Here is a 56,291-nt window from a genome sequence, read left to right on the forward strand (position 1 = left end):
TCCACAGGTCGACGCCGACGCCGGGCGACCGCAGCGCGCTGTTCAGCGGCGCGTAGGCGGTCCACCCGAAGGAGGCCGGGCCGGTCGGCGTGAGGAAGGAGCCGACCACCATCAGGCCGCCCAGGAGGAACAGCCAGTACGAGAACATGTTGAGCCGCGGGAAGGCGACGTCGGGCGCACCGATCTGGAGCGGCACCAGTTCGTTGGCGAAGCCCGCGAAGGTCGGGGTCGCGAACAGCAGCAGCATGATCGTGCCGTGGATGGTGAAGGCCTGGTTGTACTCCAGGTTCGACACCAGTTGCAGCCCCGGTCTGGCCAGCTCGGCCCGCATCACCATCGCGAGCGCCCCGGCGATCAGGAAGAAGAGGAACGAGGTCACCAGGTACAGGTGACCGATCTTCTTGTGGTCGGTCGTGGTGATCCAGTCGATCAGGACCCGTCCATGCCGCTGCCGCGGCGATTCGACGGCCGCGGTCTCGGTCTCGGTACCCATCCTCGGATGATGTCCCCCGCCGTCCGGACGGCGGGGAAGCCGCCCCGACAGGTCGTCCGGTCGGCGGACGTCGTGTGCGGGTTGCGGGGAAATCGTGAATGCCGTGCGGACGGGGCGACGGCCCGGAATTACGGCCCGCACCGGGTGCCCGCGGAATTCCCGGGCCCGCGGCGGCGGTGTGCGAACACCTCGTACGGGTGACCGGGAATTCCCCGGGAAACGGCTGGAAACCGCCACTGCGGGCTACCGGCGGAGCGGCAAACATATGTCGAGAACCTGTGACACAAGCGTGACCGGCGGGGTACTAACGTGAGCTGTATGACACCCGAACACGCACCCGAAACGTATGTGGGACTCGCCGAGGAGGAGGCCGAGCGGCTCGCCCGGAACGGGGGCTGGAGCGTCGTCCGGTCCCTGCCGCCGGGCTCGATCATCACCATGGAGTACCTGGAGGGGCGCATCAACTTCGAGGTCGAGGGCGGCGTCGTCACCCGCGCCTGGCGCGGCTGACCACCGGCCCGCCGCACACACGAGAGGGCCCCGGCCGCTCCCCGGCCGGGGCCCTCTCGTACGCCTGTGCCGACGGCTCAGCCGCCGGTCGCCGGCCGCGAGTGCGGCGGACGGCGACTGCCGGCCGGCCCGACCGGAGCGCGCTCCGAACGCACCGCGTGACGGTCGGCGTGGGCGCGCGGGGCGGCCAGCGGCGGGGCCGGCAGACCCGGGCCCCGGCCGGCCGGACCGCGGCCGCCCGAGCCGGCGCCCACGGTCTCCCGGACCGGCTCCCCGGACGCGGCCGGGCGCTGCGGGAACAGGCCCGGCAGCGGACCGCCGGTCGCCACGGGCAGCGACGGCACCAGGCGGCGGCGGGACCGCAGCTGCTCGCGCAGCCGGTCGCGCAGGCCCAGGATCCAGGCCTCCACCACCGCGATCACCGGCTCGCACCAGGGCAGCGCGAGCAGGATGACCAGGCCGGCGGCCCAGCCGAGCAGCACATCGCTGAGCCAGTGCGTGCCGAGGTAGACGGTGGTGAGGCCGACGCCGAGGGCGACCACGGCCGACAGGGCCGACAGATAGCGGCGGGCCCTCGGCGTGGTCGCCAGATAGGCCAGGATGCCCCAGGTCACGACCGCGTTCGCGGTGTGCCCGGACGGGAATATATCGCCGCCCGCGAAGAGCTCGGCGGAGCCGACCTGCGTCGCGTAGTGGGGGCCGAGCCGGCCGAGTCCGAGCTTGACCGCGCCGACCGTCACGTTGAGCAGCAGCAGCGCGGCGCCGAGGGAGAGCAGCGGGCGGAGGGTGTGCTGGCGCCAGGAGCGCCAGCCCAGCCAGGCCGCCACCATCACGGCCGTGGGGCCGCGCTGGCCGAGGACGACGTAGTAGTCGAGGAAGGCGTGCAGCTCCGGCCACTGCTGATAGGGCCGGAAGAGCATGATCTTCCAGTCGAGGGTCACCAGCCACGTCGACAGCAGTACGGCGACGACGATGGCCAGATAGAACGCCGACGTCCCGCCGAAGAGGGCGAGACGCGTGCGGGTCATCCGCGGGACCTCTATCTTCGGCGGTTCCGGCTCCCGGTCCAGCCGGGCAAAGATGTCGGTACGCACCCAATCGACGTTACAGGGAGTGAGTAGCGACCTTGGTCGTTCCGGTGCCTTCGTGATGACGATGTGATGTGGAGTTGCTCTCAGCCGCGCGTTTGTTCCCGTCACCCGACGGAAAATCCGATGACCTCCAGCCCTATTGTCGGAGGGTCGTTTCCGGAAGTGTGTTTGGGCGCTCGGGGAATTCCGCAAACGGTCCCGTGCGGGGAATTCGCCCCGGTGCCCGCTCCGGACCGAGTGGCGTACGCCACACTCCGTGGCCCGTCGGGGTGAGAGCTGCACCACGCGCTCGGGGCTGGAACTCGCGTACGCTGACGGCTCACTCGCCCGTCGATGCCGGGCCGCCCCGGGGCCGCTCCCCGGCCGGTGCCCGCCGAGCGCGAGGGCTTCACTGGGAGGTACGCAGATGGCGCGGACGATCACGGCCGGAACACGGCCGCGTCCCCTCGGCCGTGGAACCGGCAGCGGTGCCAACCGCTGGGTCGTCCTGGTCGTCCTCTGCGTCAGTCTGCTGCTCGTCGCGCTCGACGCGACCGTGCTGCACGTCGCCGTCCCCTCCCTCAGCGAGGACCTGCACCCGAGTTCGACCGCGCTGCTGTGGATCGTCGACGCGTATCCGCTGATCTGCGCCTCGCTCCTCATCCTCTTCGGCACGCTCGGTGACCGGGTGGGCCGCAGACGGGTGCTGCTGATCGGCTACGGGCTGTTCGGCGTCGCCTCGGCGGTCGCCGCTCTCGCCACCGCCCCCGAGGTCCTGATCGGCGCCCGCGCGCTGCTCGGCGTCGGCGGCGCGATGATCATGCCGGCGACGCTGTCCATCCTCCGCGCCGTCTTCCCCGACCGGCGCGAGCGGGCCACCGCGATCGGCATCTGGACCGCGACCGCCGCCATCGGCGCCGCGACCGGCCCGGTGCTCGGCGGCTTCCTGGTGGAGAACTACTGGTGGGGTTCGGTCTTCCTGATCAACATCCCGCTGATGGCGCTGATCCTGCCGCTCGGACGCCTGCTGCTGCCGGAGTCCCGGGGCGGCTCGGACGGCCCGTGGGACGTGCTCGGCGCGCTCATGGCCGCCGCGGGCGTGCTCGGCGTCGTCCTCGGCGTCAAGCGGCTGGGCGCCGGCGATCCGCCGCTCGAACCGGCCACGATCGGTCCGCTGCTGCTCGGCGCCGCCCTGCTGATCCTCTTCGTGCGGCGGCAGAGGCGCCGGACGCACCCGCTGATCGACATGAGGCTGTTCGGCCGGGCGGCCTTCACGACCTCGGTCGGCTGTGTCGTGCTCGCCATGCTGGCCCTGGTCGGCCTGCAGCTGATCGCCGTCCAGTACCTCCAGCTGGTGATCGGCCTCACCCCCCTGGAGACCGGGCTGCGGCTGCTGCCGCTGACCTTCGCCGCCATGGCCGCCGGGGCCACCGGCTCGTACACGCTCCGCAGGCTCGGCCCGCGCCGGATGGTCGGCTGGGGTTTCGTGCTGACCGCCTCGGCGGTGCTGCTGCTCGTCCTCATGGGGCAGCACGACCGGCCGCTGCTGCTCACCGTCGGCTTCGTCCTGCTCGGCTTCGGCCTGCAGACCACGCTCTTCTCCGCGTACGAGTCGATGCTGAGCGAGGCGCCGCCGGAGAGCGCGGGCGGCGCCGCGGCCATCGGCGAGACCTCGTACCAGCTCGGCGCGGGCATGGGCACCGCGCTCCTCGGCAGTGTGATGAACGCGGCGTACGCGCCCGGCCTGAGCGGAGTCCCCGGAGTGCCGGAGAGCGCCGCCAAGGCCGCCACGAACTCGCTCGGCGAGGCCTATCAGGTCGCCGGCCGACTGGGCGGCAGCGCGGGCGAGGCCCTGCACGGCGCCGCCCGGCACGCCTTCGTGCACGGTCTGCACGTGACGCTGTTCGTGAGCGCGGGCCTGCTCCTGGTCGGCGCGCTGATGGCGCTGCGCCTGCCGCGGGTCATGGAGTGCGCGGCGACACAGGATCCGGAGGGCGCCGGAAACGCGCCGGCGCACCCGACGGACGGCACCGACCCGAAGGGCCGGGAGCCCGCGGGCGGGGAGCCGCCGGCCGCCGGGGCGGCCGACGCGGGGCACGAGCGGTGGACGGCGGGCGAGGACCGGAAGCCGCGGACGGGGGGCGGGACCGCGGATGCCGTACGGGTCCCCGCCTCACGGGGCCGTGCCGAGCCGGCCGGTTCGAGGACGCTCGGCCGCTGACGGGGCCGTCGGCCCCGCCGGGGGTGTCGGGACCGACCGGCAGTGCCGGGGTCCGCGTCCCTCAGCTCTGGTTGAAGAAGCCGCCCTGCGAGCGGCCGGACTCGCCGGTGACGATCTGCGTGTCGGCCGGGGTCAGCAGGAAGACCCGGGTGGCCACCCGCTCGATCGAGCCGCGCAGGCCGAAGGCGAGACCGGCGGCGAAGTCGACCACGCGCTTGGCGTCGTTCGGCTCCATCGCGGTCAGGTTCACGATCACCGGTACCCCGTCCCGGAACAGCTCCCCGATGCCCCGGGCGTCCCGGAATCCGTCCGGCGAGACGGTCGCGATCCGACGGCCCTGCTCGTGCGCCGTGTCGGACGCCACCCGCACCCGCGGGTCCGTCACCCAGGCGTCGCCGCCGCCCTCGGCACCGTCGGCGTACTCGTCGTCGTAGTAGCGCTCATCGTTGTCCTCGACGAGTCCCAGCCAGGCACTGGCCTTGCGCACCGATCCCATGGACGCCTCCTTTCAGCGCGGTCACTCGTGGTTCCGCATATCCCTATCGTCGTCCATGATGCGGATCGCGCGCCAAGTGGATAGTCGGCGCGCAGGGGATTCGTGACGGGACTGGTGCAGAACGTGAGGCTCAAAATCTGGCGAATCGTCAGGAATCGGGCGGTATCCACCGGCTGACAGGGGGTCGGATCGGGGCGTGCAACTTAAAATATGAAAGTCGGTCCGGAAGGGTGACGATGGGGGCGTACGGGTGAACGACCGGCCTCGCCGGCCCCTCGGTACGATGCCCGACGCGACCGCGCGGATCTTCGCGCGGCGAAGCGTGCGAGGTACGGGGGAATCACCGTGTTCGGAATCGTCAGGCCCTGCGCCCACCGCCTCACCGAAGGCCTCAAGACCGAGTGGATGGCCCATCTCTGCGGCCTCTGCCTGGCACTTCGTGCCGACCACGGCCAGCTCGCCCGGGTCGTCACCAACTACGACGGCCTGATCGTCTCGGTCCTGACGGAAGCTCAGACCGGCGCCACCGCGGCCGGGCGCCGTACCGCGGGGCCCTGCCCGCTGCGCGCCATGCGGACCGCCCCGGTCGCCCGCGGCGAGGGCGCGCGGCTCGCCGCCGCCGTGTCGCTGGTCCTGGCCTCCGCGAAGATCCGCGACCACGTCGCCGACCGGGACGGTCTGTTGGCCCGCCGCCCGGTCGCCGCCGCGGCCCGCCGGGTCGCCCGCTCCTGGGACCGGGCCGGCGCGCGCACCGGACGCGCGCTCGGCTTCGACACCGCGGTCCTGGTCGACGCGGTCGACCGGCAGACCGGCATCGAGGCCCTCGCGGGCCCCGGCACCCCGCTGCTCGCCGTCACCGAGCCGACCGAGACGGCGACCGCGGCCGCCTTCGCCCACACCGCGGTCCTCGCCGGCCGCCCCGGCAACGCCGAGCCCCTCGCCGAGGCGGGCCGCCTCTTCGGACGCCTCGCCCACCTCCTCGACGCCGTCGAGGACCAGGCCGCCGACGAAGCCGCCGGCGCCTGGAACCCGCTCACCGCGACCGGCACCTCCCGTGAGGAGGCACGCCGGCTCGCCGACGACGCGCTGCACGGCATCCGCCTCGCCCTGAAGGACGCGGAGTTCGCCGACCACCGGCTCGCCCACGTACTCCTCGCCCACGAGCTGCGGGTCTCCGTCGACCGCGCCTTCGGCACCACGGCCTGCGCGCACGGGGCGCCGGGCCCCGGGCAGCCGCACGTCCCCGTCCCCGGCAACCCGTACGCATCACCCGGCCCCTGGAACCCGGGCCCCGGCGGCCCCGGCGCGCCGCTGCCGCCCGAGCCCCCGAACCGCCGCGGCCTGCTCACCGGCTGCGCCGTCTGGCTCGGGCTGGCCTGCACCTGCCAGATGTGCTGCGGCACCTACGAAGGACCGTGGAGCCGTCAGCGCCGCGAGGGCATATGCAGCGACCCCGGGAACTGCTGCGACTGCTGTGACTGCTGCAGCAACTGCTCCGACTGCTGCGGCGGCGACGGCTGCTGCGGGGACTGCGGGTGCGACTGCGGCTGCGACTGCTGACGGCCCGCCGGGGCCGCCGGTCACCCCTTCGGCGCGGGGAGCTCCGGCGGCGAGATCCGGGACTCGGAGATGGCCGAGGCCGTGACGCCCCACTTCCGCAGGATGCGGTCGTAGGTGCCGTCCGCCTTCAGGCCGTTCACGGCGGCCCGGAACGCGGGCGCCAGGGGCGAGCCCTTCTTGAAGGCGAAGCCGACGTCGAGGCGGCGGTACTCGTTCAGGAACTTCGCGTCCGGCTGCTGCGCCACCGCGTAGCGGATGCCGTTGATCGTGCTCATCACCACGTCACTGCGGCCCTGCTGGAGCGACATCCAGACCGCGCCCGGCTCGCTGAAGACGTTCACCTCGTACGGCTGCTTCCCGGCCTGGGCGCACCTGCCCCGGTTCTGCTCCAGGGTGCGCTCGAAGGTCGTGCCCGCGCCGGTGGCCACCTTCAGGCCGCACAGCCGGGTCAGGTCGGTGACGGCGGAGAGCGCGCTGTCCTTGCGGGCCGCGAAGCCCTGGCCGTCGTTGACGTACGTGACGAAGTCGATGGTCCTGCGGCGCTCCTCCGTGACGCCGAAGTTGCCCGTGCCGACGTCGTACTTGCCGCTGCCGAGCGCCGGCAGGATCGCCTCGAAGCCGGCCGGCTCCCGCTTCAGCTCCAGGCCGAGCGCCTTCGCCACGGCGTCGGAGAAGTCGACGTCCAGTCCGACGACCGTCCTGCCGTCGGGCAGATACGCCGAGCTCGGCGGGCTGCCGACCGAGGCGGCCAGGGCCAGGGTGCCCCGCTGCCGGACGTCGGCGGGCAGCAGCTTCGCCGCGGCCTCGTTCCTCCGCACGCCCGAGACCACGTCCTCGGTCGGCAGCGCGCCCCGCGCGCCCTCCTTCCCGGCGGCGCCGGCGGGCGCCGTCACCGGGTCGCCCGAGCCGCACGCGGTGAGCAGCAGCGCGGCGGCCGTGATCAGCCCGAAGGCGGCGGTGTGGCGTGTGGTGCGCGCGGACGTGCGCGGCTTCGTACGCGGGGTGCTCATGGTCTCGGGGTCTCCAGGTGCTTCTCGAACGGCAGCGGTCCGATCGACTCGGGATCCGCGGCGACGTCGAAGAGAGGGCGGTATCCGGTCGCCAGATAGAGGCCCCTGGCCTCGGGCTGGCGTGGACCGGTGGTCAGGTAGAGGCGGGTGTAGCCGCTTGCGGCGGCCGCCCGCTCCAGCTCGGTCAGGACCCGTCGGGCCAGCCCGCGCCTGCGGTGGCCCGAGTGGGTCCAGATCCTCTTCAGCTCGGCGGTGCGCTCGTCGTAACGGCGGTAGGCGCCGCCCGCGACGGGCCGGCCCTGCTCCAGGAGCAGCAGGAACGCCCCGTGCGGAGGGGCGAACTCCTCCGCCGGATAGCGGCGCAGGTCCTCCGACGAGCCGTACCGGGTCGTGTACTCGTAGGCCAGCTCGTCGAGGAGCGGGCGGGCCAGCGGATCGGTGGTCGTGGTCCGGTGCACGGACAACGCGAAGGTCATGACGGTCCTTCGGAGCGAAGGAAGGCAGGGAAGGGAGGAAGAGCAGGCGGGGAACGCTGAGCGAGGGGCGTCAGGCTCGGTGGCTCACAGGAGTGCGCGGACGAAGGCGCCGCGGAGAACAGCACGCGGGCAGGGAGAAGCAGCGGGGTCGGCTCAACAGGAAGAGGACCACACACGACCGAAGTCGATGTGGGAGCGCGTGACCAGCCACTGCTGCGGATGCATGGCCCAAGTGGAACAGGCATCCGTTTCCGCGTCAACCATGATGAGACGAACGGCTCATCATCCGGACGCACTTGACAGGCGGCCGTGCGCGCCGCGTAGCGTGAAGGAGCGGACCGCGCTGAGGGGCTCGGGTCCGCGGCTCACCGCGCGCCGAAGGCGCATCCCGTGTTCGATCCGTCTCTGGAATCCACGGAGCCTTCGCCATGTCCGCGACCCTCGCCAAAGCCTCCGCCCCCGCCCCGGCACCACCCGAGGCGGCCCTCCCGATCGTCCCCGCCCGCCGCACCGGCCAGTGGGCCGCCGCCGGCGCCGTCCTCGTCCTGGCCGGGCTCGGGCTGTACTCCGTCGTCACCAACCAGGCCTTCCAGTGGGACGTGGTCGGCGCCTACTTCACCTCCACCGCCGTCCTGCGCGGCCTCGGCCTCACCCTGTGGCTGACCGCCGTCGTGATGGTGCTCGGCTTCGCCATCGGCACCCTGCTCGCCGTGCTCCGGCTCTCCGCCAACCCGGTGCTGCGCGCGGTCAGCTGGGGCTACGTGTGGTTCTTCCGGTCCACGCCGATCCTGGTGCAGCTGCTGTTCTGGTTCAACATCGGCGCCCTGTACCCGACGATCCTCGGCATCCACACCGTCAACCTGCTCGGCCCCGTCTCGGTCGCCGTCATCGGCCTCACCCTCCACGAGGGCGCCTACGCCGCCGAGGTCGTCCGCGGCGGCATCCTCTCCGTCGACCGCGGTCAGATCGAGGCCGCGCAGTCCCTCGGCCTCGGCCGCCGGCGCCGGTTCACCCGGATCGTGCTGCCCCAGGCCATGCGCTCCATCGTGCCGCCCGCCGGCAACATGCTCATCGGCACCCTCAAGGGCACCTCGATCGTCTCCGTCATCGCCGTCCAGGACCTGCTCTACTCCGTCCAGCTCGTCTACCACCGCACCTACCAGGTCATCCCGCTGCTCCTGGTCGCCACCGTCTGGTACGTCCTGGTCACCTCGGTCCTCGGCGTCGGACAGCACTACGTCGAGCGGCACTACGCGCGCGGCACGGGCGGCGCGCGATGAGCGCCCGACGCCCCGCGGTCGTCGTCGTCGGCGCCGGGCCCCGTGGCACCGGCTTCCTCGAACGGCTCGCCGCCAACCTGCCCGAGCTGTACGGGGACCGGCCCCTCGACGTGCACCTCGTCGACCCGCACCCGGCCGGCCCGGGGCGCATCTGGCGCACCGACCGCTCCCCGCTGCTCTGGATGAACTCCCGGGCCGAGGACGTCACCATGTTCACCGACGACACGGTGCGGATCGACGGGCCCGTACGCCCCGGTCCCAGCCTCGCCGAATGGGCCGGCATCGACGGCCGCTCCTTCCCGAGCCGCCCCCAGCAGGGCGCCTATCTGCGCTGGGCGCACGCACAGGCCCGGGCCGCGCTGCCGCCCACCGTCACCGTCCACGAGCACCCCACCACCGCGCTGCGCGTCACCGGCCCGCGCGACGGGCGGCAGCGGGTCTGGCTCGACGGGCACGCCGTACCGCTCGCCGCCGACCTCGTCGTGCTCGCCCTCGGGCACCTCGACGCCCGGCCCGACGCCCGGCTGCGCGAGCCGGCCGGGTTCGCCGCCCGGCACGGCCTGGTGTACCTGCCGCCGGAGTTCACCGCCGACTCCGACCTGTCCGTCCTGCCGGCCGGCGAACCCGTCCTGGTCCGCGGCTTCGGCCTCGCCTTCGTCGACCTGATGGTGCTGCTCACCGAGGGACGGGGCGGGCGCTACGAGCAGCACCCCGAGGACGCCGACCGGCTGGTGTACGTGCCGTCCGGCCGCGAGCCCGTGCTGCACGTCGGATCGCGGCGCGGAGTCCCGTACCACTCCAAGATCGGCTACGAGCCCGACGGGGAACGCCCGCCGCTGCCGCGCTTCTTCGGGCCCGCCGAGGTCGACGCGCTGCTCGCCGCCGACCGGCCGCTCGACTTCCGGCGCGATGTGTGGCCGTCGGTCGCCAAGGAACTCGGCTGGGCCCACTACCACCGCCTCTTCGCCGCCCACCCGGAGCGCACCGCCGTCGCCCGGGAGGTCTTCGAGGAGCGGTACGCGGCCGCCGAGCCCCTCGGTCCGGAGCTGGACGCCCTGGTCGCCCTGGCCGTACCGGACCCGGCCGACCACTTCGACCCGGACGCGCTCGACCACCCCCTCGCCGGGGTCCGGTACGCCTCCGCCGAGGCCCTCCAGGACGGCCTGCGCCGCTACGTCGCCGACGACCTGAGGCGCCGTCACAACCCCGCCCACAGTCCCGACCAGGCGGTCTTCGACGCGCTGCTCTCCGTCTACGGACAGTTGACCCGGCTCGGAGAGATCGGCGACCCCGGCAACTGGTGGCACGGATTCTTCAGCTACCTCGCCTCCGGCCCGCCCGGCTCCCGGCTGCGCCGGCTGCTCGCCCTCTCCGACGCGGGGATCGTCCGCTTCCTCGGCGCCGGCCTGACCGTGGAGACCGACGAGGCACGGGGCGTCTTCCGGGCCTCCTCGGCGAGCCTGCCGGGGGAGTGGACCGAGGCCCGCGCCCTCGTCGAGGCCCGGCTGCCCGACCCCACCGTGACGCACAGCGCCGACCCGCTGCTCCGTGCCCTGTACGCGGACGGCGCCCGCGCCACCGACGCCGGGCTGCTCGCCGTCGACCCCGGCGACGGCCGGGTCCTCGGGAGGGACGGACGCCCGCACCCGCGGCGCTTCGCACTCGGCCCGCACACCACCTCCCGGGCCGGCGGGGCCTTCACCCGGCCCCGTACCGGCGGCGTCGCCTTCCGCCAGAACGACCGCACCGCGCGCACCGCGCTCGCGCTGCTGCGCGACCTGTCCTGTCCGGCGGACACCGCCCCCGCGGCCGGGCCGACTGCGACGTCCGCGCCGACTGCGACGTCCGCGCCCGTTGAGACCTCCGCGTCGGCGGTCGCCTGAGCCGGTCCGTCCGGCCGCCGGCCGGTCCGTTCCCTGTTCCCCGCCGTCCCCCGGCCGGCCCGTTCGCCCTTCCCCGTTCCCCGTCCGCCGGTTCGCCCGCCCGTCCGTCCTCGTGCCGAACTCCCTCTCCGAGGTGTCCCATGTCCCTGACCAGTGATCCACCCGTCGACCTCGCCCCGGCGCAGGTCCCGGCCGGCGACCCGCCGGCGCTGAAGACCGTGCCCGTGCGGCACCCCTGGCGCTGGGTCGCCGTCGCCGTCACCGCCGTCGTGCTCGCCCAGTTCCTGCACGGTCTCGTCACCAACCCCGGCTGGGAGTGGGACGTCTTCGCCCGCTTCTTCGCCTCCGACGCGATCCTCGAAGCCGTCTGGGTGACCCTCCAGCTCACCTTCTACGGCACCGCCCTCGGCTTCGCCCTGGGCATCGTCCTCGCCTTCATGCGCCTGTCCGCGAGCCCGTTCCTCAAGGCGGTCGCCTTCGGCTACATCTGGGCCTTCCGCTCGATCCCGCTCATCGTCCAGCTGCTGTTCTGGTTCAACCTCGCCTATCTGTACGAGGAGTTGAGCCTCGGCATCCCCTTCGGGCCGAGTGTCTGGTCCTTCGACACCATGGGCCTGGTCGGCGCGATGAGCGCGGCCGTCCTCGGTCTGGCCCTCCACCAGGCGGCCTACGCCGCCGAGATCGTCCGTGGCGGCGTCCTGGCCGTGGACGGCGGTCAGCTGGAGGCGGCGGCCGCGCTCGGCATCCCGCGCCTGCGGCAGCTGCGGCGGATCGTGCTGCCGCAGGCCATGCGCTCGATCCTGCCCAACGCCGCCAACGAGATCATCTCGCTCTTCAAGGGCACCTCGATCGTCTCCGTCATGGCGATCGGCGAGCTCTTCTACCAGGTCCAGGTCGTCTACGGCCGCAACGGACGGGTCGTCCCGCTCCTGATGGTCGCCACCGCCTGGTACGTCCTGCTGACCACCGCGCTCTCCGTCGTCCAGCACTACGTCGAACGCCACTACGCGAAGGGGAGCACCCGATGAGCTCCATGGTCGAAGTCCGGGCCGTCCACAAGAGCTTCGGGGACCTCCCGGTGCTGCGCGGCATCGATCTCGACGTCCGGCCCGGCGAGGTCACCGTCGTCCTCGGCCCGTCCGGCTCCGGAAAGTCCACCCTGCTGCGGACCATCAACCACCTGGAGAAGGTCGACAGCGGCACCGTGAGCGTCGACGGCACCCTCGTCGGCTACCGCCGCTCCGGCGACAAGCTCTACGAGCTGCGCGAGCGCGAGGTCCTCCGGCAGCGCACCCGGATCGGTTTCGTCTTCCAGAACTTCCACCTCTTCCCGCACCTCACGGTCCTGGAGAACATCGTCGAGGCCCCGGTCTCGGCCCTGAAGCGCCCTCGCGGGGAGGCCGAGGCGGCCGCCCTGAAGCTGCTCGACCGGGTCGGCCTGGCCGAGAAGGCCCGCGCCTACCCCAGGCAGTTGTCCGGAGGGCAGCAGCAGCGGGTCGCCATCGCCCGCGCGCTCGCCCTCGAACCGGCCCTGCTGCTCTTCGACGAGCCGACGTCCGCGCTCGACCCGGAGCTGGTCGGCGAGGTGCTCGACGTCATCAAGGACCTGGCCGCCGGCGGCACCACCATGATCGTCGTCACCCACGAGATCGGCTTCGCCCGCGAGGTCGCCGACACGGTCGTCTTCATGGACGAGGGACGGATCGTCGAGCAGGGACCGCCCGCCGAGGTCCTGGACAGCCCCCGCCACGAACGCACCCGCGCCTTCCTCTCCAAGGTCCTCTGACCGCCGAGGGGCGGTTCCGGGGCGTCTTCCGGCCTCCCGGGCGCTCCCGGTCGCCTACCCGATCCCTCTCGGTCGCCTTCCCGATCCCTCCCGGTCGCCCACCCGTCCTCCGGGCTCCCTCCGGTGCCCCCTGGCCGCCCGTGAGGCCCCGGTCGTCACCGGGTCCCTCCACCGTCCGCAAACGAAGGAGTTCCGTCATGTCCCTCCGCCACCGCCCGCTCGCCGTCGCCCTCGCCGCGCTCTCCGCCCTCGGCCTGCTCACCGCCTGCGGCGCGAGCGACGCCGCCGACGACATCGTCTCGCCCAAGGGACAGAAGGGCGCGGGCGCCGGCATCAACCTCGGTCCGGACCAGCAGCGCGTCCACACCGCCAAGGTCGACGCCCTCGCCGCCAAGCTTCCCGAGGCCGTGCGCAAGCGCGGCACGCTCACCCTCGGCGTCTCCACCGGCAGCGCCCCGCCGCTCGCCTTCTACGCCACCGACGACAGAACCCTGATCGGCGCCGAACTCGACCTCGCCACGCTCGTGGCCGACACCCTCGGCGTGAAGCCCGAGTTCTCCCCGGTCTCCTGGGAGAACCTCTTCGTCGGCCTCGACAGCGGCAAGTTCGACGGGGTCTTCTCCAACGTGACCGTCACGGAGGAGCGCAAGGACAAGTACGACTTCGCCACCTACCGCCTGGACGACCTGGCCTTCGAGGCGAAGAAGGGCGCCGGCTGGAAGGTCGCGGGCCCGGCCGACGTCGCGGGCCGGACCATCGCGGTCAGTTCCGGCACCAACCAGGAGAAGATCCTGGTCGACTGGAGCCGGCAGAACGAGAAGGCGGGCCGCAAGCCCGTCGACATCACGTACTTCCAGAACCAGACCGACTACTACCTGGCGCTCCAGTCCGGCCGCATCGACGCCTACCTCGGCCCGAACCCGACCTCCGCCTACCACGTCGCCTCGGCCGGCCGGACCGAGATCGTGGGCAGGCTCTCCGGCGCCGGCGCCGGGCTCCAGGGCAAGATCGCCGCCACCACGAAGAAGGGCAGCGGACTCGTCGAGGCGTACGCCGCCGCCCTGGACCACGTCATCGAGAACGGCACGTACGCGCAGGTCCTCAAGCGCTGGGGACTCAGCACGGAGGCCGTCACGCGCTCCGAGATCAACCCGCCCGGCCTGCCCCGCACCAAGAACTGACCTGTGGAAAGGTGACACACCATGAGTACGCACGCAGGACCGGGCGCGCACGGCGACGATCCCCGGCAGGAGTGGCAGCACTGGCACGAGCAGCGGACGGAGGCGGTCGCCTCGCCGTACGGACCGCTCTCGCTGACGGGCACGTACTGGCTCTCGGACGTGCCGGAGGGGCGAATTCCGGACGTTCCGGGGGAGTGGCGGGCCGAGGGTGACGAGGTCGTCCTGACCGCGGGTGCCGAGGACGCGATCACCGTCGACGGCAAGCCGCTGATCGGCAGCGTGCGGCTGACCGCCGACCACGGCCCGGTCCACGGGTCCCGGGTCGAGTCAGCCGGCCGCCGGCTGGTCCTGCTGCGCCGTGAGGGGGAGTGGGCGGTGCGGGACTTCGACCCCGAGTCGGCGGCGCGCCGCGCCTTCCGGGGCATCGAGGCCACCCCGTACGACGAGGCGTGGGTGCGGCCGGGGGTGTTCCGCCCGTACGCCGAGGACCGGCACGTGCGGGTGCGGAACGCGGACGGCCGGGAGCGCGGGCTCGGTCTCGCCGGTGAGCTGGTCTTCGACCTGCACGGCGCCGAGCACAGCCTGCAGGTGGCGGTGGAGGACGACGGCTCGCTGTGGGCGGTCTTCGCGGACGCCACCAGCGGGCGGGACAGCTATCGCTTCCGGTTCCTGCGGCCGCCGGCGCCGGCCGCGGACGGCTCCGTGACCGTGGACCTCAACCGGGCGCTGCTGCCGCCGTGCGCGTTCGTGGCGCATTTCATCTGCCCCTTCCCGCCGCCGGGGAACACGCTGGACACGGCGGTCGCGGCGGGGGAGCGGCGGGTCGTGGAGGGCTGAGCCCGCCGGTGCGGACGGCGCGGGCCTACGGGGGGCCGCGCCGTCCGCGCGCGTAGACGAGGAACGTGGGCGGTCTTGTGCGTTCCGCTACGACGGGCCAGTATCGCTGGCGGTGCATGTCAGGGACACGTCACTTGACAGTGCCTCATGAACCCGCCACCCACGGGTCTCTCCGCCGTACCCGAAGGAGAACAGTGAGGACCACGCGCATCCGACTGCTCGCCGTCGCCTCCGCCGTCACCGCCGTCACCGCCCTCGGCCTGCCCGGCGCCCACGCCGCCCCCACGCCCGGCCCCGCGAGCGCCGCCACGCTCGCCCGCGCCGACGCCGCCGTCCTGAAGGCGGACGTCGGCGGCACCGCCTGGTACGTCGACGAGGCCGCCGGCCGCGTCGTCGTCACCGCCGACTCCACCGTCTCCGAGGCCGGGCTCGCCAAACTGAGAAGCGCCGCCGGCGCCGATGCCGGAGCGCTGCGCGTTCAGCGCGCCCCCGGCGTCTTCAGGCCCCTGCTCGGCGCGGGCGACGCCATCTACGGCAACGGCTACCGCTGCTCGCTCGGCTTCAACGTCCGCAGCGGCAGCACGTACTACTTCCTCACCGCCGGCCACTGCGGCAACGTCGTCAGCACCTGGTACGCCAACTCGGCCCAGTCCACGCTGATCGGCCCCACGGTCGGATCCAGCTTCCCGGGCAACGACTACGCGCTGGTCCGCTACGACAACGCCGCGCTGGCCCACACCGGCGGGTTCACCGCGGCCGACGCCTACGTGGGCGAGTCCGTGAAGCGCACCGGCTCCACCACGGGCACCCGCGGCGGCACCGTGACCGGCCTCGACGCCACGGTCCACTACTCCGGCGGCGGCACCGTGCGAGGCCTCATCCAGACCGACGTCTGTGCCGAGCCCGGCGACTCGGGCGGTGCCCTCTACGACGGCACCAAGGCGCTCGGCATCACCTCCGGAGGCAGCGGCAACTGCTCGACCGGAGGCACCACGTTCTTCCAGCCGGTGCCGGAGGCGCTCGCCAAGTACAAGGTCAGCCTCTACTGAGGCCGAGCTCTGTGCCGGGCAACTCCCTTACCCCGCTGGTTGGTTGAAGGCTGCACGGCCGAAAGCCGCCCTTGCGGCGCGAAGCCGTACGGCCCGAGACTCCCCCAACAGCGCCGGCCCCTGGCCGCGCCTCACGGGTCCGACACCCCACTGTGGGACCCCGATTCCCCCATGGAGGAACAGAAGTGAGGATCAAGCGCACCACCCCCACGAGAAACATCCGGATGCTCGCCATCGCGACCGGCCTCGTCGCCGCCGCGGCGCTCGCCGTCCCCACCGCGAACGCCGACTCGGCCGCGCAGGCGGGCACCTTCAGTGCCACCCAGCTCACCGCCGCGGGCGACGCCGTCCTCGCGGCCGACGTGGCGGGCACCGCCTGGCGCGTCGACCCCGCCACCAGGACCGTGGTCGTCACCGCCGACTCCACCGTCTCGCAGGCGGACCTCGCCAAGATCAAGCGCCAGGCCGGCGCCAACGCGGGCGCCCTGCGCATCGAGCGCACCCCCGGGAAGTTCAACAAGCTGATCTCCGGCGGCGACGCCATCTACGCGAGCAGCTGGCGCTGCTCCCTCGGCTTCAACGTCAAGGACAGCGCGGGGAACTACTACTTCCTCACCGCCGGCCACTGCACCGACGGCGCGGGCACCTGGTGGTCCAACTCCTCTCACAGCACCGTGCTCGGGACCACCGCCGGGTCGAGCTTCCCGACCAATGACTACGGCATCGTGCGCTACACCAACAGCTCGGTGACCAAGTCCGGCACCGTCGGCAGCGTCGACATCACCAGCGCCGCCAACGCCACGGTCGGCATGTCCGTCACCCGCCGCGGCTCCACCACCGGCATCCACAGCGGTACGGTCACCGGCCTCAACGCCACGGTGAACTACGGCGGCGGCGACATCGTCTACGGCATGATCCAGACCAACGTCTGCGCCGAGCCCGGCGACTCCGGCGGGCCGCTCTACTCCGGCAGCCGCGCCATCGGCCTCACCTCGGGCGGCAGCGGCAACTGCTCCTCCGGCGGAACCACCTTCTTCCAGCCGGTGACCGAGGCGCTCAGCGCGTACGGGGTCAGCGTCTTCTAGACCTCCCGGCCCCGGCTCGCCCCCGCCGTCCCGTCGACGCGGCGGCGGTGGGCCGGGGCCTTCGCGAGCAGGGACGGCGCCGACAGGGCCGCGAGCGGCCCGGGAGACACGGCGACCGGAGTGCGTCCGGAGCCCCGGCGGTGCGACCGTCGGGGCTCGGCCCTGTTCGGGCCGCCCCGCGGCGGGGACACCCGGCCGGGCCGGCCGGGGTCTCGGGGTCCCGCGCCGCCGACGACAGGACCTAGGCGCGGGCCCCGCCCGCCTCGCCGGCGATCGGCTCCCTCTCCGGGTCCCGCTTCAGCGAGGACATCACCAGGGTGACGGCCGCGCCGACGACCGCCCAGACCGACAGGACCACCATCGAGACGGTCATGTCGTTGCCCTTGAAGTACGCGATCGAGCGCGCCGCCCAGGTGCCCGCGCCCGGTGGCAGGTACGGGCCGATCGCCTTCCAGAACGGCGGCAGCATCGGCAGCGGGAAGGCGCCGCCCGCGCTGGGGTTGCCCGCGACCACGATGAGCAGGATCGCGAGGCCGATGCCGACGATCCCGAACACCGACTGCAGGGCGAGGGTGGCGGCACCGACCGCGAAGACCACCAGGGTGCCCAGGCCCCACAGCGCGGCGACGCTGCCGGGCAGGGCGCCGAGGATCGGACCGACGATGATCGCGCCGCCGAGGCCGCCGAGGGCCGCGTAGAGCGCCAGCACGCCGAGCCGGATGACCGCCCGCTCCCGGTTGGCCGGCCGGGAACCTGCGCTGATCGCCAGGATCGCCGCGCAGATGTAGCCGCCGACGCACCAGCCGACGACCAGGTAGAAGGCGGAGAGTCCGTCGAAGTCCTGCGGCGAGGCGGGAGCCACGTCGACGGTCCGCACGGTGCGCTGGTTGGCCGCCTCCAGCCGGACGAACATCTTCTCCAGCGTGGAGGAGAGCACGGTGCCGCCGCCGGAGGCGACGAGCAGGGTGTCGGTGCGGCCCCGCGGGTCGACGATCAGGGCGCCGTCGATCTCCCGGTCGAGGATCTGGTCCCGCGCCTCGTCGGCGGTCGCGACCGTGCGCGGGTCGAGCGGATCGCCGGGCAGCTGCTCCAGCCGGTTCACGAGGACGGTGGACGCCTGCTGGGGGCCGACCACGCCGAAGGGCACGTCGGTGGGCTTCGGATCGTGCAGGGCCCCGACGTACGAGGCGATGAACAGGAGCTGGAGGGCGAAGACGCCGACGACCAGCAGGGCTGCTCGGGGGGTGACGGCTCTCTTCAGTTCGTCGACGAGACTCATGCCCCCACGCTCCGAGGCGGGCGGCGTTTGCGCAGGTGGGCCGGGGCCGAATGGCTGATGCCACACGCTTATCGTACGGACGTTCGAAAATGAGCTACGCTGGTTCGAGGGGGTGGGAACGTATGTACGAATTCGACGTGGGAGGTGTGGCGCATGCCGGGGTTCACGCATCTGCACACCGCGTCGGGCTTCTCCCTGCGCTACGGCGCCTCCCACCCCGCCCGGCTGGCCGAGCGGGCCGCCGAGCGCGGTATGGACGCCCTCGCCCTGACCGACCGCGACACCGTCGCGGGCGTGGTCCGCTTCGCCAAGGCCTGCGAGAAGGAGGGGGTCCGCCCGCTCTTCGGCGTGGACCTCGGCTACGAGCCGTTCCTGGCCCCGGTGCCGGCCGGCCCCCCGAACGGCACCCTCCCGCACGGCCCCGGACCGGACGGGCGCCCGGCACCCGGCCGCGGCGGGCAGACCTCCGCGCGACGGATGCCCGTACGGGGCGGGGCCTTCGTGGACGAGTCCGCGCCCCGGGCCGTCTTCCTCGCCCGGTCCCGGACCGGCTGGGCCGCGCTCTGCGCGCTCGTCACCGCCGCCCACGCCCACGCGGGGGAGGGGCGGCCCGTCCTGCCCTGGACCGCCCACCAGGGCGACGGCCTCTTCGTGCTGCTCGGCTCCGACTCCGACGTCGGCCGCGCCCTCGCCGCCGGCCGGCCCGACCGGGCCGCGCGGCTGCTCGTGCCCTGGCGCGAGCGGTACGGCGACGCCCTCTGCCTGGAGGTCGTGCACCACGGACGCTCCGGTACCGGGCCCGGCTCGCTGCGGCTCGCCGCCCGTACCGTCGGCTTCGCCGCCGAGCAGGGCGTCCGGCCCGTGCTCGGCAACGAGGTCCGCTACGCCGACCCCGGTCAGGGTCCGGTCGCCGACGTGCTCGACTCCGCCCGCCGGCTCGTCCCCGTCGACCCGCGGGCCGGGCTCGACAGCGGCGAGGCCTGGCTCAAGGGAGCCGACGACATGCTGGCCGGCGCCGAGCAGATCGTGGAGGCCGCGGGCTTCCGCCGGGACGCCGCGCACCGGCTCCTGGAACGGACCGAGGCCGTCGCCGCCGCCTGCCTGGTCGACCCGGAGGACGACCTCGGCATGGGCTCCGCGCACTTCCCCGAGCCGTACCTCGTCGGCGCCGCCCACCGCACCGCCCAGCGCGTGCTCGCCTCCCGGGCCGCCGCCGGCATGGTGCTCAAGGGCTACGACCGCCGCCCCGACCGGCGCGTCTACTGGGACCGGGTGCACCACGAGCTCGACATCATCGCCCACCACGGCTTCGCCAGCTACTTCCTGACGGTCGCCCAGGTCGTCGACGACGTACGGGACATGGGCATCCGGGTGGCCGCACGCGGCTCGGGCGCCGGATCCCTCGTCAACCACCTCCTCGGCATCGCCCACGCCGACCCGGTCGAGCACGGCCTGCTGATGGAACGCTTCCTGTCCAAGCGCCGCACCGCCCTGCCCGACATCGACATCGACGTCGAGTCGGCCCGCCGCATCGAGGTCTACCGCGCGATCCTCGACCGCTTCGGCGCCGAGCGGGTCGTCACCGTCGCCATGCCCGAGACCTACCGGGTCCGCCACGCGGTCCGGGACGTCGGCGCCGCCCTGTCCATGGACCCGGCCCGGACCGACCGGATCGCCAAGGCCTTCCCGCACATCCGCGCCCGGGACGCCCGCGCCGCCCTCGACGAACTGCCCGAACTGCGCGAACTGAAGGCCGACCTGGCGGGGGACACCCGCTTCTGGGAGCTGGTCGAGGCGCTCGACGCACTGCCCCGAGGCATCGCCATGCACCCCTGCGGCGTCCTCCTCTCGGACGCCTCGCTGCTCGGCCGCACCCCCGTCGTGCCCACCAGCGGCGAAGGGCTGCCCATGTCGCAGTTCGACAAGGAGGACGTGGAGGACCTCGGCCTGCTCAAGCTCGACGTCCTCGGGGTCCGGATGCAGTCCGCGATGGCGCACGCCGTCGCCGAGGTCGAGCGGGCCACCGGCACCCGCCCGGACGTCGACGCGGTCCCGCCCGGCGACCCCGACACCTACCGGCTGATCCGCTCCACCGAGACCCTGGGCTGCTTCCAGATCGAGTCGCCCGGCCAGCGCGACCTGGTGGGCCGGCTCCAGCCCGAGAACTTCCACGACCTCGTCGTCGACATCTCCCTCTTCCGGCCCGGTCCGGTCGCCGCCGACATGGTCCGTCCGTTCATCGAGGCCCGGCACGGCCGGGCCCCGGTCCGCTACCCGCACCCCGACCTGGAGGAAGCCCTGAAGGAGACGTACGGCGTCGTCGTCTTCCACGAGCAGATCATCGAGATCGTGCGCATCCTGACCGGCTGCGGCCGCGACGAGGCCGACCAGGTCCGCCGCGGGCTCTCCCACCCCGAGTCGCAGGGCAGGATCAGGACCTGGTTCGCCGAGCGGGCGCGGAGCCAGGGGTACGCCGACGAGGTCGTCGCCCGCACCTGGGAGATCGTCGAGGCCTTCGGCTCGTACGGCTTCTGCAAGGCGCACGCGGTGGCCTTCGCCGTGCCGACCTACCAGTCGGCCTGGCTCAAGGCGCACCACCCCGCCGCCTTCTACGCCGGACTGCTCACCCACGACCCCGGCATGTACCCGAAGCGGCTGCTGCTCGCGGACGCCCGGCGGCGCGGGGTCCCCGTGCTGCCGCTGGACGTGAACCGGTCGGCGGTCGCCCACCGCGTCGAAGCGGTGGGCGACGGCGGCACGAGGACCTGGGGCCTGCGGCTCGGTCTCACCGACGTCCACGGCATCAGCGAGGCCGAGGGCGCCCGCATCGAGGCCGGACAGCCCTACGCCTCCCTGCTCGACTTCTGGGAGCGGGCCCGCCCGCGCAAACCCGTCGCCGAACGCCTCGCCCAGGTCGGCGCGCTGGACGCCTTCGGCGCCAACCGCCGCGACCTGCTCCTGCACCTGACCGAACTCCACCGCGTCCAGCGCGGCACCGCCTCCTACGGCGGGCAGCTCCCGCTCGCCCAGGGCCGCAGGACCGCCCCCGTCGGCCTGCCCGACCTCGACGACACGGAACGGCTCAGCGCCGAGCTCGGCATCCTCGGCATGGACGCCTCCCGTCACCTCATGGGCGACCACCGGGCCTTCCTGCGCGAACTCGGCGTCGTCTCCGCGCAGCGGCTGCGCTCGGCCCGGCACGGCCAGACCGTCCTGGTCGCCGGTGCCAAGGCCGCCACCCAGACCCCGCCGATCCGCTCCGGCAAGCGGGTCATCTTCAGCACCCTCGACGACGGCACCGGCCTGGTCGACCTCGCCTTCTTCGACGACTCCCACGAGCGCTGCGCCCACACCGTCTTCCACTCCTGGCTGCTCCTCGTCCGGGGCGTGGTGCAGCGGCGCGGCCCGCGCAGCCTCAGCGTGGTCGGCTCCGCCGCCTGGAACCTCGCCGAGCTGGCCGAACTGCGCGCCACCGGCGGCCTGCAGGCGGTGGGGGAGCGCCTCTCCGAGCCCGAGCCCGAGCCTGCTCCCGAGCCCGCGCCCGGCCCCGAGCCCGCGTCCGGGCCCGAGCCCGCGTCCGGGCCCGAGCCCGCGTCCGGGCCGCCCGCCGCGCCCGCCGCCGGGTCGCGCGGAGCGGGCGACACCGGCCGCCGGATCACGATGTCCACCGGCTACACGATGAACCCCTGGGCCGACCTCCGGCCGGCCGGGGAAGGCGCCGCCACGCCGGCGCGGAAACTGTGGCACAGCAGCCCGGGGAGCGCGGGATGATCCTTTGCGTACGGTTCCGACTGGAGTCCGCCGGGGAGGTGATGCTCCCCCGGCTGCTCGACCTCCTGGGCGAGTTCACCCCCGTCGTCGAGGCGACCCCGCCCGGCGAGGCGCTCGCCGACGTCCGCGGCGCGCTGCGCTACTTCGGCTGGAGCCCGGCCGAACTGGCCTCGGTGATCCGGGTCAGGGCGCTCGCCCTGTACGGGGTCGACTGCGTGATCGGCGCCGGACCCAACCCCATGCTGGCCCGCATGGCGGCCCGGGAGGCCCGGCCCGGCCGCACCCTGGTCGTCGAGGACCCGGAGGCCTTCCTGCGGGACCGGCCGGTCGGCGCCCTCGACGGGGTCGGCCGCGCCACCGCCCGTACCCTCTGCGGCTACGGCCTCGACTCCGTCGGACGGGTCGCCGCCGCTCCCCTCGCCGTCCTCCAGCGGCTCGTCGGCGCCAAGGCCGGCCGCGAGCTGTGGGAGCGGGCCCGCGGCATCGACCGCACCCCGGTCGTCCCCGGGGAGCTCTCCCGTTCCCTGGCGGCCGAACACCCCTTCCCGCACGACGAGCTGAACCCCGGCGAGCACCGCAGGGCCCTGCTGGCGCTCGCCGGGGAACTGGGCGGCCGGATGCGGACCGGGGGCCAGGTGTGCCGCTCCCTGACGGTCACCGTCCGCTACGCGGACCGCAGCACGTCGAGCCGGACCCGCACCCTGCGCGAACCCACCGCCCACTCGGCCGACCTCACCGCGCTCGCGTACGCGATCCTCGCCTCGTTCGGCCTGCAGCGCGCCCGTGTCCGGGGCATCGCCCTGCGCGCCGAGGGGCTGGCTCCCGCCGAGGGCGCCGCGCACCAGCTGACCCTCGACCCGGCGGACGACAAGGCGCGCCGGATCGAGGCGGTGGCGGACCGCGCCCGCGCGAAGTACGGCCCGAGGGCGGTGCTGCCGGGCTCGCTCGCAGCCTGACGTTCGGAGCAACGGGGCCTTTATCTCAGTGAGTTGGCAGGCGGGGCGGCGACACGACACTTTTTACCGACGCGTAACTTCCCCCCGAACCTACTCGTGCGTAGCTTGGCTGGAAGCGCATCCCCACTTGTGGTCCGGACCGCAGGGCGTCACGCACTCCCTCATTCCCCTTGAGCCGCAAGGAGATCGCCCGATGCTGCCCTGGAAGCACGCCGTCAGAGCGCTGTCCGTCCTGCTGCTGACCGCCGCCGCAAGCCTCGCCCCCACCGCCGCCCAGGCCGACACCGCACAGGTCGAGTCCGCCGCCGGACGCGGCTGGAACGACTTCACCTGCAAGCCGTCCGCCGAGCACCCCCGCCCCGTCGTCCTCGTCCACGGCACGTTCGGCAACTCCGTCGACAACTGGCTGGGACTCGCGCCGTACCTCGTCAACCGGGGCTACTGCGTCTTCTCGCTCGACTACGGCCAGCTGCCCGGTGTGCCGCTCTTCAACGGACTCGGCCCCGTCGACAGGTCCGCCGCACAGCTCGCCGCCTACGTCGACCGGGTCCTCGCCGCCACCGGCGCCCGGAAGGCGGACCTCGTCGGGCACTCGCAGGGCGGCATGATGCCCCGCTACTACCTGAAGTTCCTCGGCGGCGCCGACAAGGTGAACGCGCTCGTCGGCATCGCCCCCGACAACCACGGCACCACCCTCAGCGGCCTCACCAGGCTTCTGCCGTACTTCCCGGGCGCCGAGGACCTGCTGAAGACCTCGACCCCCGCGCTCGCCGACCAGATCGTCGGCTCCGCCGTCCTCACCAAGCTGAACGCGGGCGGCGACACCGTGCCCGGCGTGCGGTACACGGTGATCGCCACTCAGTACGACGAGGTGGTCACGCCGTACCAGTCCGGCTGGCTGTCCGGCCCGAACGTCAGCAACGTGCTGCTCCAGGACCGGTGCGCGCTCGACCTGTCCGAGCACGTGGCGATCGGGACGGTGGACCGGATCGTCTTCCACGAGGTCAACAACGCCCTCGACCCGGCCCACGCCACCCCGACCACCTGTCTCTCCGTGGTCGGCTAGCCGGCTCTAGCGCCGGGACCCGGCCGACCGGCGCCGGGTCGCGGCGAAGAGCACGGCCGCCCCGACCGCGAGCACGGCGGCGCCGCCCATCGCCAGGTACGGCGTGGCGGCGTCGCCACCGGTCTCGGCGAGCTCCTCACCGGACCCGCCGTCGGGGGCGGGCGCCGGGGCCGCGGTCCCCGCAGCGGCCGTCCCCGGCGCCGCGGTGGCCGGGGACTCCGTGCCGGGGGCCGCGGAGCCCGCCGGAGCCGGGGTGCCGCTCGGGGCCGTGTGTCCGCCGTGGCCGCCGTGTGCCGCCGTGGGAGCAGCGGTGGGAACGACCGCCGTGGGCGCCGACGACGGCGCGGTGTCCGCTCCGAAGACCACGTCCGAGCAGGTGTAGAAGGCCTCGGGGGAGTCGGAGCGCTGCCAGACCGAGTAGATCAGGTGGCGCCCCGACTTCTTCGGGACGGTGCCCGAGAACACGTAGTCGCCGTTCTGCATCCCCGGGTCCGTCACCGTGACGAACGGCTTCTCCTCCAGGTCCGACCACTTCAGCGGCTTCGACGGGTCGTAGCCGTCCTTCGTGACGTACAGGGCGAAGCTGCCCTTGTGCGGTGCGGTCCCCTTGTAACGGAAGGTGTGCGCACCGGAGTTCATCCGGCTGGCCGGCCAGTCCGCGCGGGCCAGGTCGAGGCCCCGGTACTTGTCGTTGCCGGCGCTGCACAGCTTGCCGTCCGGGATCAGCTCGCGGTGCCTGCCGGCCGCGTTCGCGATGTTCACCCCGTTCCAGTCGTAGAAGGCCTGCGTGCCGCTCGCGGCCACCGCAGCCTTGCACGCCGCCGACTTCGGGCTCTCCGGCCCCTCCGCGTAGCAGGTCGCGACCCGGCTCACCGGATCCGTCATCGACCCGTGTGCGAACACGGGCGCGGCGGCGAGGCCGGTGAACGCGAGCGCGGCGGTGGTGGTGAGGGCCGCGGCCGTACGGCGTGAGGTCATGGGGGGACAACTCCTTCACGAGGGTGGGTGTGGGGGGTTGTCCAGCAAGCTAGCCCGCGGAATCCGCGAAGAACGGCCCCCGGGACGGGAGGAGACGATCCTTATGGTCGCGTTAAGGGGCCTCTAAGCGGGGCCACAGACAGCACCGCCCCCCACGGCACGGACCGGCCTCCGGGCCACCCCCGCGCCGGGGCCCCGTCCCTCGCCGCCGTCGGCGCCCACCCCGTCGACCGCCGACGTACGGTGACCCCATGACGAGTCCCCGCCCCGCGGTCGCCGCCGACGTGCCCGCCGTGAAGGCCGTGATCGACGCCGCCTTTCACCACTACATCGAGCGGATCGGCGTCGTGCCGGCCCCCATGCGGGAGGACCACGCGGCGAACGTGGCGGCGGGGCGGGTGTTCGTCGCGGGCGAGCCCGTGGCCGGCCTCGTGGTCGTGGTCCCCGAGGCCGGGCACCTCTACCTGGACACCATCGCCGTCCACCCCGACGCCCAGGGCACCGGCCTCGGCCGCACCCTGATGGCCTGGGTCGAGGAGCGGGCGCGGGAGCTCGGCCTGCCCGAGGTGCGGCTGCTCACGAACGCGATGATGTGGGAGAACCAGAAGCTGTACGAGCGCTACGGCTACGAGGTCACCGAGCGCCGCGCGGACGGACCGTACGACCGTATTCACTACCGTAAGAACATTCTCAACTCGCCCCCGATCGAGTGAGTTTCGGGGGCGCGGAAGCCGGATCCGGTATCCCTGGCGGGCAGCGTCATCCCCCCACCCCCGAAGGGACCCCCACCCATGCGCGCTCGTCTCGCCCTTGCCGCAGGAGCCCTGCTGGCCGTCACCGCCGCCACGGTCTCGACCGCCCACGCCGGGCCCGCCGACGGGCTGTCCGTCCACCCGGTCGGGAAGCTCGCCGACGACGGCTCGGTCACCCTCTCCGGCTACTACCGATGCGTCGACGACAGCGAGGGCCCGGTCTTCGTCGGCTCCACGCTGATCCAGGAGGACCGCTCCGCGGGGATCGGCGGCACCCGGGCCGTCTGCGACGGCCTGGTGCACGAGTGGACCAACAGCGCCGTCGTGAAGGAGCCCGGCTACCGGGCGGGCGCGGCGCGCGTGGAAGCCACCCTCATGCAGCTCACCGCCACCGGTCCGATGGGCCTGCCGCTGCCCGGCTTCCTGGCACGGCAGAGCCAGGAGGTCACGCTCGGCTCCTAGGCCGGGCCCGGCCCGCGGCGCCCGGTCCGGTCCGGACGCCACGACCGGGGCCGTGTCCGTCCGGGCCGGGCCCGCGACGGAGCCGGGACCCGCCGGCCGGACCGCAGCGGACGGGCCCCGGGGCGGGTCCTCCGGTCCCGGCCGGGCTCATGGCGCCCGGCACGTGGGTCTCAGCGCTCCCCGTTCGGCCCCGGTCCGCCGGTCCCGCCCCCACCGAGCAGGGCGGCCAGCCCGTCCCGGCCGAGTGCCTCCAGCTCGTCGAGGGCCGCCACGGCTGCCGCGGCCGCCTCCGGGTCGGAGGCGGCCAGTCCGCTCGCGGCGAACTCGTCCTCGTCGAGCCGCAGGACCTCGGTGCCGTCCGCCGACACCCACAGGTCCAGGTCGAGGTCCTCGACCACCACGGTGCCGCCGTCGACCACGGCGGGCCGGGTCACGTCGCAGTACCAGCCCTTGAGCGTGCCGTCGCCGGAGCGCACCTCCTTCACCGCGTACCAGCGGTCGCGCCAGTAGTGCTCGGTGAAGACGTCGCCCGGCTCGAAGCGCACGAAGCCGAAGTCCCGTACGCCCTCGGCGGCCCAGGGGGCGCGGACGGTCAGCCGCGCCCCGTCGTCGGCGAGCGGCTCCGCCGGGTAACGGATCTTCGTCCGGCCCGCCTTGACGAGCACGATCTCCATCTTCTCAGCGGCCTCGGCCGAGCGTGCGGACATGCCGGGTCTCCTTTGCGCAGATCTCGTAGCCGAACCAGGTGTTGACGGCCAGCATCGGGCCGTTCTCCGCGTCGTTGCCGGTGAACGCCTCCGTGCAGCCGGCCGCGCGGGCCCGGTGCAGCGAGTCGTTCTTCGCGAGCTTGGCGAGCCCCCGGCCGCGGTACTCCGGGTGGGTGCCGGTCATGGCGGAGCCGTAGCGGCCGAGGCCGTCCGTGCGGGCCGCGCTGAACGCGACGGGCCGCCCGTCGGCCACCGCGACCGTGGTCAGCTCACGGTCGAGCAGCGGATGCTCCCAGGTGGACGCCAGCCAGTGCGCGTAGTCGGTCATCTCGGCGGCCACGTCGCCCGGCTCGTCGGCCGTGGTGAGCGCGTCCAGCTCGAACAGCGGGCGCGGGTCGGCGGCGAAGTCGGCCGCCGTGCGCAGCTCGACGCCGGCGGGCGGTGCCTGGAGCGGCGGCAGTGCGGCGGTGCCCAGGTCGAGCCGCTGGAAGTAGGCCGAGCGGCTCGGCCGGTAGCCGTGCTTCGCGGCGAAGGCGAGGTGGGACGGACCGTCCAGGACCCAGCTGTACAGGGTGGTCGCCCCGGCCTCCGCGAGGTGCTCCTCGGCCGCGCGCAGCAGCAGCGTGCCGGCGCCGTGCCCCACGTGCCCGGGGTGGACGAAGATGTTGACGCAGCCCGTTCCCGGCTCCGGGGCCTCGTGGGCGAGCGACACCTCCGCGGTGCCCACGGCCTCCCCGTCGACCTCGGCGAGCAGCGGCCGGTTCCGGGCGTCGGGGTGGGCGTGTGTCAGGTCGTAGGTGACCTGCGGGCCGGTGGAGATCATGTAGGGCAGGGCGGCGCGCCGGATCCGGGCGAAGGCCTCGGCGTCCTCGCCGGCCCCGGGCCGTACCTCGCGGACGATCACAGTCATGGTGCACCACGCTATGCGGCGGGCGCGCCCGGGCGCCTCCCCTTTTCCCGCGGGCCGGGTGCACAATCGGGCGGGTGACGCTTCGAATCAGCGTGGATGCCCTTTCCACCACCGCTCCTTACGAACAGCTGCGCGCCCAGATCTCGGAGAGCGCCCGCTCGGGCGAGCTGCCCGTCGGCTACAAGCTCCCGACCGTACGAGGCCTCGCGGAGGACCTCGGGCTCGCGGCGAACACGGTCGCCAAGGCGTACAAGGCCCTGGAGTCGGACGGCGTGATCGAGACCCGGGGCCGCAACGGCACCTTCGTCGCCGCCGCTTCCGACGCGGCCTCCCGCCTCGCCGCCACCGCCGCCGCCGGGTACGCCACGGAGGCCCACCGGCTGGGCCTGTCACGGGAGGCGGCCGAGGCGGCGGTCCAGGACGCCCTGAGGGCGGCGTACGAGGTGTAGGCCGTGTCTCCCGCGTCGTGCCGGGCGCGCGGCGTCCGTCCCCGCCGCGCGCCTTGGCCGCGCCTCCCTACAGGTACAGCCCCGCATCCGTGGTGCGGGGCTCGGGGATGCCCACCGTCGTGGTGCCGCGGCGCAGCGCGAACAGCTCCGCCAGCGTCGCCCCGTCGCGGCCCACCCCCTCCTCGCGTCCGAGCCAGGCGACCGCCTCGGGCCGGGTGAGCCGGTCGACCTCGATCCGGGCCAGGCAGCGGCCGGGGCGGACGACGGCCGGGTGGAGCCGCTCCAGGTCCTCGTTGGTGGTGACGGCGACGAGGACGTTGCGGCCCTGCCCGAGTAGACCGTCCGTCAGGTTGAGCAGCCGGGAGAGCGCCTGGCCCGCCGCGTTCTTGGCCTCGCCGCGGATCAGCTCGTCGCAGTCCTCCAGGAGCAGCAGGCGCCAGCGGCCCTTCGCGCCGCCCTCGTCCTCGCCGATCGCGATGTCCATGAGATAGCCGACGTCACCGAAGAGGCGCTCGGGGTCGAGGACGCAGTCGACCTGGCACCAGTCGCGCCAGGACCGGGCGAGGGTGCGCAGGGCCGAGGTCTTGCCGGTGCCGGGCGGGCCGTGGAGCAGCAGCAGCCGGCCGGTGATGTCCTCGGGGGTGACGGCCATCAGCCGGTCCATGGCCTCGGCGACGGGCGCCGTGTAGTTGGGCCGGATCTCCTCCCAGGTGCCGGCGCCGATCTGCCGGGTCGTGCGGTGCGGGCCGCGCCGGGGCGACACGTACCAGAAGCCCATGGTGACGTTCTCCGGCTGTGGTTCGGGCTCGTCCTTCGCGCCGTCCACCGCTTCCTTGAGGATCCGCTCGGCGAGCTCCGCGTCCGTCGCCGTGACGGTCACGTCGGCTCCCCGGCTCCAGCGTGAGACGAGCACGGTCCAGCCCTCGCCCTCGGCGAGCAGGGAGCTGCGGTCGTCGCCCTTGGTGGCGCGCAACAGCTTCGCGCCCGCGGGCAGCAGGGTGGCGGCGGGCTTCACGCGGTCCACGGTGGTGCTGTGCACGTGGGGTTGCTCCCCGGTCGCGAAGCGGCCGAGGAAGAGGGCGTCGACGACGTCGGAGGGGGCGTCGTCGCCGGTGAGGTGGAGGCGGAGGGGGACGGCTCGTTCGGGCGGGGCCGGGTCTCGCGGTGCGCCGTGGGTGGCAGACATGGCGCCATGATCGGCCACCGGGGCCCCTCGGCGCATCGACTTTTGACGGTTCGTCCCCTGGCTTGAAATCGATGGTTTCTGAGGGGGTGTCGGCACTTGTTCACCCCCACTTTTGACATGAACACTTCCGGCGCGCCGGATCCGCTGCTACTACCTGGTAACGCAGAGATCCTGCTACAGGGAGGTTCCATGAGACTGTCCCGATTCACGGCGTTTTCGTCCTCGCTCCTCCTCGGCGCCGTCCTCGCCCTCGCCGGGGCGGGAGCCGCTCAGGCCGCCGACACCGCCGCACTCGACTACGTCGCCCTCGGAGACTCGTACTCCTCGGGTGTCGGCTCCGGCAGCTACGACAGCGCGAGCGGCGACTGCAAGCGCTCCACCAAGGCGTATCCCGTCCTCTGGAAGAACGCCCACGCCCCCTCGTCCTTCGCGTTCACCGCTTGCTCGGGCGCCCGAACGGGTGATGTCACGGCCAATCAGCTCGGCCCCCTGTCCACCGCCACCGACCTGGTGTCTCTCACGATCGGCGGCAACGACGCCGGTTTCGCGGACGTCATGACGACCTGCGTCCTGCAGTCCGAGTCGACCTGTATCAACCGCGTGAATCAAGCCAAGAGCTACGTCGACACGACCCTGCCCGGCAAGCTCGACGCGGTCTACACGGCCATCAGGAACAAGGCTCCCAACGCCCGTGTGGTCGTCCTCGGCTACCCCCGCTTCTACCAGCTCGCCGGAAGCTGCATCGCCGGCCTGAGCGAGAACGAGCGCAGCGCCATCAACGGCGCCTCCGACTACCTCAACGCGGCGACCGCCAAGCGCGCCGCCGACCACGGCTTCACCTTCGCGAGCGTGGTCCCCTCCTTCACCGGGCACGAGATCTGCTCCAGCTCGGCGTGGCTGCACAGCGTCAACTGGCTCAACATCGGCGAGTCGTACCACCCCACCGCCTCCGGACAGTCCGGCGGCTACCTGCCGACCTTCAACGGGGCGGCGTAGCGGATCAGCCCGGGGAGGCGGTCCCGCTCGAAGGCGTCGCGGTGGTCGGCGGCGCCGACGGCGAGGCCGTCTCCTCGCAGTTCACCGTGAAGGCGACCCAGTTGGACCGCCGCGCGACCGGCGCGCGCACCTCCAGGCGGATCCGGTCGCGCACCGCCGCACCCGCCGTGTACCCCGTCTGCGTGCGGGTCAGCTGCTGCTCCGTCGCACCGCCCCCGGGGAAGTCCAGCGTCTGCCACCCGGCGTCCCCGCCCTCGCCGCTCTCCGTCGCCCAGCGGTACGACACGGTGGCCGGCGTCCGGTCCACCGTGACCGTCGCCGTGAACGCCGGGGCCTCGCCCTCCGGGGGCGGACACGATCCCCGATAGCCGTCCCGCACCGCTCGGACGAAGAGGAGGACCGAGACCGGCGGAGTCGTCGTCGCCGTCGGCGAGGCGCTCGTGGGCGCCGTCGTCGGCGGGGGAGTGGTGGGCGCCGTCGTGGACGCGCCCGTCGTGACCGGCGGCACCGGGGGCGGCTCGTCGGAACCGGTGTCCCGCAGCGCCGCGTACGTCAGCCCGCCCGCCACCACAAGCAGGGCCGCGATCCCGGCGAGCAGCGCGCCACGGCGCCGCCTGCGGGGCTCGGCCTCCCCGGGTGCCGGCACCCGGGCCGTCGGGCCGGGACCCACCGGCCCGCCCGGCCCTCTGTCCTCCGCGCCGGCACCGTCCGCCGGCAGCGGTGCGAACGGCGTCGTCGCCGGCAGCGTCCCGGTGCGCGGACGGCCGCCCGCGCCGATCAGCCGCAGCTGCTCCTCGGCCGCGTCCGCCGAAAGGCGCTGCTCCGGGTCCTTGCGCAACAGCGCCTCGATCACCGGGGCCAGGGGGCCGGCGTGCACGGGCGGCGCGGGCTCCTCGTCCACGACCGTCCGCAGGGTGTCGAGCGCGGTCTCCCGCCGGAAGGGCGAGACGCCTTCGACGGCGGCGTACAGCAGCACGCCCAGCGACCAGAGGTCGGCCGCGGGCCCCGGGGTGTGCCCCAGCGCGCGCTCCGGCGCGAGGTATTCGGGGGAGCCGACGAGCTCGCCGGTCATGGTGAGCGGGGAGGTCCCCGCCACGGCCGCGATGCCGAAGTCGGTGAGCACGGCCCGGCCGTCGTTGGCCAGCAGGACGTTGGCCGGCTTGACGTCCCGGTGCAGCACCCCCGCCGCGTGCGCGGCCCGCAGCGCGGCGAGCACGTCGACGCCGATGTGAGCGGCCCGCTGCGGTGGCAGCCGGCCCTCCGCCTCCAGCGTCTCGGCCAGGGTGAGCCCGCGGACCAGCTCCATCACGATCCACGGGCGTCCGTCGTCCAGGGCCACGTCGTAGACGGTGACGACATTGCGGTTCGCGATCCGCGCGGCGGACCGGGCCTCGCGCTCCAGGCGGGCGTACAGCCGCTCCCGGTCCTCGGTGGGCAGCCCGGCCGGCGCCCGGACCTCCTTGACCGCGACCTCCCGTCCCAGGACCTCGTCCCGCGCCCTCCAGACGGTGCCCATCCCGCCCTCGCCGAGCACGTCGAGCAGCCGGTATCGACCCGCGATGAGCGTCATCCGTCCACGGTAGCCGAGCCCGGCCGGATTTGGTGGCGGAGATCACACAGGGTCGAAGGCCCCCTGGTGGGGAACGCGCGTGCAGGATGGTTCATGACGGTTCGACAGGTGTTCGATCGCTGTCCAACTCACCCTGGAATCAGATGGATTCGGACAGTGATCGTCAACCCCCGTACACAGACGGTGAATCCTGCGGCCGGAATACACGGGTGTCGTAGCGGGGCGATAGGGTTAACCTGCCCGGGCCGGGTGCCCTCGTACGGGTGGGGAGTGACATGGAACAGATAGCAATGCGCAGCAGGCCGCGAGTGCCTGCCATCACCTGCGGGAGCAGCGCGACCAGTTCGCGGCTGGACCGCCATCTCGCGGTGCTCGGCGGTCCCGCCGTGCCCCAGCGCGAGGCGGCCGAGGCCACGCTGCTGATGCGGGAACTGACGTCGCGGACGCGGGAGGTGCCGGTGCACGGTCACCGCAGCCGCAGCTCGCGGGTCTCGCTCTTCGCCCCGTTGCGCCGACTGCGCCGCTCGCTCTTCGGCAGCCACGGCTGACGGGCCGTCCGGGCCGGGCACCCGCGTACCCCGACGCACCACCCCGCCCGCACCCGCTCGGCCCCTGAGCTCCCGACCGCCCGCCGGACGTGTCCCCGCCCGTCCGGCACTTCTCCTGACCCACGGCACCCGGTGTTCCGCCCGGCGCGGTGCCGGGTGCGGGCGTCACGCCCGACCCTCGCCGGAGCGCACAGCGCGATCAGCGCCGGCGATCCGCGCCGGCGATCAGCGCCGCCGAGCAGGGCGAGCACCCCGGCCGCCCGGTGCGCGACCGGCCGGACCGCGTCCACCGGCACGGGCGCGTTCCCGAGCAGCTCCCGCACGGCGGCCGTCACCGCCGAGACCGGAATCCCCTCCGCGATCGTGCGCAACCGGCCGGGCATCCCGTGGGCCGGGAGGTGCGCGTGGGAGAGCGGCGGCGGCAGGACGCGGCGCTGCCCAGCCCTCCGGCCGCCTCCTCGCTCCGTGAGGCGAGGCGCAGCGGGATGCCCACCCCGGTCGTCCCGGAGCGGAACGGCAGCGGACCGACGGCGCCGAGCGCCTCCACGATCGCGCGGCTGCTCGACTCCTCCGCCCCGCCCAGCGCCTGACCGGTCCCCGTCAGAGGAGCATGAACTGCCCCTCGGGGCCCTCCTCCTGATGATCGAGGACAGAAGCGGGCCGGCGGGCCCCAACCGGCACCGGCAGCACCCCCGCCTCCCGCAGCGCGCCGCGGGTCACCCCGGCCGCCGTGGCGCGCGCCGTGAGCGCCGCGCGCTCCGGCTCGCGTTCCGCGAGCAGGGCGAGCACCGTGATCAGTTCGAGCAGCTCCGACGTCCACTCCTGCGGCCAGCCGGCCGGCCCGATCGCCTCCAGGCTGCCCGGCTCGGCGGGCGCGGTCCGGTGTGCGAACCACTGCTCGAGCATCCGCACCCCGCCGACCTCGAACTCCCACGCGGCGGCCGGCACCGGCGAGATGCGGCCCTCGTCCAGGCTCAGCACCTCCTCGTCCGGGTCGTACGTGAGCGCGATCGGCCGGGCGGGGACCGCCGCCCGCACGTAGGGCCTGCGCCCGCCCGGCAGACGCGGTCGCGTGCCGCCCCGGGCCCCGCGCAGCTGCACCTCGACGAGCTCCCGGCCGAGCGCCACACCCGCCGCCCACACCTCCCCGTCCGCCGGAAGCGGCACCCGGCAGCCCGCGGGCGAGGGCAGCGCCACCGCCACCGCCCAGGCCGGCAGGTCCGCGGGGTCGACCTCGTACCCGTACCGCGAGCTCAGCAGCGCCGGCAGGCCGGGCGCCAGATTCGGCTCCAGTCCGCCGGGCCGGCGGAACAGCGGCCGGATCCGTCCCGGCCGGCCCGCCGGGGAGCGCCCGTCCGGCAGCGCGGCCGTCACCAGCAGCGCCGGGCCGGCTGCCCCCGGCACGTAGCCCTGCTCGACGACGAACAGCTGCCGGTCGTCGGCGACCCGCCACAGCTCGGGCCGCGCGGTGTCGATCAGCCGGTGGTCGGGCAGCAGCCACTGCTCGTCGAACGGCCCGTGCGCGAGCCGCACCGGCTCCGGACAGGGCCCCGGCTCCCGTGCGAGCCGCACGGTCCCGGTCCGCTGCCCCGGCAGCGCGGCCACCGAACTGCCCGGCGTCCGCGCCCGGGTGGGCCGGAACAGTGCCTCCCGGTCCGCCCCCTCGGCCGCGACGAGCCGCTCCCAGCGGGCCCGCAGCGTGCGCGCGTCCGGCGCGACGATCCAGGCCCGCCCGAGCCGCAGCGGTGCCACGGACCAGGGCATCAGCTCGTCGAGCAGGGGCAGGTCGTCGAGCACCGCTTCTTCCGTCACGCCCCGCATGCTAGTGAGCACGGCGGGCGCCCCTCCACCGTCGTGGGAAAGGACCGGCGCCCGGAAAGCCGGTCACCCCCCCGCCGCCGAGCCGGGGCGTCGCCGGGACCGGTGGGGGAGAGACGGCGCCGGCCCCGGTCGGGGCCGGGGGTCACTGCGCTTCCACGGTCACCGTGAAGGAGAAGCGGTCGCCCCGGTAGCGGATCCGGGCCACGTCGACGACCCGGCCGTCGGCGTCGTAGGTGACGCCCGTGTAGTGCAGGATCGGGGAGAGCAGCGGCACCTGGAGGAGGCTCGCCGTCTCCGGGTCCGCGAGGCGGGCCTCGACGGTGTCGGTGATCCGGCTGATCCTGACGCCCACGACGTCGCGGAGCACCTTCGTCATCGGCCAGCGCTCCAGATCGGCCGGGTCGATGCCCGCGGCGACCTCGGGGAGCACCGCGTTCTCCGCCCAGTTGGTGGGCTCGCCGCTCTCGCCGTCCGCGCGCAGACGGCGGAAGACCGCCACCTCCGACGCGCCGGGGAAGTACTCGGCGAGCTCGCCGGGAACCGGCTCGGTGCCGTGGCCGAGCACGGTGGTCCGCTCGCCGGACTGCTGGGCCACGATCGCGTCGATCGAACCGAGCAGCCGGCGCGGACTGGAGCGCCGGGCGCCCGGCTCGATGAAGGTGCCGCGCCGCCGGTGCCTGCTGATCAGGCCCTCCTCCTCCAGTTCCTTGAGGGCCTGGCGCATGGTCAGCACGCTCACGCCGTAGTGCGCGGCGAGCTGCTCCTCGGTGGGCAGCCGCAGTGAGGCGTCGGGGGTGCGGCCCAGTATGGAGGCGCGCAGCGACTGCGAGACCTGATACCAGAGCGGAAGCTTCCGGTTCAGGACCAGCGAGTCCGGAGCGAAGGCGGTCACGGCTCTCCCCACGACGACTACGAGACACCCGGCCGGATGCCACGGGTGTTCACGGCCGGAAATGGCGCTCCAGACCCTGCCACACGTCGTCGTAACCGCGCTGCAGGTGGTCGGCACCGGCGGCCTGGGCCGTGGCGGTGACCGGCCAGCGGGTCTCGAACATGAAGGCCAGGCCGTCGTCGATCTTCTGCGGCTTCAGCTCGGCGGCACTGGCCTTGTCGAAGGTCTCCCGGTCGGGGCCGTGCGCGGACATCATGTTGTGCAGCGAGCCGCCGCCCGGCACGAATCCGCCCTTGCCGGCGGTCTTGGCGTCGTACGCGCCCTCGATGAGGCCCATGTACTCGCTCATCACGTTGCGGTGGAAGTACGGGGGCCGGAACGTGTCCTCGCCCACCAGCCAGCGCGGGGCGAAGACGACGAAGTCGACGCCGGCGAGGCCGGGGGTGTCGGAGGGCGAGGTGAGCACCGTGAAGATCGACGGGTCGGGGTGGTCGTAGGAGATCGTCCCGATGACGTTGAAGCGGCGCAGGTCGTAGACGTACGGGGTGTGGTTGCCGTGCCAGGCGACCACGTCCAGCGGGGAGTGGGTGTAGGTCGCGGACCACAGGTTTCCGCAGTACTTGTTGACGACCTCGACCGGGCCCTCGACGTCCTCGTACGCGGCGACCGGCGCCCGGAAGTCGCGGGCGTTCGCCAGACCGTTGGCGCCGATCGGGCCGAGGTCGGGCAGCTGGAACGGGGCGCCGTAGTTCTCGCACACGTAGCCGCGGGCGGTCTCGTCGAGCAGCTCCACGCGGAAACGGACGCCGCGCGGGATCAGCGCGACCTCGCCGGGACCGGCCGCGAGGTCGCCGAGCTCGGTGCGCAGCAGCAGCCCGCCGCGCTCGGGCACGACGAGCAGCTCGCCGTCGGCGTCGCTGAAGACCCGCTCCATGGACGCGTTCGCGTGGTAGAGGTGCACGGCCATGCCGGCGCGCTGCGTGGCGTCACCGTTGCCGCCGAGGGTCCACAGGCCCGCGAGCCAGTCCGTGCCGGGCGCCGGGTCCGGCAGCGGGTCCCACCGCAGCCGGTTGGGATCGGGCACGGTCTCGGTGAAGGGCGCGGAACGCAGGGCGCCGTTGTCGATCCGGGCGAACGGCGGATGCGCGGCCGAGGGCCGGATCCGGTAGAGCCACGAGCGCCGGTTGTGCGCCCGCGGCTCGGTGAAGGCGCTGCCGCTCAGTTGCTCCGCGTACAGGCCGAGCGGTGCCCGCTGCGGCGAGTTCCGCCCGTCGGGGAGGGCGCCCGGAACCGCCTCGGAGCTGTGCTCGTTGCCGAAACCCGTGCTGTAGGTCAGCGCTTCGGCCGTCTTTCTCGCCCGTTCCGCGTTGGTCTCCGCGTTCATCGCGTGCTCCTGTCCTGACGCTCACAACAATCCTATGCATGACCGTAGGATTCCGCTCCCGCTCCCGTCAACGGTGACTTTCCGGGCTCTTCCCCCTCTTTCCTGGGCCCTTCCGCGGATGCCTTGGACGTGGTGCGTGCACGGGGGGTTCCAAAAGATGAACAATGCTCTACTCTCACGCGCATGTCATGGACCCGTCGGTTCCTTCTCGCGCTCCCGGTCGTGCTCGCGGCACTCGCCGCCGCCCTGTTCACCGCCCCCGCCGCCCAGGCGCACGAGGAGCGGCCCGTCACCCTCCCCGACGGCTCCGGCAGCGTCCCCGTCCTGCGCACGGGAGAGCCCGACCTCCTCGTGTGCAAGAGCGACCGGGGCGACTTCGCCCGGCGGATCGCGGGCTTCCCGGCCGACCTCAAGGCCCGCAACCTCGCCCTCTACGCCCGCTGCCAGAAGCAGGGCTACCGCCACCTCCAGCAGGCCGTCGACGCCGTGCACCGGCCCGGCATGACCATCGCGATCCTGCCCGGGCTCTACGAGGAGGAGCCCTCCCTGCCCGCGCCCACCGGCGCGTGCGCCGCGCTCAAGGCTCCCGACTCGGCGCTCGGCTACCAGATCCTCAGCTACGAGCAGCAGCTCCAGTGCCCGCACAACCAGAACCTGGTCGCGATCCTCGGCAAGGAGAACCTCCAGATCGAGGGCACCGGAGCCTCACGCCTCGACGTCGTCATCGACGCCAGGTACGCCAAGCTCAACGCCATCCGCGCCGACAAGTCCGACGGCATCTACTTCCGCAACTTCACCGCCCAGCGCACCACCTTCAACTCGCTCTACGTCCTCGCCGGCGACGGCTTCGTCATCGACGACGTGCTCACCCGCTGGAACGACGAGTACGGCTTCCTCACCTTCGCCTCCGACCACGGCCTCTACAAGAACTGCGAGTCCTACGGCAACGGCGACTCCGGCATCTACCCCGGCTCGGCCTCGGACATCAACGACGGGCGCGGCTACGACGTCCCCCGCCCCTCCATCGAGATCACCGGCTGCCGCAGCCACCACAACATGGTCGGCTACAGCGGCACCGCCGGGGACTCCGTCTATGTCCACGACAACGAGTTCGACCACAACATGGGCGGCGCCTCCATGGACTCCGCCTTCCCCGGCCACCCCGGCCTGCCGCAGAACCACGCCCGCTTCGAGCGGAACCTGATCCACGACAACAACCAGAACTACTACCCGAACGTCGCCGACGGCACCTGCGCCAGGCCGCCCGTCGAGCGCGGCTACGAACAGGGCGTCGTCTGCCCCCAGATCTCCATGCCGCCCGGCACCGGCATCATCACCGCCGGCGGCAACTGGAACCTCTACGAGAACAACTGGATCTACGGTCACCAGCGCTCGGCCTTCTTCCTCAGCGCCGTCCCCGCCTTCATCCGCGGCGAATCGGCGTGGGGCAAGCAGACCGACACCTCCCACCACAACCGCTACGCCGGCAACCACCTGGGCGTCGACCGCGACGGTACCCGCCGCCCCAACCGCACCGACGTGTGGTGGGACGGACAGGGCAGCGGAAACTGCTGGCAGCGGGACGCCGACGCCGCCACCCCCTACGCCCTGCCCGCCTGCGGATCCCGCTGGGGCGAGGTCTCCGGCAACACCCGCCGGCTCGTCGGCGAACCCGTCAAACTCGCCCAACTCCTCGTCTGCGCCGACTACAACGTCCAGGCCCGCCGCCTGCCCGCGGGCTGCGACTGGTACGGCGCGCGCGGCATCCAGCGCGTCGAGACCCAGCTCACCCTCGGCACCGCCGCCGTCCTCGCCCTTGTCGGCACCCTCCTGTGGTGGCGCCGGCTCCGCGACAACCGCTGGGCGGGCGCGGCCACCGCCCTGGGGCTGCTCGGCCTGGCCCTCGACGTCACCGGCTCGACCCTCGCCCTGACCCCGACCCTCCTGCCCGCGCTCGCCCTCCTGCTGACCGGCCTGTGGTGGACGGTGCTCGGCCTCGCCCTGCGCCCGCACCGCCGGGTCTTCGCCTGGACCACGGTCGCCCTCGGCGTGCTCACCCTCCTCGACGCCTTCGACAAGGCGGTCCTGATGATCCCCTGGATCCCACTGAGCCCTGCCTGGGTCCGCGCACTCCTCGCCGTCGTCTGGGTCCTGTGGGCGGTGATCGTCGCAGGCACCCACGGCCCACAGGCAGCCCGGACCGCGCAGGGTGGCCCCGACGGGGAGGGCGGCTCGGATGCGGAGGGCCCCGGCGGGGGCGGTGGCACGGAGCAGGGCGGTGTCTCGGTACCGGGCGCGGGCTCGGTACCGGGCGTGGGCTCGGAACCGGGCGGTGGCACGGAACCGGGTGCGGGCTCGGAACCGGGCGTGGGCTCGGGCTCGGCCCGGGACGACAATGCCGGCCCGGATCGGGAGACCGGCGCCGCCAGGGGTCCAGGCGCCGACGTGGGCTCCGGCCCCGCCAAGGGGTCAGCCGCCGACGTGGGCTCCGCCCCTGTCATGGGCGCAGGCGCCGACGTGGGCTCCGCCGCGCCCGCCGGCGGTGCCGCGTGACCGCCCGGCGGCGAGGCGGAGCGGGCGCCCGGCGACGGGCCGGCGTCCGCCAGGCGGCCGTCCGTCTCGCGGCCTTCCGCCCGGCTGCCCTCCGGGGGGTCGCCTTCCGGCCGGTCGCCGGCCTTCGGGAGCGGCGTCGCCCGGCCCTCGGTCTTCGGGCGCGGCGCCGCCTGGACGTCCTCCGTGCGGTCGGCTACCGCCCGGACTTCGGCCTTCGGGTGCGGCGCCTCGCGGTCGCCGGCCTTCGGGCGCGGCGGCGCCTGGACGTCCTCCGTGCGGGCGCCCTCCGCCCGGACGTCGGCCCCCGGCCCCCGCGCCGCCCTTCCGCCCGCCGCCCCGTCGTCCGCACCGCGGCCGTGCTGCTCGCCCTGGTGATGGGCGCGCTCGCGGTCGCCGGCTGTGGCGGGCGGCCGACGACCCACCACAAGCCGGGGACCAGCCACCAGGAGGCGACCGGCGGCAACGGCCGCCTCCTCGCGACGAAGGACAGCACCGGGCACCGCCTGCGCGAGGTACCCGCGGACGGGGCCCCCGTCGTACGGTTCGAGGCCCGGCCGGACAGCGAGGGCGGCTGGAACGTCCACCTCCTGGTGGAGAGGTTCCGCTTCACTCCCGAGAGCACCGGCGGCGCCGCACTCCCCGGCCGCGGCCACGCCCGGCTCCTCGTCGACGGTCGCGAGGCCGCCCGCGCCTACGGCCCCTGGGTGCACGTCCCCGCCCGCACCGGCGCCCGCACCCTCACCGCCCGGCTCCTCGCCGACGACCACACCGTCTGGGCCGTCGCCGGCCGCCCCGTGGAAGCCACCCTGCCCCTGGGCGCCGACGCGCCGTCCGCCACCACGCCGGGCACGGGCGCCCCCCGGACGACCCCGGCCGCCCCGCCGGGCGGCCGTACCCTCACGATCGCCATCTCCGGAAACTCCGTACAACCGCCCCCTTCCCGGGTCGAACTGAAGAAGGGCGAACGTCTCACCCTCCAGGTGACCAGCGACCGCGCCGACACCCTCCACGTCCACGGCTACGACCGCGAGACCGAGCTGCCTCCCGGCCGGCAGGCCACCCTCACGCTCACCGCCGACCGCACCGGCCTCTTCGAGGTCGAGACCCACGAGTCCGGACTCGTGCTGACCCAACTCGTGGTCCGATGACGGCACTCACGGCCACGCCGGCACCGCCCGGCACGCTGCTGCTCGCCCATGGCGTGGGCGCCCAGCACGACCTGCCGCTGTCGCCGTTCTACGCGTACGCCGGCGCCTTCGCCGCGCTCCTCGTCTCCTTCCTCTCGCTCGGCCTGCTCTGGTCCTCCTCCCGCTTCCACGGGGACCGCGCGGGCCGCCCGCTCCCGGCCGCCGTCCAGCGCCTCGCGGACGCGCCCGCGACCCGCACCGCCCTCCGTCTCCTCGGCGCCGCCGCCGCCCTCGCCCTCGTCCTCCACCTCCTCCTCGGGCCGGACGACCCGGACCGCAACCCCGCCCCCGGCGCCGTCTACGTCCTGCTCTGGGTCGGCCTCGTCCCCGCCTCCCTCCTCGCCGGACCCGCCTGGCGACTCCTCAACCCCCTGCGCGCTCTGCAGGCCGTCCTCCCGGCACGCCGCCCACCCCGCCCGATCCCCGCCGGCCTCGGGATCCGGCCCGCGGCCGCCGGTCTCCTTCTCTTCACCTGGCTCGAACTCGTCGCCCCCGACCCCACGGCCACTCCCGTCCTCCTGACGGTGTTCGCCGCCCACACCGCCGTCCACCTCCTCGGCTCGGCCCGCTACGGCCCCGACTGGTTCGCCCACGCCGACCCCTTCGAGGTCTACTCCTCCCTCCTGGCCCGGCTCTCCCCGCTCGGCCGCCGCGCCGACGGGCGCCTGGTCCTGCGCTCCCCCTTCGACGGCCTCGACGCCACCCCGCAGGCGCCCGGCCTCGTCGCCACCGTCTGCGTCCTCCTCGGCTCCACCGCCTACGACGGGTTCTCCGACAACCCGCGGTGGATCACCAGCCTCCAGACGTCACCCCTCGGCCGCACCCTCACCGCCACGCTCGGACTGCTCGCCGCCGTCACCCTCGTCGCCGCGCTCTACGGGCTGTGCGCCGGCGCCCTGCGCCTGCTCAACCGCGAACTGACCACACCCCTCACCTCCTTCGCCCACTCGCTCCTGCCCATCGCCCTCGGCTATCTCGTCGCCCACTACTTCACACTCTTCGTCACCGAAGGACCACGCACCGTCATCATGGCAGGGGGCACTGACAACGTCCCCGCACCCGCTCCACCCCTGGGCCCGGGCGGCCTCGCCACCCTCCAGGTCGCCGCGATCGTCACCGGTCACGTCCTCGGCGTCGTCGCCGCCCACGACCGTTCCGTCCGCCTCTTCCCGCCCGCGCGGGCGGTCGCCGGCCAACTCCCGCTGTTCGGCCTGATGATCGCCTACACCCTGGGCGGAATCGGCCTGCTGATCGCCTGAAACCTGCTGATCGCCTGAAGCCACCAGGACGGACAACCCGGTCGACGCTGGTCGGTGCGATATCCGATCATGCGCTCATGCCTCTGAGAGAGACCCTTGACCGAGTCGATGCGGACCTGGCCGCCGGCCGGGTTCCTGCCGCGCGCCAGCGTCTGCGTGGCCTCGTCTCGTCCTATCCCGACGACCTGGCGCTCCGTGGGCGTCTGGCCGAGGTGTACCGGCTCTACGGCGATGCCGCCGAGGCCGGACGCTGGATGTACCTCGAAGAGGACCGCGACGCCGACGAGACCGCCGCCTTCGAAGCGCGGTACGGGCCTCCCGGGCGGCGGATGAAGGCCCTCGCCTGGCGCGGCCCCGAGGCGAGGGCTGCCACCCCCTTCGCGGAGAAGCAGCTCCTCGCCGTGCGGACGGCCTGCGCCGAAGCGCTGGGGCGCTCCGTCGACTGGGACGACCCCGCCACCTACCTGGACGGCCCGGAGAGCACGGACGAGGAGGCGCCCTCCGGGCCGTGGACGGTCGGTGGGGTGCTGGCGGGCGTCGGCTGCCTGGTGGGTGCCGTCGCGTTCCTCGCGATCTGGGTGACGGGAGTCGTTGCCCTCTTCGACTGACTCGGGTCACCACAGGGCTGGTGAGGGATGCGCGCAGGAGTGTCCCTGCGGTCGGTGAGGAACCGTGCAGGAGGGGAACACTGCCTCTTCGCCGGGAGGGGCGGCATGATGGTCCCCGTGCCTCAGTCCACCCCCCGCTCGCCCGCCGCGGGCCAAGGGCCCGCGCTCCGCCGCGCCCCGGTCCAGCAGCGCAGCGCCGAACGTCTCGCCCGGATCCTCGACGCCTGCGCGGAACTCCTCGACGAGACCGGCTACGAGCAGCTGAGCACCCGCGCCGTAGCCGCCCACGCCGGCGTCCCCATCGGCTCCGTCTACCGCTTCTTCGGCAACAAGCGGGCGATGGTCGCCGCCCTCGCCCACCGCAACCTCGACAGCTACGCCGGGCGGATCGGCGCCGGCCTCGCCGCGCTGCCGTCCGTCGACGCCCTGAGCGTCATCGACACCGTCCTCGACGCGTACATCGCCATGAAGCGGACCGTGCCCGGCTTCGCCCTCGTCGACTTCGGCGTCCCGGCCGCCGGCCACGCCGATGCGGGCGACGAGGACCCCAACCATCTCGTCGCCGACCGGATCTGCGGCCTGCTGGCCACCCCGCTCGGCCGGCCCGCCGACGCGACCCTGCTGCGCAAGGTGCTCGTCGGCGTCGAGGCCACCGACGCCCTCCTCCGGCTCGCCTTCCGCGTCGACCCGGCCGGCGACCCGGCCCTGATCGCCGAGACCCGCGCGCTCCTCCACGCCTATCTCGCACCGTCGTTGGGCCAGGGCGGCTAGCCGAAACCGGGCGGCCGCGGGCCGCCCGGCCGGGCGCGCGTCTCCGGACCGGGTCTGATCTCCGGCGTGGGGCCGACCTGCCGCGTGGAATCGCCCTCCGGCGTGGGATCGACCTCCGGCGTGGGGCCGCCGCCCTGCCGCGTGGGATCGGCCTCCGGCGTAGGGCCTCGGGCCCGGGGCCTCCCGCACGGGGCTGACATCCGCCGTCGGAGAAGCCCGGCGGGGGACCTCGGGCCGGGGTCTCCGGCCCGGCGGCCGGCCTCCCGACCGCGATCGCTCTCCCCGTTCCGGCGCCACCCGACGCCCTCCGAAGCCGCAGGCCGTACGGAACGAGCCGAGCCCACCGGAACGAGCCGAGCTTTCCGAACCGGCCCGCCCCGCGCCGCCCGAGGTCTGTCGCACCTCCCTACCGGTCGGTATGCTCGCGCTACCCGCGTGCCACCGCCGCCCCAGGGAGACCACCATGTCGGAGACGTCCGTGCCGGAGCCCCTCACGGAGGTGCCCCCCACCTCGGAGCCCCTCACGGAGGTGCCCCCCGCTCCGGTGCCCCTCACAGATGTGCCCCCCACCCCGGAGCCCCTCACGGAGGCACCCCCCACTCCGGAGCCCCTCACGGAGGTGCCCCTCACTCCGGAGCCCCTCACGGAGGTGCCCCCCACCCCGGAGCCCGTCATGGCGGCCCCCGCCGTGCGAGAGGCCTCACAGGCCTCCACCGCCCTGCGCATCTGCCCCCTGTGCGAGGCGACCTGTGGCCTCACCCTCACCCTCGACGCCGGGCGCGTCACGGCTGCCCGTGGCGATCGGGACGACGTCTTCAGCCAGGGCTTCATCTGCCCCAAGGGCGCCGCGTTCCCCGAGGTCGACGCCGACCCGGACCGGCTCGCCCGCCCCCTCGTCCGGGAGAACGGCGTTCTGCGTGAGGCCACCTGGGACGAGGCCCTCGACCTCGTCGCCGCCCGCGTCCGCCCGCTGGTCGAGGAGCACGGACCGCACGCCGTCGCCATCGTCCTCGGCAACCCCAACGTCCACACGGTTGCCGGCGCCCTCTACCCGCCGCTCCTCATCGGCGCCCTGCGCACCCGCAACCTCTTCACGGCCTCCACGCTCGACCAGATGCCCAAGCACGTCTCCAGCGGGCTGCTCTTCGGTGACGCCTTCGCGATCCCCGTGCCCGATCTCGACCGCACCGACCACCTCCTGATGCTCGGCGCCAACCCCCTGGACTCCAACGGAAGTCTGTGCACCGCCCCGGACTTCCCCGGACGGCTCAAGGCGCTGCGCCGCCGCGGCGGCACGCTCACCGTGGTCGACCCCCGCCGCACCCGCACCGCCCGGCTCGCCGACCGTCACCTCGCCATCCGCCCGGGTGCCGACGCCCTCTTCCTGGCGGCCCTCGTCCACACCCTCTTCGCCGAGGAGCTCACCGACCTCGGTGACCTCGAAGCCCACCTGGTGGAGGGGAGCGTCGAGGAAGTACGCCGGGCGGTAGCGGAGTTCAGCCCCGAGGCCGTCGCCGCCGCCTGCGACCTGGACGCCGAGGCCATCCGTACGACCGCCCGCGCGCTCGCCGCCGCCCCGACCGCCGCCGTCTACGGCCGGATGGGCTCGTCGACCGTGGCCTACGGCACCCTCGGCAACTGGCTCGTCGACGTGCTCAACATCCTCACCGGCAATCTCGACCGGCCCGGCGGCGCCCTCTTCCCGCTCTCCGCCACGGCCCCCGCCCCCCGTCCCGCAGGACCCGGCAAGGGGTTCGCGCTCGGTCGCTGGACCAGCAGGGTCTCCGGTCATCCCGAGGCCAAGGGTGAGCTGCCGCTCGCCGCCCTCGCCGAGGAGATCGACACCCCGGGGGAGGGGCGCATCCGCGCCGTCGTCACCATCGCCGCCAACCCCGTCCTGTCCGCCCCCGACGGGCAGCGCCTCGACGCGGCCCTGGCCTCGCTCGACTTCATGGTCGCCGTCGACCCGTACCTCAACGAGACCTCCCGGCACGCCGACGTCGTCCTGCCCCCGCCGCCGCCCTCCCAGAGCGCGCACTTCGACTTCGCGTTCAACCAGTTCGCCGTCCGCAACCAGGTCCGCTACACCCCGGCCGCCGTCCCCCTCGCCCCCGGGCGCATGGACGAGTGCGAGATCCACGCCCGCCTGATCCTCGCCGTCTCCGGTCTGCACGGCGCCCCGCCGTCCGCCGTCGACGACCTCGCCATCGACTCGACCCTCGCCAAGGCCGTCACCCAGAGCCACTCGCCGGTGTACGGGGCGGACCCCAAGGCCGTGGCCGCCGGCCTCACCGGCACCGGCGGACCTGAGCGGCGCCTCGACCTGATGCTGCGCCTCGGTCCGTACGCCCGCTCGCACGGGCTCACCCTCGACGCGCTGCGCGCCGCGCCGCACGGCATCGACCTCGGCCCGCTCGCACCGCGGCTGCCCGGTCTCCTCAAGACCCGCAGCGGACGGATCGAGCTGCTGCCCGCGCCGATCGCCGCCGACCTGCCCCGGCTGCGCGCGGCCCTCGACTCCGTACCCGGCCCCGGCAGCCTCCAGCTGGTCGGCCGGCGCCATCTGCGCTCCAACAACAGCTGGCTGCACAACATCCCGGCCCTCACCGGGGGCTCCAACCGCTGCACGCTGCAGGTCCACCCCGAGGACGCGGCCCGGCTCGGCCTGGCGGCCGGGGCGCTCGCCCGGGTCAAGGGCGAGGGCGGGGAGATCGAGGCCGAGGTGGAGGTCACCGACACCGTCCGCCGTGGCGTCGTGAGCCTTCCGCACGGCTGGGGCCACGACCGTCCCGGCACCCGGCTCGGGGTCGCCGCGCGCCGCCCCGGAGTCAACGTCAACCAGCTGCTCGACGGCTCCCGCCTGGACCCTCTGTCGGGTACCGCGGTGCTCAACGGATTCCCCGTCCATGTCAGCCCCAGCGGATCACCCATGCCGTGACCTGGGGTTTTGCTCGTATTGCTCACGCGTCAACGTCTTGTTAACGCCGGAAGCAGGCACCTACCGTCATCCGCACCGCCGCTCTGGCGGGAGTTCAAGGGTGAACGTGAGGTGTCCTCCCATGCTGACCATCCTCGGCTTCGCCATGATCGCGACCTTCCTGGTCCTGATCATGATGAAGAAGATGTCGCCGATCGCGGCGCTCGTGCTCGTTCCGGCGCTTTTCTGCGTCGCCGTCGGACAAGGCGCCCAGCTGGGCGACTACGTCATCGAGGGCGTCGGCAAGCTGGCGCCCACGGCCGCGATGCTGATGTTCGCGATCGTCTACTTCGGCGTCATGATCGACGTCGGCCTCTTCGATCCGATCGTCCGCGGCATCCTGCGCTTCTGCAAGGCCGACCCGTTGCGGGTCGTGGTCGGTACGGCGGTGCTCGCCGCCGTCGTCTCGCTGGACGGCGACGGCTCGACCACCTTCATGATCACCGTCTCGGCGATGTATCCGCTCTACAAGCGTCTCGGGATGAGCCTCGTCGTCATGACCGGAGTCGCGGCCACCGCGAACGGCGTCATGAACACCCTTCCGTGGGGCGGCCCCACGGCCCGCGCGGCCACGGCGCTCAAGCTGGACGCGGCCGACATCTTCGTCCCGATGATCCCCGCGCTCGGTGCCGGCCTGCTCTTCGTCCTCGTGCTCGCCTACGTCCTCGGCCGCCGCGAGCGCTCGCGCATCGGCTACCTGAGCCTCGACGAGGCGCTGGCACCGAAGAGCGAGACGGTCCTCGTCGCCCCGGGTGGCGGCGCCGGTGACGGTGACGCCGGTGACGCGAACGGCCGCGCGGACGGCGACGGAGCCGCCAGGCCGGGCCCCGGCAAGGCGGGCGCCGAGGGGCCCGGTGCGGACGGGGGCGCGGATCTGCCCGCCGGAGGCCACGGCGGCGAGGAGGGCTTCCCGGGGCTCGACCCCGAGCGTGAGACCCTGCGGCCCCGGCTGTACTGGTTCAACGCCGGGCTCACCGTGGCCCTGCTCGCCGCCATGATCACGGAGCTGCTGCCGATCCCGGTGCTCTTCCTGCTCGGTGCCGCGCTCGCGCTCACCGTGAACTACCCCAGGATGGGCGAGCAGAAGGCCCGGCTCGCAGCCCACGCGGACAACGTCCTCAACGTCGCCGGCATGGTCTTCGCCGCCGCCGTCTTCACCGGTGTCCTCACCGGCACCGGCATGGTCAAGCACATGGCGGACTGGCTGGTCGGCGCCATCCCCGAGGGCATGGGCCCGCACATGGCCCTCGTGACCGGAGTGCTGAGCCTGCCGCTCACGTACTTCATGTCCAACGACGGCTTCTACTTCGGTGTCCTGCCGGTGCTCGCCGAGGCGGGAGCGGCCCACGGGGTGTCCCCGCTGGAGATCGCCCGGGCGTCCCTGGTCGGTCAGGCGCTGCACATGTCGAGCCCGCTGGTCCCGGCGGTGTACGTGCTCGTCGGCATGGCGAAGGTGGAGTTCGGCGACCACACCAGGTTCACGGTGAAATGGGCCGCGGTGACGTCCTTGGTGGTCCTGGCCGCCGGGATCCTCTTCGGGATCATCTAGGAGGCCCGGGCCGTCCGTCCGGCCCGACGCCATCGGTCCGGCCCGGGCGGCGAGCCGTGATCCGGGCGGGGCCGGACGGGTGGAAGTCGGAGGACGGCACGGCCAGGTTGCCACCCTCCGTCACGATGGGGTGACAAATAGTCAGATTATCGGGTGATTGCATCCGATGTCTGAACTGGAGGAACTCCCGCATGACCGTCAAGGCTCTCCGTCCCCTGCTGTCCACCGCCGCCACCGCTCTGGCCATCGGCTCCCTCACCCTCGGGGGCGCGCCGATGGCCCACGCCGCCCCGGGCGACAACGGCGACGTCAAGACCCACAACGTGGGCACGGACCCCAACGACCAGAGGGACGAGCCAAAGGTGTGCCGCTTCTACCTCGCCGCCTTCAACTTCGACACCCTCCAGGAAGTCGACTACTCGATCGCGCCGCAGCCTCCCAAGGCGGACGGGCCGACGCTCAGCGGTCACATCACCCTCACCTCGGGGCGGGGCCAGACCGGGGAACTCGCCCTTCCCGACGGCATGTACAAGCTCGACTGGACGTTCGTGGGCGAGAACGGCGCGGGCAAGAGCAAGGTCTTCCAGGTCGACTGCCCCACCGCTCCGCCCACCAACCCTCCGGTCACCGGTGGTGGTGACAACGGCGGCAGCGCGAGTGGCGGTCCCGGGCACCACAGGCCTCCCCACGGCCCGGTCGGCGCCGGTGGCGGCGGAGCCTCCGAAACCGCGACCCAGGCCGACGACAGCTCCGCCTTCGGCGTCGGATCGGCCGTGGCCGCGGGCCTCGCGGGCGCTGCCGGTCTGATCCTCGTCCGCCGTTCGCGCCGCCGCAACGATGGCGCCGCGTAGGCCCGTTCTCCCGCGCGGGGCGGACCCCGTCGGCCGGGTTCCGGCCTCGTCCCCGTACGAGCGGAGCCCGCGCCGGCCCCACCCGCGCGGGCCCGTCCGACGGGGACGCACCACGCGCCGGCAGCGCCGGATCCTCCGGCTCACCAGATCACTCGCCCTGACCGTGTCCCTGGTCGTCGGCGGTGTCTGGTGGGCCCAGGGGGAGGAACCGGCCGGTCCCGCGCTGGCCGCCGGCCCCACCCCACGCGGCGTCGCGGCCCCCACCGGCACCCCGAAGGAGACGCCGCGGAAGGTCTCCGCGGCCCCCCGGAAGGCCGCGGCCACACCCCGGCCGCAGCCCGCGCCCGCGCCCCTGCGCCGCTCCCGGCCCACGGCCCTCGCCATCCCCGCGATCACCATCGAGGCCCCCGTCCTGGGCCTCGACCTCGACAAGTCCGGGCAGCTCGCCACCCCGCCCGCCGACAATCCCCGCGTCGTCGGCTGGTACGCGAGCGGCGTCACGCCCGGAGAACGCGGGACCGCCGTGATCGTCGGCCACCGGGACACCCGCACCGGCCCGGCGATCTTCCTCAACCTGAACTCCCTCAGCCCCGGCAACACCCTCCGGGTCGCCCGCGCCGACGGCCGTGTCGCCGTCTTCACGGTCGACCGGGTCCGTACGTACGCCAAGTCGGCCTTCCCCGACCAGGAGGTGTACGGCACCACCGGCCGGCCCGAACTCCGCCTGCTCACCTGCGGCGGAAGCTTCGACCGCAAGGGAGGCTACGCCTCGAACATCGTGGTCTTCGCCCACCTCACCGACGTCGACCGGCAGATCTGACCGGGGCCACGCTCCCCGGATCGGGCGCATCGCGCCTGACCGGGGAGCGGCGTCACCTGCGGGGCGGGGGTGCGTGCCGCCTTGCACGCACCCGCCGCCGGAAACGGGGCTCCGCGGCGGGCGCGCGGCCGGCTCCGCACGCGCCGACCGCACCACGGAAGGTGCCGGTCGGCCGGGCTTGAGGGAGGGCTGAGGGGGTTCTGGCACAGCTCCGCTCCTGGTCCGTGGGCGCCGTCCGGCAGTGCGGCCGCCGCGGGGGCGCCGTCGGGGCGGGTGCGGACCGGCTGCGGACCGGCTGCGGTGCGGTGCCGAGCTGCGAGCGACGGCCGGGGCGCGGGTGTCCTCGCGGTCGCAGCGCCTTCTCCAGTGGCGTGGCGAGAAAATGCCAACCACTTCCGCTTCCGCGGGCCCGGCGCGCAGGATGGACGAGGAGCCGGAGAGAGCCCGCGTCCACCGCGGGAAGTCGTCCGGCGCCACCGTCACGGGCCGCTCCGCCGCAGGTGCGCCGAGCAGCCCCGCCGTCGCCCGGAACAGCCGGTCCCGCTCCTCCTCGGGGCCGCGCCCCGGCTCCGGGCGCCCCCGCCCCCAGGACGGCAGCGGGGCGGGCGGTTCGGGATGCTCCGCACCTGCCCGCTCCGCGGCCGGCCGGTCCGCCGGCCAGCCGTCCGGGGCCTCGGCGAAGCGCCGGCGCACCGTCGCACCCCGACCGAGGCGACGAGCCCCCGCCACACGGTCTCCCGCAGAGCGCCCGCGCCGCTCCCGCCCGCGCCGTTCCCGTCGCTCCTGGCGCGGTGCCCTCGCCGTCGCCCCAACCGCCTCGCCGACCAACCGGGGATCCTCCTCGGCGGCAAGATCAGCCACGACCGCCACCGGTTCGCCACGCCGGGCGAGAACGACGGCGGGCCCACCCACTGCCCTTCGTGCCGGGGCGGCGGCGCCGGCAAGCCGAGGGCCGGGGCCGGGTCCGGTGCGGGCCGTGGCGGGTGGTGGTGGCACGTCGGGGGGCCGGTCCTTGTCCCGGCCTGGGCGGGGCGGGGCGGTGGTGTCGGTGCGCCGCGCGTCGGCTCCGTCCCGGGGTGTGATCGGGCCGTCGTGTGGGCGCGTCGGGGGCGGCCGTGTCGGCATGCCTGCGGGCGGCCGCCTCCCGGGCCGGGGTGGGCAGCCGGTCGTGCCCGCGCGCCGCTCGCCGGTCCCGGTCTCGGGCACTGTCGGGTGGTGGCACGCCCGCTGTCGGTCCCTGCCCCAGCCGATACCGGGCGCGGTCATGCCGGCGCGTCAACCCGTCGACAGCCGTCCGGGCCGCGGCGGGTGCTGGTGGCATGCCCGAGTTCGGTCCCTGGCCGGGCCCGGACGGGGCGGTCGTGTCGGTGCGCCGCGCGTCGGCTCCGTCCCGGGGTGTGATCGGGCCGTCGTGTCGGCGCGTCGGGGCCGTCGTGTCGGCATGCCCGGAAACGTCCTCCGGCCGGGTGGCCCGTGGACAGGGTGGGGCGCTGGAGGCGACGATCGGGGCGTGCCGGAGAGAGGGGCCTGGCGCCGGAAAACTAACAGCGCTAGTTTGGGAGCTCCGCGATCAGCCCGGGCCGGCCCCTGCGCCACCGGGACCGGTTGCGGGACCCGGCCGCTGCCGGACCGGCCCCGGCCACCGCCAGACCCGGCCCCGGCCGGCCGTAGGACCCGGCCACCGGCCGTACGCGTCACCGCGCCCGGCCCCGGCCACCGCGTACGCGCCCGCGCGCCCGCCTCCGGACGGGCGCAGGCGCGGCCGCACCACCGCCCCGACCAGCGAGGAGAGACAGCGGATGATGGCCCACGACGCGATGTACATCGGCGGGGAGTGGCGCGCCGCGGCCTCCACGGAGACCGTCGCCGTGCTGGATCCGGCCACCGAAGAGGTCGTCGCCCACGTGCCCGCCGGCAACGCCGAGGACGTCGACGCCGCCGTGCGCGCCGCCCGCGCCGCGTTCCCCGGCTGGGCCGCGACCCCGCCCGCCGAGCGGGCCGCCCGGCTCGGCGCGCTGCGCGACGCGCTCGCCGCCCGGGCCGAGGAGATCGCCGCCACCGTGACGACCGAACTCGGCGCCCCGCCGCAGCTCGCCGCCGCCGTGCACACCGGCCTGCCGATCGCCGTGGCCGGATCCTACGCGGAACTCGCCGCGACCCACCCCTTCGAGGAGAAGGTCGGCAACTCGACCGTCTACTCCGAGCCGGTCGGCGTCGTCGCCGCGATCACCCCCTGGAACTACCCGCTGCACCAGATCGTCGCGAAGGTCGCCCCGGCCCTCGCCGCCGGCTGCACGATCGTCCTGAAGCCCGCCGAGGACACTCCGCTCACCGCCCAGCTCTTCGCCGAGGCCGTCCACGCGGCGGGTGTCCCGGCCGGTGTCTTCAACCTCGTCACCGGCTTCGGCGCGGTCGCCGGACAGGCGCTGGCCGAGCACCCCGACGTCGACCTCGTCTCCTTCACCGGTTCCACCGCCGTGGGCAGGAAGATCGGCGCTCTCGCCGGCGGGGCCGTCAAGCGGGTCGCCCTGGAGCTGGGCGGCAAGTCCGCCAACGTGATCCTGCCGAGCGCCGACCTCGGCAAGGCCGTGGCCGTCGGCGTCGCCAACGTCATGTCCAACTCGGGCCAGACGTGCAGCGCCTGGACGCGGATGCTGGTCCCCGCCGACCGGTACGAGGAGGCGGTCGAGCTCGCGGCCGCGGCGGTCGCCAAGTACGTCCCCGGCGAGCGCGTCGGACCGCTCGTCAACGCCAAGCAGCGGGACCGGGTGCGCGGCTACATCGAGCAGGGCGTCGCCGAGGGCGCCCGCATCGTCGCGGGTGGCCCCGAGGCCCCGCGCGAGAGGGGCTACTACGTCGCCCCCACCGTCTTCGCCGACGTCACCCCGGAGATGACCATCGCCCAGGAGGAGATCTTCGGCCCGGTCGTCTCGATCATCCGCTACGAGGACGAGGCCGATGCCCTCGCCATCGCCAACGGCACCGTGTACGGGCTCGCCGGCGCCGTCTGGGGCGAGCCGGAGGAAGCCGTCGCCTTCGCCCGCCGCATGGAGACCGGCCAGGTCGACATCAACGGTGGCCGCTTCAACCCGCTGGCCCCGTTCGGCGGCTGGAAGCAGTCCGGCGTGGGCCGCGAGCTCGGAGCGCACGGCCTGGCCGAGTACCTCCAGACCAAGTCCCTGCAGTTCTGAGCCGTCGGCGGTACGGCTCACGCCGTCCCGAGCCGTCACCGTAACGACTTCTGCCGTCCCCGGCCCCGCCGTCCCGAGTCCCCGCAGTGCTGAGCAACCGAGGAGACACGAGCGTGATCCGCGCCGCCGTCCTGCCCGCCGTCGGCTCTCCCCTGGAGATCACCGGCATCGAACTGCCCGAGCCCGGCCCCGGCCAGGTGCGGATCCGGCTCGCCGCCGCCGGCGTCTGCCACTCCGACCTGTCGCTGTCCAACGGCACCATGCGGGTCCCCGTGCCCGCGGTCCTCGGCCACGAGGGCGCCGGCACGGTCGTCTCCGTCGGCGAGGGCGTCACCCATGTCGCACCCGGCGACGGCGTCGTCCTCAACTGGGCGCCCTCCTGCGGCAGCTGTCACCCCTGCACGCTCGGCGAGGTCTGGCTCTGCGTGAACGCGCTGGCCGGCTCCGCGAACGTGTACGCCCGCACCGAGGGCGGCACCGAGCTCCACCCCGGGCTCAACGTCGCCGCCTTCGCCGAGGAGACCGTCGTCGCGGCGAACTGCGTACTGCCCGTCCCCGACGGCGTCCCCCTCACCGACGCCGCCCTCCTCGGCTGCGCGGTCCTGACCGGCTGGGGCGCCGTGCACCACTCCGCCCGGGTGCGCGAGGGCGAGACCGTCGCGGTCTTCGGGGTCGGCGGGGTCGGTCTCGCGACCCTGCAGGCCGCCCGGATCGCCGGGGCGTCGACGATCGTCGCCGTCGACGTGTCGCCCGAGAAGGAGGCCCTGGCGCGGGCCGCGGGTGCCACCGAGTACGTCGTCGCCTCCGAGACCACCGCCAAGGACATCCGGAAGCTGACGGGCGGCCACGGCGTCGACGTCTCCGTCGAGTGCGTGGGCCGCGCCGCCACCATCCGCGCCGCCTGGGACGCCACCCGGCGCGGCGGCCGGACCACGGTCGTCGGCATCGGCGGCAAGGAGCAGCAGGTCACCTTCCACGCCCTGGAGATCTTCCACTGGGGCCGCACGCTGTCCGGATGCGTCTACGGCAACTCCGACCCGGCGAAGGACCTCCCGGTCCTCGCCGGGCACATCCGCGCAGGCCGCCTCGACCTGAGCACCCTGGTCACCGAGCGCATCACCCTGGAGGGCATCCCGGGCGCCTTCGACAACATGCTGGCGGGGAAGGGCGGCCGCGCGCTCGTCGTCTTCTAGCGAGACGCCGGGCGGTCCGCCGCCCCGCCGGACGTCAGGCCGACTCCCTCGAACCGGCCTGACCGGCCTGAGTCGCCTGGGCGGCCTGGGCCGTCCCGGCGGACCCGTCGGCCCCCGCGGACCCGGCCGAGACGGCCACGGTGCGCCCCGGCCGGGAGCGCGACACCGCCACGCCCGCCAGGCACAGCGCACCGCCGCCGAGCGTGAGCAGCGCAGGGAGCTCACCGAGCAGCACCCAGGCCATCAGGACGACCAGCGCGGGCACGGCGTAGGTCGTCGCGCCCATCCGCCCCGCCGTCGTACGGGCCAGGGCGTAGGCCCAGGTGGTGAAGGCGAGGGCGGTCGGGAAGACGCCGAGATAGAGCATGTTGAGGGTCGCCGACAGCGGGGCCTCGGCCGCCTCGTGGACGAGTTGCCCGGCGAAGGGAAGGCAGGCCACCGCGCCGACCAGACAGCCGAAGGTGGTCACCTGCAGTGCGCTGCCGTGCGCGAGCGCGGGCTTCTGCGCGACGACCCCGCCCGCGTACGCCATCGCCGCGACGAGGCAGAGCACGACGCCGAGGACGGAGGCGTGGCTCTCGCCGGAACCGCTCGACATCGAGAGCCCGACGGCCACCGCGCCGGCGAAGGAGACGCCCATGCCGGCGAGCAGCCGGGGCGGCAGGTTCTCGCCGAGCACCTTCGCCCCCAGCAGGGCGATCATGATCGGTCCGATGTTCACGACCATCGCGGCCGTGCCCGCGTCGACCTCCTGCTCGCCCCAGTTGAGCACCACCATGTAGACGCCGAACCAGAGGAGTCCGGACACGACGATGCCCTTCCAGGCGGCGCGCGGCGGCAGGCCCTCACGCCGTACCAGCAGGACGATCCCGAGGACGAGGGAGCCGGCGAGGAGCCGGCCGAGGGCCAGGGCGCCGGGCGAGTAGGCGGCGCCCGCGCTGCGGATGGAGACGAAGGCGGAGGCCCACAGGACGACGGTGACGCCCGCGGCGGCGAGGGCGAGACGGGAGGTTCGGTTCGGCATGGGACGACCGTAGGGCGCGGACCGTTCGGCGGGCACCGCAATATCGCGCGCGGGGCGGCTCATCGCAGCGCCGCCGGCTCGACGCCGAGGGTGGTGTGCAGGGCCCGCTCGCCGTCCGCGGTCACCTTCACGGCGCGTTCGGACCCGATCCGTACGCACCACCCGGCGTCCATCGCGTGCCGGCACAGGGCCGCGCCGGCCAGCCCGGCGAGGTGCGGCCTGCGCTCGGTCCAGTCCAGGCAGCCGCGAGCGACGGGCCGCCGCCCCGTGGCCACGAGGGGGATGCCCTGCTCCTCGAACCAGGCCAGGCCGCCGTCGGTGAGTGCGAAGCCGGTGTCCTGGCGCAGCAGTCCGCGTACGGTCATCGCCTCCGTGATGGCGATCCCGAGCCGCCCGGCGAGGTGGTCGTAGCAGGTCCGGCCGCGCGCCATGGCGTGCCCGGCGCTCGCGGCCCGCAGGGTGCGCGGCGTCTCCGGCACGGCCGGCCCGGAGCGCGCGGCGAGGTCCTCGACGAGGTGGGCCACGCCGGGATCGGCGAGGCGCACGTAACGGTGCCGGCCCTGCCGCTCCTCGGCGAGCACCCCGCCCGCGACGAGCTTCCCGAGGTGTTCGCTGGCGGTCGAGGGCGCCACCCGCGCGTGCCGGGCCAGCTCGCCCGCCGCCCAGGCCCGCCCGTCGAGCAGGGCGAGCAGGAAGGCGGCGCGGGTCTCGTCGGCGAAGAGGGCGGCGAGGGAGGCGAGGTCTTTGGGGGCCATTCCCCCAGGATGCCGCAGCGACCCTTCGGCGCAGGCCGAAGCTTTCCGCGGCTCCGGCCGCTCCGCCGGTGGCGTGCCCGGCCGCTCTCCGACGCCCCGGGTTCCGCACCCGGCCGTTCTCCGCGGCCCCGGGTTACGTACCCGGCCGCTCTCCGCGCCCCGGGTTCCGTTACCCGGGGGCGTCGCCGGGCGTCCGGGCACCCGGCCGGGCGTCCGGTCCCGCCCCGTCCCGCCCGTCCTACGCGTCCGGCCGCGTCCCGCACGCCGCGTACTGCGTCGCCAGGCCGTCGAGCAGGGCCCGCAGGCCGGTCGTGAAGGCGCCCTCGTCGACCTTCTCGCGGTGCTCGGCGAGCAGGTGGGCCTGGCCGAGGTGCGGGTAGTCGGCGGGGTCGTACGCCGTCTCGTCGTCGACGAAGCCGCGGGCGAAGGAGCCGAGCGCGGACCCGGTGACGAAGTACCGCATCAGCGCGCCGATGTACGTGGCCTGGGCCGGTGGCCAGCCCGCGCGGACCATCGCGCCGAAGACCGCGTCGGCGACCTTGAGGCCCGCCGGGCGGCGGCCCGGGCCCTGGGCGAGAACGGGAACGACGTTCGGGTGGTCGGCGAGCGCGGCGCGGTAGGAGACCGCCCAGTCGTGCAGCGCCGTGCGCCAGTCCCGGGGGTCGTCCGGCGTGAACATCGACAGGTCGACCTTCGCGCTGACCGCGTCCGCCACGGCGTCCAGGATCTCGTCCTTGGTGCGGAAGTGGTTGTAGAGGGAGGGGCCGCTCACGCCCAGTTCGGCCGCGAGCCGCCGGGTCGACAGGGCGTCGAGCCCCTCGGCGTCCACGAGCGCGCCCGCCGTCTCGACGATGCGGTCTCGGCTGAGGAGGGGCTTGCGCGGTCGGGC

General features: G+C 74.0%; 48 protein-coding genes (2 of these 48 running past the window's edge). 31 read left to right on the forward strand and 17 right to left on the reverse strand.

The annotated features are described in order from the left end of the window. Positions 1 to 493, reverse strand: partial view of a cytochrome c oxidase subunit I gene (ctaD, locus tag ACGF1Z_RS32270; RefSeq protein WP_393009589.1) — the start only. Its footprint begins 1,220 nt before the window's first position; the window shows 493 of its 1,713 coding nt (coding positions 1-493); the start codon lies at positions 491 to 493; the stop codon falls past the left edge of the window. Between the two features lie 318 nt (positions 494 to 811). On the opposite strand from ctaD, the gene ACGF1Z_RS32275 reads away from it, so the two are divergent. Continuing rightward, the gene (locus ACGF1Z_RS32275; RefSeq protein WP_393009590.1) at positions 812 to 1,003 is read left to right on the forward strand and encodes an I78 family peptidase inhibitor; all 192 of its coding nucleotides are present in this window, start codon (positions 812 to 814) and stop codon (positions 1,001 to 1,003) included. A 77-nt stretch (positions 1,004 to 1,080) separates the two neighbouring features. Here the strand turns inward: ACGF1Z_RS32275 and ACGF1Z_RS32280 are convergent, their stop codons facing one another. Beyond that, positions 1,081 to 2,097: a phosphatase PAP2 family protein gene (locus tag ACGF1Z_RS32280; RefSeq protein WP_393009591.1), complete on the reverse strand. Its 1,017-nt coding sequence runs from the start codon at positions 2,095 to 2,097 to the stop codon at positions 1,081 to 1,083. 403 nt (positions 2,098 to 2,500) lie between these two features. On the opposite strand from ACGF1Z_RS32280, the gene ACGF1Z_RS32285 reads away from it, so the two are divergent. Continuing rightward, positions 2,501 to 4,294: an MFS transporter gene (locus ACGF1Z_RS32285; RefSeq protein WP_393009592.1), complete on the forward strand. Its 1,794-nt coding sequence runs from the start codon at positions 2,501 to 2,503 to the stop codon at positions 4,292 to 4,294. Between the two features lie 61 nt (positions 4,295 to 4,355). Here ACGF1Z_RS32285 and ACGF1Z_RS32290 read toward each other — a convergent pair whose 3' ends face one another. Continuing rightward, the gene (locus ACGF1Z_RS32290; RefSeq protein WP_393009593.1) at positions 4,356 to 4,790 is read right to left on the reverse strand and encodes a cell division protein SepF; all 435 of its coding nucleotides are present in this window, start codon (positions 4,788 to 4,790) and stop codon (positions 4,356 to 4,358) included. A gap of 345 nt (positions 4,791 to 5,135) precedes the next feature. On the opposite strand from ACGF1Z_RS32290, the gene ACGF1Z_RS32295 reads away from it, so the two are divergent. Continuing rightward, positions 5,136 to 6,350, forward strand: coding sequence for a DUF5685 family protein (locus ACGF1Z_RS32295; protein WP_393009594.1), 1,215 nt, complete (start codon positions 5,136 to 5,138; stop codon positions 6,348 to 6,350). Between the two features lie 20 nt (positions 6,351 to 6,370). Here the strand turns inward: ACGF1Z_RS32295 and ACGF1Z_RS32300 are convergent, their stop codons facing one another. Next, positions 6,371 to 7,360, reverse strand: coding sequence for a transporter substrate-binding domain-containing protein (locus ACGF1Z_RS32300; RefSeq protein WP_393009595.1), 990 nt, complete (start codon positions 7,358 to 7,360; stop codon positions 6,371 to 6,373). Then, complete coding sequence (locus ACGF1Z_RS32305; protein WP_393009596.1) at positions 7,357 to 7,836, reverse strand: GNAT family N-acetyltransferase; 480 nt, start codon at positions 7,834 to 7,836, stop codon at positions 7,357 to 7,359. The genes ACGF1Z_RS32300 and ACGF1Z_RS32305 overlap by 4 nt, the downstream gene beginning before the upstream one ends. Positions 7,837 to 8,264: 428 nt before the next feature. On the opposite strand from ACGF1Z_RS32305, the gene ACGF1Z_RS32310 reads away from it, so the two are divergent. From ACGF1Z_RS32310 to ACGF1Z_RS32345, 8 genes are all read left to right on the forward strand, one after another. Beyond that, positions 8,265 to 9,116, forward strand: a complete 852-nt coding sequence (locus ACGF1Z_RS32310; protein ID WP_393009597.1) for an amino acid ABC transporter permease — start codon at positions 8,265 to 8,267, stop codon at positions 9,114 to 9,116. Continuing rightward, the gene (locus tag ACGF1Z_RS32315; protein WP_393009598.1) at positions 9,113 to 10,999 is read left to right on the forward strand and encodes an FAD/NAD(P)-binding protein; all 1,887 of its coding nucleotides are present in this window, start codon (positions 9,113 to 9,115) and stop codon (positions 10,997 to 10,999) included. The genes ACGF1Z_RS32310 and ACGF1Z_RS32315 overlap by 4 nt, the downstream gene beginning before the upstream one ends. Before the next feature lie 140 nt (positions 11,000 to 11,139). After that, the gene (locus ACGF1Z_RS32320; RefSeq protein WP_393009600.1) at positions 11,140 to 12,027 is read left to right on the forward strand and encodes an amino acid ABC transporter permease; all 888 of its coding nucleotides are present in this window, start codon (positions 11,140 to 11,142) and stop codon (positions 12,025 to 12,027) included. A gap of 5 nt (positions 12,028 to 12,032) precedes the next feature. Further along, positions 12,033 to 12,785: an amino acid ABC transporter ATP-binding protein gene (locus ACGF1Z_RS32325; RefSeq protein ID WP_393009775.1), complete on the forward strand. Its 753-nt coding sequence runs from the start codon at positions 12,033 to 12,035 to the stop codon at positions 12,783 to 12,785. Positions 12,786 to 12,982: 197 nt separating this feature from the next. After that, on the forward strand, positions 12,983 to 13,966 hold the full coding sequence (locus ACGF1Z_RS32330; RefSeq protein WP_393009602.1) for an ABC transporter substrate-binding protein: 984 nt from the start codon (positions 12,983 to 12,985) through the stop codon (positions 13,964 to 13,966). 21 nt (positions 13,967 to 13,987) lie between these two features. Then, the gene (locus tag ACGF1Z_RS32335; RefSeq protein ID WP_393009603.1) at positions 13,988 to 14,803 is read left to right on the forward strand and encodes a DUF1684 domain-containing protein; all 816 of its coding nucleotides are present in this window, start codon (positions 13,988 to 13,990) and stop codon (positions 14,801 to 14,803) included. A 194-nt stretch (positions 14,804 to 14,997) separates the two neighbouring features. Then, a complete protein-coding gene (locus ACGF1Z_RS32340; protein ID WP_393009605.1) occupies positions 14,998 to 15,852 on the forward strand; it encodes a S1 family peptidase in 855 nt (284 codons plus the stop codon). A 185-nt stretch (positions 15,853 to 16,037) separates the two neighbouring features. Further along, complete coding sequence (locus ACGF1Z_RS32345) at positions 16,038 to 16,937, forward strand: S1 family peptidase (RefSeq protein ID WP_393009607.1); 900 nt, start codon at positions 16,038 to 16,040, stop codon at positions 16,935 to 16,937. A gap of 241 nt (positions 16,938 to 17,178) precedes the next feature. Here the strand turns inward: ACGF1Z_RS32345 and ACGF1Z_RS32350 are convergent, their stop codons facing one another. After that, the gene (locus ACGF1Z_RS32350) at positions 17,179 to 18,216 is read right to left on the reverse strand and encodes a DUF3533 domain-containing protein (protein WP_393009609.1); all 1,038 of its coding nucleotides are present in this window, start codon (positions 18,214 to 18,216) and stop codon (positions 17,179 to 17,181) included. Positions 18,217 to 18,369: 153 nt separating this feature from the next. Here ACGF1Z_RS32350 and ACGF1Z_RS32355 point away from each other — a divergent pair, with 153 nt between their 5' ends. From ACGF1Z_RS32355 to ACGF1Z_RS32365, 3 genes are all read left to right on the forward strand, one after another. Continuing rightward, complete coding sequence (locus ACGF1Z_RS32355) at positions 18,370 to 21,987, forward strand: DNA polymerase III subunit alpha (protein WP_393009610.1); 3,618 nt, start codon at positions 18,370 to 18,372, stop codon at positions 21,985 to 21,987. Beyond that, complete coding sequence (locus tag ACGF1Z_RS32360) at positions 21,984 to 22,943, forward strand: hypothetical protein (protein WP_393009612.1); 960 nt, start codon at positions 21,984 to 21,986, stop codon at positions 22,941 to 22,943. The genes ACGF1Z_RS32355 and ACGF1Z_RS32360 overlap by 4 nt, the downstream gene beginning before the upstream one ends. A gap of 193 nt (positions 22,944 to 23,136) precedes the next feature. Beyond that, positions 23,137 to 24,009 (forward strand): esterase/lipase family protein, encoded by an 873-nt coding sequence (locus tag ACGF1Z_RS32365; RefSeq protein WP_393009614.1) that lies wholly within the window; start codon positions 23,137 to 23,139, stop codon positions 24,007 to 24,009. Positions 24,010 to 24,015: 6 nt separating this feature from the next. On the opposite strand, the gene ACGF1Z_RS32370 is transcribed toward ACGF1Z_RS32365, so the two are convergent. Next, positions 24,016 to 24,987, reverse strand: coding sequence for a lytic polysaccharide monooxygenase (locus ACGF1Z_RS32370; RefSeq protein ID WP_393009616.1), 972 nt, complete (start codon positions 24,985 to 24,987; stop codon positions 24,016 to 24,018). Between the two features lie 251 nt (positions 24,988 to 25,238). Between ACGF1Z_RS32370 and ACGF1Z_RS32375 the strand changes: the two genes are divergently transcribed. Further along, positions 25,239 to 25,700, forward strand: coding sequence for a GNAT family N-acetyltransferase (locus ACGF1Z_RS32375; RefSeq protein ID WP_393009618.1), 462 nt, complete (start codon positions 25,239 to 25,241; stop codon positions 25,698 to 25,700). 78 nt (positions 25,701 to 25,778) lie between these two features. Continuing rightward, positions 25,779 to 26,201, forward strand: coding sequence for a DUF6299 family protein (locus tag ACGF1Z_RS32380; protein WP_393009620.1), 423 nt, complete (start codon positions 25,779 to 25,781; stop codon positions 26,199 to 26,201). A gap of 170 nt (positions 26,202 to 26,371) precedes the next feature. Here the strand turns inward: ACGF1Z_RS32380 and ACGF1Z_RS32385 are convergent, their stop codons facing one another. Next, positions 26,372 to 26,908 (reverse strand): DUF402 domain-containing protein, encoded by a 537-nt coding sequence (locus ACGF1Z_RS32385; protein ID WP_393009622.1) that lies wholly within the window; start codon positions 26,906 to 26,908, stop codon positions 26,372 to 26,374. Further along, positions 26,880 to 27,818, reverse strand: a complete 939-nt coding sequence (locus tag ACGF1Z_RS32390) for a GNAT family N-acetyltransferase (RefSeq protein WP_393009623.1) — start codon at positions 27,816 to 27,818, stop codon at positions 26,880 to 26,882. The genes ACGF1Z_RS32385 and ACGF1Z_RS32390 overlap by 29 nt, the downstream gene beginning before the upstream one ends. Before the next feature lie 74 nt (positions 27,819 to 27,892). On the opposite strand from ACGF1Z_RS32390, the gene ACGF1Z_RS32395 reads away from it, so the two are divergent. Beyond that, positions 27,893 to 28,267 (forward strand): GntR family transcriptional regulator, encoded by a 375-nt coding sequence (locus ACGF1Z_RS32395; RefSeq protein WP_393009625.1) that lies wholly within the window; start codon positions 27,893 to 27,895, stop codon positions 28,265 to 28,267. 67 nt (positions 28,268 to 28,334) lie between these two features. Here ACGF1Z_RS32395 and ACGF1Z_RS32400 read toward each other — a convergent pair whose 3' ends face one another. Further along, positions 28,335 to 29,453: a DUF5925 domain-containing protein gene (locus ACGF1Z_RS32400; RefSeq protein WP_393009627.1), complete on the reverse strand. Its 1,119-nt coding sequence runs from the start codon at positions 29,451 to 29,453 to the stop codon at positions 28,335 to 28,337. Between the two features lie 189 nt (positions 29,454 to 29,642). Between ACGF1Z_RS32400 and ACGF1Z_RS32405 the strand changes: the two genes are divergently transcribed. Beyond that, positions 29,643 to 30,449 carry an SGNH/GDSL hydrolase family protein gene (locus tag ACGF1Z_RS32405; protein WP_393009629.1) on the forward strand — a complete coding sequence of 269 codons (807 nt, stop codon included), beginning with the start codon at positions 29,643 to 29,645 and terminating at the stop codon, positions 30,447 to 30,449. 4 nt (positions 30,450 to 30,453) lie between these two features. Here ACGF1Z_RS32405 and ACGF1Z_RS32410 read toward each other — a convergent pair whose 3' ends face one another. Next, positions 30,454 to 32,019 carry a serine/threonine-protein kinase gene (locus ACGF1Z_RS32410; protein ID WP_393009631.1) on the reverse strand — a complete coding sequence of 522 codons (1,566 nt, stop codon included), beginning with the start codon at positions 32,017 to 32,019 and terminating at the stop codon, positions 30,454 to 30,456. A gap of 275 nt (positions 32,020 to 32,294) precedes the next feature. Here ACGF1Z_RS32410 and ACGF1Z_RS32415 point away from each other — a divergent pair, with 275 nt between their 5' ends. Then, positions 32,295 to 32,567 carry a hypothetical protein gene (locus ACGF1Z_RS32415; RefSeq protein WP_393009633.1) on the forward strand — a complete coding sequence of 91 codons (273 nt, stop codon included), beginning with the start codon at positions 32,295 to 32,297 and terminating at the stop codon, positions 32,565 to 32,567. A 404-nt stretch (positions 32,568 to 32,971) separates the two neighbouring features. Next, on the forward strand, positions 32,972 to 33,157 hold the full coding sequence (locus ACGF1Z_RS32420) for a hypothetical protein (protein ID WP_393009635.1): 186 nt from the start codon (positions 32,972 to 32,974) through the stop codon (positions 33,155 to 33,157). A gap of 10 nt (positions 33,158 to 33,167) precedes the next feature. Here the strand turns inward: ACGF1Z_RS32420 and ACGF1Z_RS32425 are convergent, their stop codons facing one another. The 3 genes from ACGF1Z_RS32425 to hmgA form a co-directional block, all read right to left on the reverse strand. Next, the gene (locus tag ACGF1Z_RS32425; RefSeq protein ID WP_393009777.1) at positions 33,168 to 34,388 is read right to left on the reverse strand and encodes a type ISP restriction/modification enzyme; all 1,221 of its coding nucleotides are present in this window, start codon (positions 34,386 to 34,388) and stop codon (positions 33,168 to 33,170) included. Between the two features lie 142 nt (positions 34,389 to 34,530). After that, entirely contained in the window at positions 34,531 to 35,280 is a 750-nt protein-coding gene (locus ACGF1Z_RS32430; RefSeq protein ID WP_393009637.1) for a GntR family transcriptional regulator, read from the reverse strand. A 49-nt stretch (positions 35,281 to 35,329) separates the two neighbouring features. Further along, on the reverse strand, positions 35,330 to 36,664 hold the full coding sequence (gene hmgA / locus ACGF1Z_RS32435; protein WP_393009639.1) for a homogentisate 1,2-dioxygenase: 1,335 nt from the start codon (positions 36,662 to 36,664) through the stop codon (positions 35,330 to 35,332). Positions 36,665 to 36,847: 183 nt separating this feature from the next. Between hmgA and ACGF1Z_RS32440 the strand changes: the two genes are divergently transcribed. The 11 genes from ACGF1Z_RS32440 (at position 36,848) to ACGF1Z_RS32490 (ending at position 53,623) form a co-directional block, all read left to right on the forward strand. Then, complete coding sequence (locus tag ACGF1Z_RS32440) at positions 36,848 to 39,217, forward strand: right-handed parallel beta-helix repeat-containing protein (protein WP_393009641.1); 2,370 nt, start codon at positions 36,848 to 36,850, stop codon at positions 39,215 to 39,217. Positions 39,218 to 39,591: 374 nt separating this feature from the next. After that, positions 39,592 to 40,365 (forward strand): hypothetical protein, encoded by a 774-nt coding sequence (locus ACGF1Z_RS32445; protein ID WP_393009779.1) that lies wholly within the window; start codon positions 39,592 to 39,594, stop codon positions 40,363 to 40,365. After that, on the forward strand, positions 40,362 to 41,663 hold the full coding sequence (locus ACGF1Z_RS32450; RefSeq protein WP_393009643.1) for a hypothetical protein: 1,302 nt from the start codon (positions 40,362 to 40,364) through the stop codon (positions 41,661 to 41,663). Before ACGF1Z_RS32445 ends, ACGF1Z_RS32450 begins: the two co-directional genes overlap by 4 nt. Before the next feature lie 77 nt (positions 41,664 to 41,740). Further along, on the forward strand, positions 41,741 to 42,271 hold the full coding sequence (locus ACGF1Z_RS32455; protein ID WP_393009645.1) for a DUF6584 family protein: 531 nt from the start codon (positions 41,741 to 41,743) through the stop codon (positions 42,269 to 42,271). Positions 42,272 to 42,379: 108 nt separating this feature from the next. Continuing rightward, positions 42,380 to 43,042 carry a TetR family transcriptional regulator gene (locus ACGF1Z_RS32460; protein ID WP_393009781.1) on the forward strand — a complete coding sequence of 221 codons (663 nt, stop codon included), beginning with the start codon at positions 42,380 to 42,382 and terminating at the stop codon, positions 43,040 to 43,042. Between the two features lie 673 nt (positions 43,043 to 43,715). Beyond that, entirely contained in the window at positions 43,716 to 45,980 is a 2,265-nt protein-coding gene (locus ACGF1Z_RS32465; protein WP_393009647.1) for a molybdopterin-dependent oxidoreductase, read from the forward strand. Positions 45,981 to 46,101: 121 nt separating this feature from the next. Beyond that, positions 46,102 to 47,568, forward strand: coding sequence for a CitMHS family transporter (locus ACGF1Z_RS32470; RefSeq protein WP_393009649.1), 1,467 nt, complete (start codon positions 46,102 to 46,104; stop codon positions 47,566 to 47,568). Positions 47,569 to 47,759: 191 nt separating this feature from the next. Next, positions 47,760 to 48,419, forward strand: a complete 660-nt coding sequence (locus ACGF1Z_RS32475) for a hypothetical protein (protein ID WP_393009651.1) — start codon at positions 47,760 to 47,762, stop codon at positions 48,417 to 48,419. Between the two features lie 157 nt (positions 48,420 to 48,576). Continuing rightward, on the forward strand, positions 48,577 to 49,239 hold the full coding sequence (locus tag ACGF1Z_RS32480; protein ID WP_393009783.1) for a class F sortase: 663 nt from the start codon (positions 48,577 to 48,579) through the stop codon (positions 49,237 to 49,239). A gap of 1,799 nt (positions 49,240 to 51,038) precedes the next feature. Further along, positions 51,039 to 52,430, forward strand: coding sequence for an aldehyde dehydrogenase family protein (locus tag ACGF1Z_RS32485; protein ID WP_393009653.1), 1,392 nt, complete (start codon positions 51,039 to 51,041; stop codon positions 52,428 to 52,430). Between the two features lie 113 nt (positions 52,431 to 52,543). After that, positions 52,544 to 53,623, forward strand: a complete 1,080-nt coding sequence (locus tag ACGF1Z_RS32490) for a Zn-dependent alcohol dehydrogenase (protein WP_393009655.1) — start codon at positions 52,544 to 52,546, stop codon at positions 53,621 to 53,623. Positions 53,624 to 53,657: 34 nt separating this feature from the next. Here the strand turns inward: ACGF1Z_RS32490 and ACGF1Z_RS32495 are convergent, their stop codons facing one another. The 3 genes from ACGF1Z_RS32495 to ACGF1Z_RS32505 form a co-directional block, all read right to left on the reverse strand. Further along, on the reverse strand, positions 53,658 to 54,647 hold the full coding sequence (locus ACGF1Z_RS32495; protein WP_393009657.1) for a DMT family transporter: 990 nt from the start codon (positions 54,645 to 54,647) through the stop codon (positions 53,658 to 53,660). A 59-nt stretch (positions 54,648 to 54,706) separates the two neighbouring features. Beyond that, a complete protein-coding gene (locus tag ACGF1Z_RS32500; RefSeq protein WP_393009659.1) occupies positions 54,707 to 55,402 on the reverse strand; it encodes an ArsR/SmtB family transcription factor in 696 nt (231 codons plus the stop codon). Between the two features lie 238 nt (positions 55,403 to 55,640). Beyond that, positions 55,641 to 56,291, reverse strand: the 3' portion of a protein-coding gene (locus ACGF1Z_RS32505; protein WP_393009661.1) for a TetR/AcrR family transcriptional regulator. The gene runs 12 nt beyond the window's last position; only the last 651 of its 663 coding nucleotides appear in the window; its start codon lies beyond the right edge, outside the window; it ends in the stop codon at positions 55,641 to 55,643.

Source organism: Streptomyces sp. NPDC048018 (assembly GCF_043202995.1).
Lineage (GTDB): Bacteria > Actinomycetota > Actinomycetes > Streptomycetales > Streptomycetaceae > Streptomyces.

What these genes read in the sequence shown, in the direction of transcription:
- ACGF1Z_RS32275 (WP_393009590.1), top strand. Translation starts at nt 812, where the DNA reads ATGACACCCGAACACGCACCCGAAACGTATGTGGGACTCGCCGAGGAG.
- ACGF1Z_RS32285 (WP_393009592.1), top strand. Translation starts at nt 2,501, where the DNA reads ATGGCGCGGACGATCACGGCCGGAACACGGCCGCGTCCCCTCGGCCGT.
- ACGF1Z_RS32290 (WP_393009593.1), bottom strand. Translation starts at nt 4,790, where the DNA reads ATGGGATCGGTGCGCAAGGCCAGTGCCTGGCTGGGACTCGTCGAGGAC.
- ACGF1Z_RS32300 (WP_393009595.1), bottom strand. Translation starts at nt 7,360, where the DNA reads ATGAGCACCCCGCGTACGAAGCCGCGCACGTCCGCGCGCACCACACGC.
- ACGF1Z_RS32305 (WP_393009596.1), bottom strand. Translation starts at nt 7,836, where the DNA reads ATGACCTTCGCGTTGTCCGTGCACCGGACCACGACCACCGATCCGCTG.
- ACGF1Z_RS32310 (WP_393009597.1), top strand. Translation starts at nt 8,265, where the DNA reads ATGTCCGCGACCCTCGCCAAAGCCTCCGCCCCCGCCCCGGCACCACCC.
- ACGF1Z_RS32315 (WP_393009598.1), top strand. Translation starts at nt 9,113, where the DNA reads ATGAGCGCCCGACGCCCCGCGGTCGTCGTCGTCGGCGCCGGGCCCCGT.
- ACGF1Z_RS32320 (WP_393009600.1), top strand. Translation starts at nt 11,140, where the DNA reads ATGTCCCTGACCAGTGATCCACCCGTCGACCTCGCCCCGGCGCAGGTC.
- ACGF1Z_RS32325 (WP_393009775.1), top strand. Translation starts at nt 12,033, where the DNA reads ATGGTCGAAGTCCGGGCCGTCCACAAGAGCTTCGGGGACCTCCCGGTG.
- ACGF1Z_RS32330 (WP_393009602.1), top strand. Translation starts at nt 12,983, where the DNA reads ATGTCCCTCCGCCACCGCCCGCTCGCCGTCGCCCTCGCCGCGCTCTCC.
- ACGF1Z_RS32335 (WP_393009603.1), top strand. Translation starts at nt 13,988, where the DNA reads ATGAGTACGCACGCAGGACCGGGCGCGCACGGCGACGATCCCCGGCAG.
- ACGF1Z_RS32350 (WP_393009609.1), bottom strand. Translation starts at nt 18,216, where the DNA reads ATGAGTCTCGTCGACGAACTGAAGAGAGCCGTCACCCCCCGAGCAGCC.
- ACGF1Z_RS32355 (WP_393009610.1), top strand. Translation starts at nt 18,370, where the DNA reads ATGCCGGGGTTCACGCATCTGCACACCGCGTCGGGCTTCTCCCTGCGC.
- ACGF1Z_RS32360 (WP_393009612.1), top strand. Translation starts at nt 21,984, where the DNA reads ATGATCCTTTGCGTACGGTTCCGACTGGAGTCCGCCGGGGAGGTGATG.
- ACGF1Z_RS32365 (WP_393009614.1), top strand. Translation starts at nt 23,137, where the DNA reads ATGCTGCCCTGGAAGCACGCCGTCAGAGCGCTGTCCGTCCTGCTGCTG.
- ACGF1Z_RS32370 (WP_393009616.1), bottom strand. Translation starts at nt 24,987, where the DNA reads ATGACCTCACGCCGTACGGCCGCGGCCCTCACCACCACCGCCGCGCTC.
- ACGF1Z_RS32375 (WP_393009618.1), top strand. Translation starts at nt 25,239, where the DNA reads ATGACGAGTCCCCGCCCCGCGGTCGCCGCCGACGTGCCCGCCGTGAAG.
- ACGF1Z_RS32380 (WP_393009620.1), top strand. Translation starts at nt 25,779, where the DNA reads ATGCGCGCTCGTCTCGCCCTTGCCGCAGGAGCCCTGCTGGCCGTCACC.
- ACGF1Z_RS32385 (WP_393009622.1), bottom strand. Translation starts at nt 26,908, where the DNA reads ATGTCCGCACGCTCGGCCGAGGCCGCTGAGAAGATGGAGATCGTGCTC.
- ACGF1Z_RS32390 (WP_393009623.1), bottom strand. Translation starts at nt 27,818, where the DNA reads ATGACTGTGATCGTCCGCGAGGTACGGCCCGGGGCCGGCGAGGACGCC.
- ACGF1Z_RS32400 (WP_393009627.1), bottom strand. Translation starts at nt 29,453, where the DNA reads ATGTCTGCCACCCACGGCGCACCGCGAGACCCGGCCCCGCCCGAACGA.
- ACGF1Z_RS32405 (WP_393009629.1), top strand. Translation starts at nt 29,643, where the DNA reads ATGAGACTGTCCCGATTCACGGCGTTTTCGTCCTCGCTCCTCCTCGGC.
- ACGF1Z_RS32410 (WP_393009631.1), bottom strand. Translation starts at nt 32,019, where the DNA reads ATGACGCTCATCGCGGGTCGATACCGGCTGCTCGACGTGCTCGGCGAG.
- ACGF1Z_RS32415 (WP_393009633.1), top strand. Translation starts at nt 32,295, where the DNA reads ATGGAACAGATAGCAATGCGCAGCAGGCCGCGAGTGCCTGCCATCACC.
- ACGF1Z_RS32425 (WP_393009777.1), bottom strand. Translation starts at nt 34,388, where the DNA reads ATGCGGGGCGTGACGGAAGAAGCGGTGCTCGACGACCTGCCCCTGCTC.
- hmgA (WP_393009639.1), bottom strand. Translation starts at nt 36,664, where the DNA reads ATGAACGCGGAGACCAACGCGGAACGGGCGAGAAAGACGGCCGAAGCG.
- ACGF1Z_RS32440 (WP_393009641.1), top strand. Translation starts at nt 36,848, where the DNA reads ATGTCATGGACCCGTCGGTTCCTTCTCGCGCTCCCGGTCGTGCTCGCG.
- ACGF1Z_RS32445 (WP_393009779.1), top strand. Translation starts at nt 39,592, where the DNA reads ATGGGCGCGCTCGCGGTCGCCGGCTGTGGCGGGCGGCCGACGACCCAC.
- ACGF1Z_RS32450 (WP_393009643.1), top strand. Translation starts at nt 40,362, where the DNA reads ATGACGGCACTCACGGCCACGCCGGCACCGCCCGGCACGCTGCTGCTC.
- ACGF1Z_RS32455 (WP_393009645.1), top strand. Translation starts at nt 41,741, where the DNA reads ATGCCTCTGAGAGAGACCCTTGACCGAGTCGATGCGGACCTGGCCGCC.
- ACGF1Z_RS32460 (WP_393009781.1), top strand. Translation starts at nt 42,380, where the DNA reads ATGGTCCCCGTGCCTCAGTCCACCCCCCGCTCGCCCGCCGCGGGCCAA.
- ACGF1Z_RS32465 (WP_393009647.1), top strand. Translation starts at nt 43,716, where the DNA reads ATGGCGGCCCCCGCCGTGCGAGAGGCCTCACAGGCCTCCACCGCCCTG.
- ACGF1Z_RS32470 (WP_393009649.1), top strand. Translation starts at nt 46,102, where the DNA reads ATGCTGACCATCCTCGGCTTCGCCATGATCGCGACCTTCCTGGTCCTG.
- ACGF1Z_RS32475 (WP_393009651.1), top strand. Translation starts at nt 47,760, where the DNA reads ATGACCGTCAAGGCTCTCCGTCCCCTGCTGTCCACCGCCGCCACCGCT.
- ACGF1Z_RS32485 (WP_393009653.1), top strand. Translation starts at nt 51,039, where the DNA reads ATGATGGCCCACGACGCGATGTACATCGGCGGGGAGTGGCGCGCCGCG.
- ACGF1Z_RS32495 (WP_393009657.1), bottom strand. Translation starts at nt 54,647, where the DNA reads ATGCCGAACCGAACCTCCCGTCTCGCCCTCGCCGCCGCGGGCGTCACC.
- ACGF1Z_RS32500 (WP_393009659.1), bottom strand. Translation starts at nt 55,402, where the DNA reads ATGGCCCCCAAAGACCTCGCCTCCCTCGCCGCCCTCTTCGCCGACGAG.